Below are 56,941 nucleotides of genomic sequence, written 5' to 3'. Positions count from 1 at the left end.
GCCCAGTCGCGCGCTGGCCTTATCTCTCAGACTAAAATACAGCAGCGTACGCACGAAATACCTCACGCAATCTCAGTTTCCATTTCCCGCGAGCCGGCGGATGCTTGCTTGACGGCTGCGGCCCATGCTACTGATGGCCCTGGTCCGGGGTGCAGGACGGTGACCGCAGGTCTGGCCAGCCTTCGTCGGGATGCGAGACATTCCAGGTCATAACTCTCTGATCGTATCGCGGCCAGTGCGTTAGATCCCTTCGTCCGGTATGTTGTACAGTTCGCGCAGCCGATTTTCAAAGGGGCGGATCGCCTCTAGGCATGCAGCGCTGTTGCCACCTTCCATCGTTGACAGACTCCAGTTGCAACCGCCTGCGTCGGCGGAATGCCATAACACGTCACCGAAGCAGGCACCTTCACATTCAGAAAACTTTGCCTGTTCCGCACGAAGCATGGCGCGCAATTCGGCCTTGTTCTTGAGCTGTCTCGACATAGAGTCTTTCTCCTTCTTCTCAAACCAACGCTTTTCGTATGGCCGCTTGGGCGCTGGGTCACCCGATCAGCGATGGTCCAGCATGTTGGCCCGGCCCGGTAAGCATGGCAAGCGGCATCCATGTTTCAAAGGCCCGCCAGCGATTCGCCGGTGACCAGTCCTTCGATGATGTCCGCCCCGTGCTGGACCGCTGCGCGCTTCGCCACACCCAAATCGGCCCACTGTGCGTCCGGCACTTGGAAGACCCGCCCGCTGTCGGCCGTCGGCGCGAACCCCTCCCGGCAGATCACTACGGAGGCGCTGTAGCTGCGATCCGGCCGTCGTTCATGCCATTCACGCGGCGGATCGTATTTGTAGACTAGCGGGTAAATGTCGAAGCCTTTGCTGTTTGCTGCCGGATAAGTGTCCATGCCATGCTCCCAATGGGTAGGCTACCCACTCTACGCCGATTGTCATTGACCGCTCGCATTTATTTCTTTGGCCCCGGCGCGCCCTAGAAGGACGATGTAGGACAACGACCGACATCTCTCGAAGATGTCCCCCTCCAGCATGACAGTGTCTCGCAAATGCGTGCGACACCGGCTAACCACAGCATCGAGCAACTCACCGGGGCGTAGCTCTTGACCGATCCAGCAGACTCGACCGCGCAAGGCTATCGCGGGCTAGTACTGTCCGTGCAAGTTTTTCTTGACGACTCCGATCCCGCGAAATTCAGGACTGGCTGGGGCTATGAGATCTCCGTCGAGGAGGTGCAGCACAGCACACGTGTTTGGGGACCCCTTCACTCATGCACCCATATAAGTCGCATGACGGCGCCACTTCGTGGTGAGATGGCGTTCCGCTAGCGACTCGTCGTTGCTTACCAGGTAGATTGCGTCTGTGCCGCACCAGATCCGAATAGCTTCGTCGCAGGTAGCGAAGCACCTCCACCGCTAACGCGACGTCTCCCGCTTCGCGCCTGGTCTGTCGGATCCGCTGGACCTGCTGGCGAATCCGCCTTCTGCTTGGCGCCGACTGCGCATCCAGATGCGCTCCCCGTGCCCTGATAAAGACGTCGTGCATGTATTGCATCGTCGCCTCTCCTCGAATTCTTCGAGGAGGGTACTCAATTGTCGGCGCGGCGATTTTGTCCAGAATGTGTGGAATTCGGACGATGCGCTATCACCGCAGAACACAACGGGTGGGGTCTGCCCGGCATTCCCTTGACGACAGTATTTCCGCCGTCGCTGGATGCTCCCATTGGCTCGTGCCCGCAATATGACTGCCGGCAGGTTCTCACGACAAACTCAGCTTCATCAAGCGCACAACTGAGAGATAACTGAGAAGGCTTGCGACAATTCGACGGGGGAAAGCCGTCGAACCGATACAGCCGGACGGAGACTTGCATAGATCCGTTGAGTTGAGCGCACGCGCAGTCCTTACACATAACCGAACATTCATCCCGTCACATGCTCCGCCTTGAGCGGGGCGAGAGGCACGTGGCGCCAGAGCCGATGCCCGTCACTATTGCAGCGTGGACAGCAGGCAGATCGGCGGGCTTTACAAAATGATGATCGAACCCAGCTCTGATTGATTCATCCTGCTCCCAAGGTGATGTCAAAGCAGTTATCGCCACCAGTAAAGGGGCCGGCACGAATTTTAGGCGCCGGATCTCCCTTGCCACCGCGCGCCCGTCCAAACCGGGCATCTGAACGTCGAGAACAACAGCGTCCGGGCGCCACGCACAGTACTCCACGAGGGCGTCCGCGCCGACCCCTTTTGTGCGGGTTTCGTAACCTTGAGCGCCGAAGAACAACTCGTATGCTTCCAATGCATTGGGGTCATCGTCCGCGATTAGAACACGCACAGCGCTTGGGATAGGCATAAGGTTCTCCAATTACCTACTCTACGCAATAGATGTACCCGACAAAAATCAGGCAGCAGTTTTGCACCCTGGATTTCGCAAAAATGCGCTATGGGATGCGTTTTCCGTCCTTCGGGAGCAGACATGCGATTAGCCGACTTTATCCTCCGCCGTACGGACGCCATTCTGTCGGAGTGGGAAGCATTTGCGCGCACCTTGTTACCGGCAGCCGCAGATATGAGACCGCTGGCCCTACGGGACCATGCGCCGCAGATTCTGGTGGCCGTGGCCAAGGATCTGTCTCATGCTCAAAGCAGAAAAGAACAGTTTGAAAAGTCCACGGGGCACGCGCCAAAACTGGCCGGTGCGCCAGAGACCGCCGCCCAGATGCATGCCCTTCTGCGCGCGCGAAGCGGTTTCGATATCAATCAGATGGTTGCTGAGTACCGCGCCCTCCGCGCGAGCGTTCTCCGACTGTGGATAGACGAGTCCGCGCCTGACAGTCATCGAGAGGACGATATGATCCGTTTCAACGAGGCCATCGATCAGGCGATCGCTGAATCGGTAGACTTCTTCAGCATGCAAGTAGACTTGGCCCGTAATTTGTTCCTCGGAATGTTGGGGCATGACATGCGCAGTCCACTTCAGACTATCCAGACGACAGCGTCGTATTTGGCAGCGTTGAATGCGGGCGAACAAGTGACGGGAGCAGCGTCCCGCTTGATCAGAAGCGGAGCTCGCATGCAGGCGCTGCTAGACGACATGGTCGATTTCAACCGAACCAAACTCGGTCTCGGTATCAATATCGCGCCGAGCGATATTGATCTGGGCCAGTTAATTGGAGATACGCTGGACCAGTTGCGGATAGTACATCCTGAGCACCGGATCGAGCTGGGCGTGGTCGGCCACTGCAGAGGCGTCTGGGATGGTCAACGTCTGCAGCAATTGGTGGGCAACCTGGTACTAAACGCGATTAAGTACGGAGCGCAAAACGCGCCCGTGCATGTCACAGTGACTGACAAGGGATCGGAAGTCCTATTGGAAGTGAAGAACACTGGTACCCCTATTGAGCGTTCAGCTTTCGACCTTATTTTTCACCCGCTCCATCGCGGCCCGAACCAAGGCACAAATGCCGACGGCAGCCTGGGGCTCGGACTGTATATCGCGCGGGAGATTGCCAAGGCACATGGAGGCGAAATTAAAGCGCGATCCGACGCGGCAGAAACGGTGTTCTCTGTCACCCTACCTCGTAGCAAATAGCGCGCATTCGCTTCGGCTCGGCCGCCAAAGGGGAACGGCCGAGGGCCCGCCGATCGATAGAGTGATGCGTTAGCGCACTTCGAAAGACCCAATGGCTGGAGGTGGAGCGTCCAAGTCCATCCACCCCTCCCCAGCCAGTCCTCTCGACTCCGAGTGATATATCCCTTTTCGCCCAACAAGCGCGTATGCGGGGACTGCCAATCGGCAACAAATGCATTGGGAGTGGACCATGGCGAAAAGCCAACGCGGAAACCGTGAAGCAAAGAAGCCGAAACAGCCCAAAAAAAGCCGGTCGGCGCAGCAACCGCGCGCCGCGCTCGGGCATCGGCAACGACGGTGTAGGCAAGCGGAAGTCGTAATCAGGACTAGCTACTGACGCGGCACCGTCCCCTGAAAGAAGCCGACCGCTGAGGAAGGCACATCATGATCCATCAAGACTTTGGCTCGACATTCCTGGGGCTGCCACTTACCCCCCGGGCAGCGATCGCAAGTTCGTCACTATCAGGCGCGGCAGGGCCTGCCATGGGATACCTCGGAATTGCTGGAGATGCTGGCGGATATGTTGCTGCCACTCATCATCGAGGATGGCGACGCGGGGCACCCCGCTGGAACGCGTCGCTGCAGCGGAACGTGCCGCAGCGTTCTTTCGATGAAGCCATGGAACCGACCGAGTGGAACGCCGCGATGGAACCAGAGAGCATGAAAGACGGTCAGCGCTGAGCGCAGTTCACCAAGTCGAGATGGCGCGGGTTGTGGCAAGCGGCATGCCAATGCCGGCGGCAGAATCGGTCAGCGCCTCGATTTCGATGTAGGGCCGCTCCGACTCGACCTTGCCGAATATCGCGGCAAAGGGAACATCGGCGGCATCCCGGCCGGTGCCGATGCGCAGCAGGCCGGTCGGAATGGACACCCCCGACGGATCAAGCAAATACCAGCCGTTCGAGAGATACACCTCTACCACCGCATGGAAATCGGGTGGACCCATCGCCGGATCCGCGCCATAGTCCAGGCTGCTGGAAATACGGGCCGGGATGCTCAGCGCGCGACAGATGGCGATCATCAAATGAGCGAAATCCCGGCACACCCCCGTACGCTCCACGAGCGTATCGATCGCCGATGTCCGCTCGTTGGTCGACCGTGAAAGAAAGCGCACATGGTTGCGCACCCACTCCCTTATCGCATACACGCGCGGGTAGCCCTGCCGCATGCTGCCAAACTCGCGCATCGCAAATTCCATCATGCGGTCAGATTCGCAATAACGGCTCGGGGACAGGTAGGGCAGCACTTCGAAAGGCAGGTCGGCGACCGCGACCTGCGATAGCGTTTCGCCATCATCGAGCCGATGCTCGATCTCCACCACGGCCTCATACCGAATTCCCAAGCGGCCCTTGTTCGCCCGAATGCGCAGCATACGGTTGCACAGGAGAGGGTCAGTGTAGCGTGTGGCGGGTATCTCTGGCGAGATCACGAGGTGTTCGGAGACTATCGACTGTCGGCATGTCCTCGCCGCTTCGATGCACAAAATGAAGTCGGCCGTGGGATCCGCGATCTCGTAGGACAAGTTCACCAAGTATCGGATGCGGTTCATAGTTGACCTTGCGTTCCAGGCGGAAGCGTAGAGCGTCCGCCCCGCACGTATCGAGACGGCGATAACAGTGTACCGCTACCTTGCCTTCCTCCGCGCTTTGGTCTTGCGGACTTCTTCGTAAGCAGTTATCTCGCGTCAGAGCAGGGGCAGTCATCTCCGAGATGCGCGCAACCGGCTGAATTGGATCGCAAGCCCTATCGACTGTATCCGCGCATCGATAATTGAATGGCGCCTTCTTGGTTCGTTGCTGACGGTCGCGATCCGACACCCCAATGGCGCCTTAGGGTCGCGAGCCGCCAACTGAGCCAGGCCAGCCTGTGATCGTGGGCCGACGGCCGGGACCGGCCAGTAGCTGCCATTGAGTGTTCCAATTCCAGCGCCCGGTTTCCATCCCAAGACGGTCCTTGACCATCGAATGGCTTTTCGAGCCTATCGCAACTTCGCAAGGGACGCATTGACGCGAACCACTTCGCCTGAACCGGGAGCATGGTGCAAATCAAAACCCAATTCGGCTCCTGTCACCAGGCACCAGGTCGAGCCCCCGTACTGAAAATGGCCAAGTTCCTGGCCCTTCTCCACTCGCTGACCTTCCTCGACCGCGATGACGCACGACGAAACCTCGGCCATGCCGACGAACAGGCACGCCACTTGGCCCAGCACGGCGTCACCATGGTCAATGACAATCACCGCCCGGGTTGCCACCGCAGTGGTATAGCCCTGCGAATCATTTAACCCTTCGGGGTCTTCGCCTACGCCTTCCATGCATGAATAGTAAGTACCCGGCACGAGATACGCATGAACAACCGTGCCGGATACCGGCGCATGCCACCGGTGATAGTTGAAGGCACTTAGGAACGCCTGGTAGACGGTTCCACCGGTGAAGTGGTCCACGAGAGCCTGGTCACGATGGCCGAACATGTCGCCGAGGGAGTAAGGCTGGGATTTCATCCAGAATTTATCGGTTGCCGTCGCTCCAACCGAAAAGTGGTAAGGGGTAGATTCGCAAGCATTCACGATGAACCGATCGTCATCGGGCGAAGCCACCGGCCGTGCTGCGTCACGGAACTTGCGAGTAAAGAACGTATTCCACGACGGAAAACCGCCATAGGGTTCGGCCGGCGCCCAACAATACTCCTGCAAGCCAAGCTTCTCGATGGCGGCATCGCTCAGCCAGCCATTCTTCTCGGCATTCAGGTGCGTACGAGATTCGGGACCGGAAAGAAAGCGCGACCACGCATTCAACAGCGCACGCATATGGACGTTCACTTCGGGCCGACGAAAGAAGGCATATCCGGACGGCATGCACATCAACCAGTCCAGTACCGCATTCAGCGGACAAACGACCATGCTTTGCTCGCTGAACGGCGGCGCGTAGGTTAGTAGATAGTCCACCACGCGTAGTAACTCGTCGCGATTGCGGTATCCAAGTGTGCGACCTTCGTCAACGGCCTCTGCGATCGCGCGCTCGAGTTCCATGCGCGGCACCGGATTGGTTTCCAGGAACCGCTGAAAGGACACCGTTTCGGGATGCCAGCGCGTGTGACGGGCCATGGCAGTAGCCGCCACAATCCGTCGAAAGTCTTCGATCTCCTTCTCTTCTTTTGGCAGCCAGTCGCCAAGTCGTTCGCTTTTTGCCATATCGATCGCCGTGATGCCTGCAGTGCTGCCCAGTCTGGTCCGTCGAAACGGCTGCGGCTATCAGCGTTCTTCCTACGCGGTCATGCAGGGTGTCTAGCACCCTGTGATATCGAGCCTATAAACCGCCCAAGGAAATTCGAAGAGGGGCGGTTTAAAGCACGTCCGGCCTCACATATCAGGCCTCGCACCGACATAGCGGCCCCTCGGGCGAATGACCTGCCCAACCCCCAGCTGCTCCAGGCTGTGCGCCAGGAGCCCAATGCTGCGTGCCGTGGCAAACATGGCGAACGCGGCGTCGTCGCGCAGTGCGCAATGGGTCACCAGTGTCGCCAGCGCCACATCGATATTGGGCTGCAATCCCGTGAGCCGCGTCGCCTGTTCGATAAACCGGGCAATACCCGGCGGCGGTGCGAACCGGCTCAGCAGCGCCACGGCACGCGGGTCGCCGTCGGGGTAGAGATGGTGACCGAAGCCTGGGAGCGGCTGACCGGTAGACAGGTACTGCGTGATGACCTGGTCTTCGCCCTGCCGCTCGACTTCGCTGAATAGCGCCTTGACGCGCCCCGAGGCGTCGCCGTGCAGCGGCCCCGACAGCGTGGACAGCCCCGAGAGCAGGCAGGCTGGCAACGACGCGCCGTTCGACGCCGCGATGCGCGCGGCAAATGCCGAACTGGTCAGTTCGTGATCGACCAGTAGCACCATGGCCACACGTAGCAGTTCCGCCACGTTTGGCCCCTGACCCCAGCCCTGTGCGAAGCGTTCGTGCAGCGGTGCCTGCCCCGGCTGCGCGCCGAATGCGTTGGCCAGCAGCCCCACCAACGCCTGACCTTCCCCATGCAGCACGCGCGTCATGCGGCCATGTGTGGAATGGCCGGTGGCGGCCAGTTCGGCCAATGCCATGAACGCCGCCACACGCCCCGGCTTGTCGATCCGCACGGACGACGACAGATCCACCGCCTGCGCCGAATCCCACAGCAAGCGCGCCGCGTCTTCCAGCGTGGCCGTGTCGGCCAGCGCCACGGCGTCGCGCCCCCGGAAGTAGAGCCGCTCGCGCACGAACGTCGAGATCGACGTGGGGATGCTGGGCTCGGCACCAAACAGCGTGTTGGTGGCCAGCGTCTCGTGCTTGCGGCCGGCCTGCTTGCGCCTGGCCAGCGTCGCCACATCCTCGGCCCGATACAGGCTGCGGCGGGTATCCGCCGGGTCCGACGTCACCTCGATCTTGCCCCGGCTCACGTACGCATAGACCGTCTGCGGCCGCACGCCAAGGCGCGAGCACGCTTCGTCCATCGATATCCAGGCTCCCATCTGCACTCCTGCACGCCCTGCGGCATCTTATTTATGTTGATTTTATATATCAATATTGCGTACTGAATCAACATTTAACTACCATGAGTTCCACATTCCAGCCGACAACGGACCGCTCATGAAGCCTCAGATCCTGCAACTGAATCCCATCTTGATTCCCGCCGCCAATGACGAACTGGCTTCGCTGTACCAGGTACACAAGCTGTTCGAGATCGACGACCAGGATGCCTGGTTCGCGCAGCACGGCCCGTCGATCCAGGCTGTCATCACGGGCGGTCACACCGGCATTTCGCACGCGATGCTGGAACGCCTGCCGGCCCTGAAGGTGGTGGCCGTCAACGGCGTGGGTACCGACGCGGTCGATCTGGCCTATTGCCGTGAGCGCAAGCTGCCGGTCACCGCCACCATCGGCGCCCTGACCGAAGACGTGGCCGACCTGGCGATCGGCCTGCTGATTGCCACCTGCCGCAACATCGCCGCGGGCGACCGCTTTGTCCGCGATGGCCAATGGGAACGCTTTCCGCAGCCGTCGGCCATCCCGCTGGCACGCCGCTTCAGCGGCATGCGGGTGGGCATCGTCGGCATGGGCCGCGTAGGCCGCGCGGTAGCCACGCGGGCCGCGGCGTTCGGGTGCCCGATCCGCTACACGGATTTGCGCGCCATGGACGACCTGCCGCACGAATTCGTCCCCAACCTGGTTGATTTGGCACGCCACAGCGACGCCCTGGTGCTGTGCGCCGCGGCCGACAAGGCCGAAGGTATCGTCAATGCCGCCGTGCTCGACGCGCTGGGGCCGCGCGGCTTCCTGGTCAACGTGGCCCGAGGGCGTCTGGTCAATGAAGACGACCTGGCACAGGCGATCGAGGCCGGCCGCATTGCGGGCGCGGGCCTGGATGTCTTCGTGGACGAACCGCGCGTGCCACTAGCGCTGCGCCGGTCCGACCGCACCACGCTGCAGGCCCACCGCGCCAGCGCCACATGGGAAACTCGCGCCGCGATGATCCGCATGGTGCTCGACAGCGTGGCCGACGGCCTGGCGGGCAAGCGCCCCGCCGCGAGCCTGACCACCTGATACGGCCCGACGGATCCCAACTGGAGCGCGAAGATGGAATTCGTCCTGCCCGCACCGGCGCCCTGCGCCCTGGCCGTGGCCAATAGCAATGCGCATTTCCCGGTCGGCCGGGTGTTCTGCATCGGGCGCAACTACCGCTGGACCGCGAACGAGCTGGCCCCGGCCGACATGCCCGCCTGGTTCATGAAGCCGTTCACCGCCGTGGCGCCCGCGACCGGCACGCTGCCCTACCCGCCCGGCACCGACGATTTCTGCCATGAAGTGGAGCTGGTGGTGGCCATCGGCCGCGATGGGCGCGATATCGACCCCGCGCACGCCGAATCGCATATCTGGGGCTATGCCGTCGGCCTCGACATGACGCGCCGCGACCTGCAGCAGCAGGCCAAGCGTGCCGGAGGCCCCTGGGAGCCGGCAAATGCCTTCGACCATTCGGCACCGTGCAGTCCGATCGTTCCGGCTGCCACGGTCGGTCATCCGCGCGATGCCGAGATCCGGCTGGCGATCAACGGCGCGCAGCGCCAGCGCGCCACGCTGGCCGACCTGATCTGGCCCGTGGCAGACCTGATTGCCATGTTGTCGCGCTCGGTAACGCTGCGTGCCGGCGACCTGATATTCACTGGCACGCCCGCTGGCGTCGGCCCGCTGCAGCGCGGCGATGTCGTCGACGCCAGCGTGGGGGGCATCGGCCACATCTCGCTGACGGTCACGTAGCGCCGGCGGCGGCTGCCTGCCCGGACGAACAAGAACGGACACAGACCTCGCATAACGCATTTGGAGACCGTAATGCACCCTTCCCGACGAATCGCGCTAGTCACCGGCGCCGGCAGCGGCGTCGGCCGGCTGACCGCGCTGGCCCTGCTGGACGATGGCTGGACTGTCGTGCTGGCCGGCCGCCGTGCCGACCCGCTGCAAACACTGGCGGCCGATGCCGCCGCGCGCGGCCAGACGGCGCTGGCTGTCCCGAGCGATGTCACCGACCCCGCCAGCGTGCAGGCGCTGTTCGACACCATCGAGCAGGCGTTCGGCCGCATCGACCTGATATTCAACAACGCCGGCGTCAACGCGCCGGCCGTACCGATGGACGAACTGCCATTGGACAAGTGGTTCAACGTGGTGAACACCAACGTGACCGGCGTGTTCCTGTGCGCGCGGGCCGCCTTCGGCCTGATGCGCCGGCAGTCCCCCCAGGGCGGGCGGATCATCAACAACGGCTCGGTGTCGTCGCAAACGCCGCGCCCATTCACCGCACCCTACACGGCCAGCAAGCACGCAGTCAGCGGCCTGACCAAGGCGCTGGCGCTCGATGGCCGTGCCTTCAACATCGCGGCGGGCCAGATCGACATCGGCAATGCCCTGACCGAACTGTCCGAACGCATGACGCGGGGCGTGCTGCAGGCCAATGGCGCCACCGCACCGGAGCCGATGATGGACGCGCGCCACGTGGCCAATGCCGTGCGGCACATGGCATCGCTGCCGCTGGACGCCAACGTATTGAACATGACGGTCATGGCCAGCGCCATGCCGTTCGTCGGCCGCGGCTGACACCCGACCGCGCCCCCGGAGCCTCGCATCCCGGCGGCACCACCCAGAGTTGACTCAAGTTGACCGATTTCCCAAAGGAGACCCCATGCAGTTCACCACACGAAAGCTCGTCGCCCTGGCCGGCACCCTGGCTTGCAGCGCCGCGTTGCTGGCGGCACCGGGCGCCGCCTCGGCTCAGAATTATCCGACCCGTCCGGTCACGATCATCGTCCCGGCGCCGGCCGGCGGCGGCATCGACCTGATTGCACGCGTGGTTGGCGAAAAGCTCTCGGTCAAGCTCGGCCAACCGTTTATCGTCGAGAACCGCCCGGGCGCCTCGAACAACCTCGGCACGGCCGTGTTGGCCAACGCCAAGCCCGACGGCTATACGGTCGGCATCGTCGGCGGCAGCCATAACATCAACAAGTTCCTGTTCAAGAACCTCGGCTGGGACCCCGAAAAGAGCTTCGAGCCCATCGTGTACACGCACGAGATTCCGCTGGTGTTCGCGGCTTATCCCAAGCTGCCCGTGAAGACCGTGCCCGAACTGGTGACGTGGATGAAGGCCAATCCGGCCGAAGCCAAGGTGGCCACCTCGGGCCGCGGCAGCGCGCAGGAAATGGCCGCCGAGATGTTCCGCATGGTCAGTGGCGCGCCGGTGCTGCTGGTGCCGTACAAAGGCTCGTCCGCAGCCCACCCCGACCTGATCGCCGGCCGCACGGCGCTCTATATCGACACCATCAGCGCCATCCAGGAACAGGTGAAGTCCGGCAACGTCCGCGCGCTTGCCGTATCCACCCGCAAACGCTCGAAGGCGCTGCCAAACGTACCAACCGCCGACGAACAGGGCCTGAAGGGCTACGACGCCAGCACCAATGGCGGGTTCCTGGCCCCGGCCGGCACGCCCAAGGCCATCGTGGCCAGGCTCAATGCCGAGATCAACGCCGCGCTAAAGCTGCCGGAAGTGCGCGCCAAGCTGGAGACGGCTGGCATCGAAATCCAGGGCGGCACCCCGCAGGAGTACGCCGCCGTCATCAGGTCGGACCTGGCGAAGTGGGGCAAGGTGGTCAAGGAGGCCAATATCCAGGCCGAATGATCCCAAGGCATGCGCGGACGACAACTGGCGGGCTGATGGTCTTTCGGCAACGCCTAGGACATTGATTCGCTACCGGCCAAAGGCTGCGAATCTTTCCGCAAGGAAATCCACGAACAGACGGATGCGCGACGACAGTTGGTGCCGCTGCTGGTACACCGCGTAGATATTGGCCTCGGGCGTCGCAAACTGGGGCAGCACCTGTACCAGCCGGCCGCTGCGCAGGTATCGGTCGACATCCCATTCGGCGCGCAGCACGATGCCGTGCCCTTCCAGCGCCCAGTTCACGGCGATCTCGCCGTCGTTGGTCGTCAGGTTGCCCCGTACGTGGACCGATTCGGTGCGCACCTTCGCCCCCTTGACCGGCGCCAGCCGCCATACCCCGTAGGCGTCGCTGCCCTGCCGGATGCCGATGCAGTTGTGGCGCGGCAGATCGCCCGGTGTCTGCGGCGTGCCGTGCTCGCGCAGATAGCGTGGCGACGCACACAGCAGCCGGCGGTTCGGCGCCAGCAGCCGTGCCACGATGCGCGCGTCGGGCGGCTCGCCGAAACGCACGCAGACATCGAAGGCATCCTCGGTCAGCGGCGGCGGATCGGCCGACAGCTGCAGCTGGACATCCACGTCCGGGTACATGCGGCTGTACTCGGAAATCACCGGCGCCACGTGCATGCGGCCGAAGCCCAGCGTCGCATTCACGCGCAGCAGGCCGCTGGGCCGGCCCCGGGCGCTGGTCAGCAGCTGTTCCAAATCATCCAGTTCGCCCAGGATGCGGCGTGCGTGTTCCAGCAGGACCTCGCCTTCGGGGGTCAGGCTCATGCGCCGTGTGGTGCGCGTGACCAGCGGCGTGCCGATGCGGGTTTCCATCTGCCCCAGCCGCTTGCTGACCGCCGCCGTGGTGATGCCCAGATCCCGCGCCGCCGCGCTAAGACTGCCCGCCGTGGCCAGGGCCGTAAAGAAACCCAGTTCCGCCGGCTGGATCGCGCTACTGGAGGCCATCCCTCACCTTTAACCTGAAAGTTAAGAATGGTTTAACTTTAGTGCCGATCCAAAACTTCGTCCACCGTCCAGAATTCGTCCAACGCTCAACGCAGCGGCGAAGCAGATTCCCAGACCAGACAGGAGACGCAAGATGAAGACCTACAAGATCGCAACCATCCCGGGCGACGGCATCGGCAAGGAAGTGGTACCGGCAGGCCGCGAAGTCATGGAAGCCCTGGCAGCCACTGGCGCCGGCTTCCGCTTCGAGTTCGAGAACTTCGACTGGGGCGGCGACTACTACCGCCAGCACGGCGTGATGATGCCCGCCAACGGCCTCGACGCGCTGCGCGACAAGGACGCGATCCTGTTCGGCTCGGCCGGCGACAACCAGATTTCCGACCACATCACGCTCTGGGGCCTGCGCCTGAAGATCTGCCAGGGCTTCGACCAGTACGCCAATGTGCGCCCGACGCGTATCCTGCCCGGCATCGATGGCCCGCTCAAGCGCTGCGCGCCCGAAGACCTGAACTGGGTGATCGTTCGCGAGAACTCCGAAGGCGAATACTCGGGCGTGGGCGGCCGCGTGCACCAGGGCCATCCGATCGAGGTCGCCACCGATGTGTCGATGATGACCCGCGTGGGCGTGGAGCGCATCCTGCGCTTTGCCTTCAAGCTTGCACAGTCGCGGCCGCGCAAGCTCCTGACCGTCATTACCAAGTCCAACGCCCAGCGCCATGCCATGGTGATGTGGGACGAGGTGGCCGTGCAGGTGGCAAAGGACTTCCCCGATGTCGCGTGGGACAAGGAACTGGTCGATGCCGCCACCGCGCGCATGGTGAACCGTCCGCAGACGCTGGACACCATCGTCGCCACAAACCTGCACGCCGACATCCTGAGCGACCTGGCCGCCGCATTGGCCGGCAGCCTGGGCATCGCCCCGACCGGCAATATCGACCCGGAACGCCGCTATCCGTCGATGTTCGAGCCGATCCACGGCTCAGCCTTCGACATCATGGGCAAGGGCCTCGCCAACCCGGTGGGTACCTTCTGGTCCGTCGTCATGCTGCTGGAGCACCTCGGCGAAAACGAAGCTGCCCAGCGCGTGATGGCCGCCATCGAAGCCGTGACGGCCAACCCGGCCCTGCACACGGGCGACCTGGGCGGCAAGGCAAACACCGTCGACGTCACCAAGGCCGTGTGCGACTTCCTGGCCGACAACAAGCAGGCCAAGGCCGCCTGATTGTCCGACTCCCCTCTCCTGATTGCGGGAGAGGGGCCGGGGGAAAGGGTGTGGCCCCTCGATAGCCACCGTAGCGTCCAGAGAGGCTTGCCCTCTCCCCCAACCCCTCTCCCGCGGGCGGGAGAGGGGACCCCACGCCCCCAAACCCTGCAGTCCCAGACAACGGCCACCAGAGCCCCGACTGCAGGCGAATCACCTCGAATCAGCAGGAGACAGCCATGATTCAAAGGCTATTGGGCAACCTGTATGTGCAGGTATTGCTCGGCGTATCGGCCGGCATTGCGCTCGGCGTGTTCTACCCGGACTTCGGCAGCAGCCTCAAGCCATTCGGCGACGTGTTCATCAAGCTCATCAAGATGGTCTTCGCGCCGATCATCTTCGCCACCGTGGTGCTGGGCATCGCGCGCATGGAGAACATGAAGGAACTGGGCCGCGTCGGCGTGCGCGCCCTGCTCTATTTCGAAGTACTGTCCACGTTCGCCCTGGCCCTTGGCCTGATCGTCGTGAACGTGGTGCAGCCCGGTGCGGGCATGAACGTCGACCCCGCGCACCTCGACGCCAAGGCCATCGCCACCTACACCCACGCTGCGGAGAAACCCCACTCCTTCATCGATTTCCTGATGAACATGGTACCCACCAGCGTGATCGACGCGCTGGCCCGCAACGACATCCTCCAGATCCTGGTCTTCGCCACGCTGTTCGGCATCGCGCTATCGCATATCGGGCCACGTGCACGGCCCGTGGTCGACTTCCTCGACTCGTTTACGCACGGCATCTTCTCGGTGGTCGGCATGATCATGCGCCTGGCCCCTCTGGCGGCCTTCGGCGCCATGGCCTTCACGGTTGGCAAGTACGGCCTGGGCTCGGTGGTGTCGCTGGGCAAGCTGATGGGCACCATGTACCTCACGTGCCTGTTGTTCGTGGTCATCGTGCTTGGCGGCGTGGCGCGCATGGCGGGCTTCAGCCTCTGGAAATTCCTGCGCTATATCTGCGACGAACTGTTCACGGTGCTTGGCACCAGCTCTTCGGAATCGGTGGTGCCGCAGCTGATGCGCAAGCTCGAGAACGCGGGCGTGTCAAAGCCGGTGGTGGGCCTGGTGGTGCCGTCCGGCCTCACGTTCAACCCCGACGGCCAGTGCATCTACTACACGATGGCAGCCATCTTTATCGCCCAGGCCACCAACACCCCGCTGACGCTGACCGACCAGATCGTGGTACTGGGCGTGCTGTTGCTGACCTCGAAGGGGTCGGCTGGCGTGACCGGCTCCGGCTTCATCACGCTGGCCGCCACGCTGGCGTCGATGGGCAAGATTCCTGTGGCCGGCATGGTGCTGCTGCTGGGTGTCGACCGCTTCATGTCCGAGGCCCGCGCCATCACCAACACGATCGGCAACGCCGTGGGCACGCTGGCAATTGCGCGCTGGGTCGGCGCCATCGACCAGCAGCGGCTCGAAGACGCGCTCGACGGCAAACTGCAGGACGACCCCGAAGTGCTGGCCGATCCGGCGCCGGCTTCCGCACCGGCGTCCGCACCATCGATCGGCACGCACCTGACCCGCGCCGCCGATGCCCACGCCGGCCTGATGCACTGACAGGATGACATCGCCATGGAAACCTCACAGGCCCGTGCGCTGCTGCGCCGCATGTTCGATGCCGCCATCGCCGCCGCGAAACCGTCGCTCACGCTGGCCCACTATCTGCCGGAGCCGCCGCAATCACCCAGGGGCCGCACCATCGTGATCGGTGCCGGCAAGGCATCCGCCGCGATGGCCCAGGCCTTCGAGGCCGCCTGGCCGGGGCCGCTCAAAGGGCTGGTAGTCACGCGCTACGGCTACGCGGTGCCGTGCCAGCGCATCGAGATCGTCGAAGCCGCGCATCCGGTACCCGACACCGCCGGGCACGAGGCTGCACGCCGCATGCTGGAACTGGTCTCGGGGCTGACCGAAGATGACCTCGTGGTCAGCCTGATCTCGGGCGGCGGATCATCGCTGCTGCCACTGCCGCTGGCCGGCGTGTCGCTCGAAGACAAGCAGGCCGTGAATCGCGCGCTGCTGAATTCCGGTGCCACCATCACCGAGATGAACTGCGTGCGCCGGCATCTGTCGGCCATCAAGGGCGGCCGCCTGGCGGCGGCATGCCATCCGGCGCGCATCTGCAACCTGCTGCTGTCCGATGTGCCGGGCGACGACCCGATCGATATTGCGTCGGGGCCGACGGTGGCCGATCCCACCACGCGGCACGATGCGCTGGACATCATCCGCCGCTATGGCTTGGACCTGCCCGCGCACGTCCTGCGCGTGCTGGCGTCCGAGGCGGCCGAAGCCGTCAAACCCGGGGACCCGCGCCTGCCGCGCATCGACACCACGCTGATCGCCACGCCGCGCATGGCGCTGGAAGCGGCCGCGGCGGTGGCGCGCGACGCAGGGCTGTCCGTTCACCTGCTCGGCGATGCCATCGAAGGCGAGGCCCGCGACGTGGGCCTGGTGCTGGGCGGCATCGCGCTCGAAGCGGCCGACCACCGGCTGTTTCCCACGCCCTGCGTGCTGCTGTCCGGCGGCGAGACCACGGTCACCGTGCGTGGCAACGGGCGCGGCGGCCGCAACGTCGAATTCCTGCTGGCGCTGGCCATGACGCTGCGCGGCCACGCCGACATCCATGCACTGGCCGGCGATACCGATGGCGTCGATGGCCAGGAAGAAATCGCCGGCGCCGTCATCGGCCCCGACACGCTGCGGCGCGCTTGGGCCCTCGGCATCCGGCCGCAGGACGCCCTGGCCAACAACGACGGACACGGCTTCTTTGCAGCACTGGGCGATGCCGTCATCACCGGCCCCACCCTCACCAACGTCAACGACTTCCGCGCGATTCTGATCGCGCCCTGATGGGAGCAACACCATGAGACGCCTTCGCAACGCGAAGATCGTGGCCACGCTGGGCCCGGCCAGCACGTCACCCGAGATCATCGATGCCCTGTTCGAAGCCGGCGCCGATGTCTTCCGCCTGAACTTCAGCCACGGCAGCCATGACGACCACCGGCAGCGACTGGACACCATCCGCGCCATCGAACAGCAGCGTGGCCGTCCGATCGGCGTGCTGCTGGACCTGCAGGGCCCGAAGCTGCGCATTGGCACGTTTGCAGATGGTCCGATCCAGTTGACGGCACAAGCACCGTTCCGGCTCGACCTGGACCGCGATACGCCGGGATCGGCCACGCGCGTCAGCCTGCCGCATCCCGAGATCTTCGCCGCGCTGCGCGAAGGCGCGGAGCTGCTGCTGGACGACGGCAAGATCCGCCTGCGCGTGGACCGCTGCGGCGCCGAGTTCGCGGAGACCACGGTCATCAACGGCGGGCCGCTGTCCGACCGCAAGGGCGTCAATGTGCCCGGTGTGGTCCTGCCGCTGTCGGCGATGACCGAAAAAGACCGCCGCGACCTGGATTTCGGCCTGACGCTGGGCGTGGACTGGATTGCCCTGTCGTTCGTGCAACGCGCCGAGGACATCCAGGAGATCAAGGCCATCGTGCAGGGCCGCGCGGGCATCGTCGCCAAGCTGGAGAAGCCCGCCGCCATCCAGAGCCTGGAAGCCATCGTTGCCGAGGCCGACGCCGTGATGGTGGCGCGCGGCGACCTGGGCGTGGAGATGCCGGCCGAACAGGTGCCTTCGCTGCAGAAGCAGATCGTGCGTGCCTGCCGCAAGGCCGGCAAGCCGGTGATCGTCGCCACGCAGATGCTGGAATCGATGATCGCCGCGCCGGTGCCCACGCGCGCCGAGGCCTCCGACGTGGCCACGGCCGTCTACGACGGTGCCGACGCCGTGATGCTTTCCGCCGAATCGGCATCGGGCCGCTATCCGGTGGAGGCCGTAAAGATGATGGACAGCATCATCACGCGCACCGAGTCCGACCCGCTCTATCACGACGCGATCCAGGCGTCTCATACGCCGCCGCGCGCCGAAGCCGCCGATGCCATCGGCCACGCAGTGCGCCATGTGGCGGGGCTGCTCAAGGTGCCGGCCACCGTGGCCTACACCAGCTCGGGCTACTCCGCGCTGCGCATGGCGCGCGAACGCCCCGAGGTGCCGATCCTCGGCATGACGCCGCGCATGGCAACCGCGCGCCGGCTGGCGCTGGCCTGGGGCGTCCATGCGGTGCTATGCCATGAAGTGGTCGATGTGCTGGAGATGACCGAGCTGGCCAGCCGCACCGTGCTCAAGGAGCGTTTTGGCGAGCGCGGCCAGTCCATCGTGATCTCCGCCGGCCTGCCGTTCGCGGTGGCCGGCACCACCAATCTGCTGCGCATCGCGCAGGTGCAGTAACGGCAACCAGGCAACGAGGCCAATCCCATGTCAGTGATACAGGAAGTGCGCGGCTACGAGGTGCTCGATTCGCGCGGCAATCCCACCGTGGCGGCGCAGGTGCTGCTGGCCGATGGCAGCGAAGGGTTCGCGGCTGCGCCGTCGGGCGCCTCCACCGGCTCGCGCGAGGCCATCGAGCTGCGCGATGGCGATCCCCATCGCTACGCCGGCAAGGGCGTGCGCCGCGCCGTGGGCCATATCAATGTCGATATCGCCCGCACGCTGGCCGGCATGCCCGTCGCCGACCAGGCCGAGATCGACCAGTGCCTGATCCGGCTCGATGGCACCGCCGACAAATCGCGCCTGGGCGCCAACGCGCTGCTGGCCGTGTCGCTTGCCACGGCGCGGGCGGCCGCCGCATCGGCGGGCGTGCCGCTGTACCGGGCCATCGGCACGGGTAACCAGGACCTGCGCCTGCCCATGCCGATGATGAACATCATCAATGGCGGTGCGCATGCCGACAACAGCGTGGACATGCAGGAATTCATGATCCTGCCCGTGGGCGCGCCGTCGTTCTCGGAGGCCGTGCGCTGGGGCGCCGAGGTGTTCCACACGCTCAAGTCGCTGCTCAGGCAGCGCGGGTACTCCACGGCCGTAGGCGACGAAGGCGGCTTTGCGCCGGACCTGAAGTCGAACGAGCAGGCGCTCGAAGTCATCATGCAGGCCATCGACGCTGCCGGCTTCTACGCCGGGCGCGATATTGCGCTGGGCCTGGACGTGGCAAGTTCGGAGTTCTACCGCGACGGGAGCTACGTGCTGCAGTCGGAAAACCGCCGGTATGACGCGGCCGGCTTTGTCGACCTGCTGGCCGGCTGGGTCTCGCAGTATCCGATCGTCACCATCGAGGACGGCATGGCCGAAGGCGACTGGGCAGGCTGGAAGCTGCTGACCGGGCGCCTGGGCAAGCAGGTGCAACTGGTGGGTGACGACCTCTTCGTCACGCACACGGCGATCCTCAAGGAAGGCATCGACTGCGGCGTGGCCAACGCGATCCTGATCAAGCCGAACCAGATCGGCACGCTGACCGAGACGCTGGCCGCCATCGACATGGCTCATCGCGCCGGCTATGCGTCGGTGGTCTCACACCGCTCGGGCGAGACCGAAGACACCACCATTGCCGATCTCAGCGTCTGCACCGCCGCCACGCAGATCAAGACCGGCTCGCTGTCGCGCTCCGACCGCGTGGCCAAGTACAACCGCCTGCTCTACATCGAAGCCGAGCTGGGCTGCGCGGCCACGTTCGCGGGTCGCCAGGCGCTCTCCGTATCGATCTGATATCCACGCTTTTTCCAACCACTACAAGAAGAGGAGACAACCATGTGCAACTTCAACCTTCGGACGATGCGCCGGGCCTTCGGCCTGTCGCTGTGCGCCATCGGGCTGGGCAGTGCGTCGATGGCCATGGCGCAGGAATGGCCTGCCAAGCCGATTAGTCTGGTGGTTCCCTTCCCGGCGGGCGGCACCACGGACATCCTGGCCCGCGCACTGGGCGACCAGCTGTCGAAGAACCTCGGCCAGCCGGTGATCGTCGAGAACCGGCCCGGGGCGGGCGCCACGGTGGGCGCCGACTACGTAGCCAAGGCCAAACCCGATGGCTACACGCTGCTGATGGGTGCGGTGCATCACACGATTGCTACCTCGGTGTATCGCAAGCTGCCGTACAGCTTCCAGAAGGACCTGGCGCCGGTGTCGACGCTGGCCATGGTGCCCAACGTGCTGGTCATCAACAGCGCGAAGACGCCCGCGAGGAACGTGGGCGATCTGGTGACGCTGGCGAAGAAGGCGTCGCCCGAGCTGTCGTACGGCTCGAACGGCAACGGCACCGCGCAGCACCTGATCGGCACGCAGTTCCAGGCGGCCACGGGCACCCGGTTGCTGCACGTGCCCTACAAGGGCAGCGGCCCGCTGACCACCGACCTGCTGGGCGGACAGGTCACGATGTCGTTCGACACCCTGACCACGGTGCTGCCGCATATCAAGGCTGGCAAGCTCAAGGCGCTGGCAGTCACCACGGCTAAACGGTCGACTTCCTTGCCTGACGTTCCAACTATGGAGGAAGCAGGTATCAAGGGCTTCGATATAGGTACCTGGTTCGGTGTCCTCGCCCCCGCGGCGACTTCGAAGCCGATAGTCAATCGACTGAACGCGGAGATTGTCAAGATCGTAGGGTCGCCGGACTTCCAGCAACGGATGATTGCTGCGGGCGCAGAGCCAATGTCGAGCACTCCCGAGGCGTTTGCCAAGCGCATTGGCGACGAGACTGTGAAGTTTGCTACCTTGGTGAAGGAAGGTAAAGTGACTATCGAATAGCAGGTGAACGGGGATTGACGGGAGCAGACGCACGCAACTCATGCTCTCGCCTCGACTGTCACCAGTGACAGTCAGTCCCCTAGGCCGAGATCCTGCCCAGCGAGGGCTTGGCAAGCGTCAAGACGATGGATCGATCCAACGGGAGTTCCGTATCGTCACCCCTCTTGGTATTGCTACGACCGGTTGAATCCACAGCCAATAGCCGCCGGTCGACATGCTCGCCTCGATTGCACACAATCCTGAGACAACGCCCGCCATTGCCTTGGGGCAGCGAAGGCCGGCCTCCTGCGAGGATTGCCTCTTCCAGTGCTGTGATCGCTTTGGCAAGTGTGGATGGAACCCTCCGTTTGGGGCATGCGAGGTTATAGTCCTCTCGCCATAATCGGCGGTCGGGCCTCCGGGCACCGATATCGCCAGCTAATGCGGCGCACAGAGCAAAAATATCGAGGGGTCATATGAAGGCATTGTTCGGCCTAGCGTTGTTCATGGCGCTCGTCTTTATCGTGCTAGGCGCGATGAAGACAAAGCGTCGCCGGGACGGGTCTTCGCAGCGCTATCAGTTTTCCCGCAGGGCACCATTCATGCGCGACGACGAAATCTATCTCTACGAACGGTTAGTCATTGCCCTGCGAAACGCGCATGTGTTTCCACAGGTGGCCATGTCGTCTTTCGTGCAGCACAAAGGGAAGGAGTACGGCGCCCGGAGTCTTTTCTCGCAGAAGTACGTCGATTATCTCGTGTGTGAACGCGGGACAATGCGACCGCTGTATGTGATCGAGCTTGACGGCGCTTCGCATGGCAGCGCGCGGGCGAAGAAGCGGGATGGGCAGAAGAATCAGGTGCTGGAATCGGCGGGGATTCCGATCAGGCGGTACACGTCGAAGGACGTAGATTTCAAGGTAATTTTGTTGGATTTTGCATCGGTGGTTAGACCGGAGGAATCGGTTGCGACTTCCAAGAGTCAGAGTGTGGGGAGCGTTATGTAATGGACGGACGCGCCTTGGGCGGTCGGATTCGGCCAAGAACAGTGACTGATATGCTTTGACAGACAAGACGCTCGGACAAGCGCTATGGGCGCGCCGGAGAATAGCATGGCTGATTTCGAAATCGCGGAGATCTTATACGAGAACGGCGCCGTCAAATATCGTTACTCTTGGTACCTCGCTTCCGATGGCAGTCGGTGGATTAGGCACGGCCTATTCGTCGCATACCGTGAAAATGGCACTGTAGTTTCCGAGGGAAACTATGACCGTGGAGTCGAACATGGTCCATGGACGGATTCCCACCCAGGCCGCAGCATTGCAGCGTCAGGTAACTATGATCAGGGAAATGAGGTAGGAACTAGACGTATTGGAACGCGGATGGTCATCCCGAGGCACGCCCGGCTCCTTCCCGCTAAGGGTCGGAAGTCGCCGATGGCGACGGCAACCCCTGCGCAGGTAGACTGAAGACCGAGGCCGGCCAGTTGCGGCCTTTTGAAGATAGTGACCGTAGGTCTGTTCTCACCCTCTAACCGGCCACACTGAGTCGCTAGGGCTCGCATGCAGTTCAAAAACTATCGCTCGAGGTCAATGAAAACCTCACTTTTGCATTCCCCAGTCGAGCCTCAAAATCCCCCCTCCCGCTAACATCGGCGGGTACCGTTAAAGAACCCGTAGTAACTGCTGCCCCTAAGGGCATAACCACGCCTCGCTTACCAAGCGACTCCCACAGGAATCCGAGCGAAAGGAACGGTTTGGTACGATCTTCGCCCTGGAGCCCGACAGCGATGCGCTCTCCGTCTCGCCAAAGTCCAACCTCATCGTCGAACGTGGATTGAGTGACAGGCTGGAGCTCATCGCCGCATATGAGAGCGTGGAAGCCGATGTTGTCTGCGACGAAGCTGGCCTGGCCAACGGACTTGCGATCCGTAAACCGACTGCAAACGACTTCCACGGCCAGCATTGCACAGTCAAGCATGGAAGTATCAAACGGCTCCTCGGCCGGCAACACTTCCCGACCAAATCGGAATACCACCTCCACTTCCATCGTGGCATTTCGGCCGGGCGGGATCTGGATTTCCGCCCCGGACCCAACCACGCGCGAGGGAAGGAGTATTCCAGTTGCTGGGGAGTTTGGGAGCTCCCCACGCAGACCGCGTGGAGATGCCCCCGCGAGCTTCCAGCCAGCAACGCCCTCGCCAAGCTTCTCCACCAAGGCTGCTTGGACAGCGTAGGCTTGCACTAGGTTTTTCGGACGCTCGTCTTCCGGCAGCGCCTTCAGCGCCAAGCCGGTAAGCGATGCCGATGCGAGCCGATGGGCAGCGGCCATAGGTGAAAACGTTTCTTCCATTGTCATATCGCGCCCCTCTTAGACTTTGGAGTGTTCATGATCGCCAGCCTCAGCTACCAGCAGCGCCGTCACATTAACGATCCGTCGCACGGTAGCGGATTCGGTCAATACGTGAACCGGCTTGGCGGCGCCGAGCAGGATGGGGCCAATTGCTACGTTGTTGCCGGCGGCTGCCTTCAGGAAGTTGTATGAAATGTTTGCCGCGTCGATGTTGGGCAAGATGAGTACGTTAGCGTCGCCTTCGAAGCCGAACTCGAAGTTGGTCCTTCGAAGACTCGCATCGAGCGCCACATCAGCGTGCATCTCGCCATCCGCCAATAGGCCGGGCGCCTTTTCCCGCAAGAGCTGGAGGGCGGCCCTCATCTTCTGTGCGGACGGAGAGTCACTTGTGCCGAAGTCTGAGTGGGAGACGAAGGCAATCTTCGGCTCAATGCCAAAACGCCGTACCTGCTCCGCAGCCATGATTGCGATATCCGCAAGTTGCTCTGCGGAAGGGTCAAGGTTTACATGCGTGTCAGCAATGAAAACCTGACGTCCCGGAAGCACCAAACCGGTCAATGCGGCATACACGTTTGCGCCCGGCCGCTTGCCGATGACCTGATCGATGAAATGAAGATGGCGATGAGGGGTGCTAACGGTCCCGCAAATCATGCCGTCCGCCTCACCCTTCTCGACCAGCATGGCGGCAATCAGGGTGGTGCGACGCCGCATCTCCAGGCGGGCCATCTGCTCGCTGATACCCCGGCGCGACATCTTCTTGTAGTACGACTGCCAAAAATCTTTGTACCGTACGTCTTGTTCCGGGTTGACAACGGTGAAGTCGGTGCCAGCGCGAAGTCGCAATCCAAGCTTCTCGATACGGTTTTCGATGACCGCGGGGCGGCCAACCAGGATGGGCATTACAAGCTGTTCATCGACGGCGATCTGTACAGCTCGTAGTACGCGTTCCTCCTCGCCTTCGGCAAACACGACGCGCTTGTGGGTTGCCTCCGCCGCCTTGGCCGCCTGGAACACCGGCTTCATCGCGCTGCCACTGTGATAGACGAATTGCTGGAGGTGTTGACGATACGCCTCCATATCCTCTATTGGGCGCGTGGCGACGCCGGAATCCATCGCGGCTTGCGCGACTGCCGGCGCAATTTTCACAATGAGGCGGGGATCAAAAGGCTTCGGAATCAGATACTCTGGCCCGAAGCTCAGATCCTTGATGCCGTAGGCCGATGAAACAATGTCGCTTTGTTCTTGCCTCGCCAGCTCAGCGATGGCGTTGACCGTCGCGATTTCCATCTCGCGCGTGATCGTCGTCGCGCCCACGTCCAGTGCACCGCGAAAAATGAACGGAAAGCACAGGACATTGTTGACCTGGTTCGGGTAATCAGCGCGGCCCGTTGCGAGGATGGCGTCCGGCCGTACGGCCATCGCAGCCTCCGGCGAGATTTCCGGAGTCGGATTGGCCAGAGCAAAGATGAGCGGCCGTGGGGCCATCACCTTGACCATGTCTTCCTTCAGCACGCCACCGGCCGACAGCCCGAGGAAGATGTCTGCATCGGCAATCACTTCGGAGAGCTTGCGCTGCGAGGTTTCTTGGGCGAAACGCTCCTTGTGAGGATCCATGAGCTCTGCGCGTCCCTTATAAACGACGCCGGCGAGATCGGTCACAAAGATGTTCTCGATCGGCATCCCCATATCGACGAGCAGATCCAGGCACGCTAGCGCGGCCGCACCTGCGCCCGAGGCTACCAGTTTGACTTCAGCCATGTGCTTGCCAATCACGCGCAGCCCATTCGCAATGGCGGCCGCGACAACAATGGCAGTACCGTGTTGATCGTCATGGAACACCGGAATCTTCATGCGCGAGCGACAGCCTTGCTCCACGGTGAAGCAATCCGGAGCCTTGATGTCCTCGAGATTAATGCCGCCAAAGGTAGGCTCGAGCGCGGCGATCACCTCTACCAGCTTCTCGGGATCGCTCTCATTGAGTTCAATGTCGAAGACGTCGATGCCGGCGAATTTCTTGAACAGAACAGCCTTGCCCTCCATTACCGGCTTCGCCGCCAGTGGCCCAATATTCCCCAGTCCGAGTACAGCGGTGCCGTTCGTAACAACGCCAACCAGGTTGCTACGCGCTGTATAGCGCGCCGCATTGAGAGGGTCGGCAACGATCTCCTCGCATGGGTAGGCAACGCCCGGCGAGTAGGCGAGGGACAGATCGCGCTGATTGAGCAACTGCTTGGTGGGCGCGACCGTCAGCTTTCCTGGGGAAGGGAACTGGTGGTAATCAAGCGCTGCTTCGCGCAGGCTAGTGGCGGCGGTCTTTGTGGTCATGTCGGATCCTTGATGTTGCTTTGGCGCGTGCGGTCTTGGCGCGTGCGTTACAAGTCGTATTGATGTGCCCGCGGAGGGATGGCCGGCGGAGGATCGCCGGCATTGGCCTCTTCCGTGACATCATCGTCTTGGTGGCCATTCAAGACTGCCTGGGCCTGCTCCATATCGATAGCGCCCTCCCAGCGAGCAACGGCGATAGTGGCGACGCCATTCCCGATGAGGTTGGTCACGGCGCGTGCCTCGTTGAGGAACCGGTCGATGCCCAGCAGGAGAACCAGCCCAGAAGCGGGAATCTTGTTCATCGAGGCAAGTGTCGCGGCGAGCGCAACAAATCCAGCTCCAGCGACGCCCGCGGATCCCTTGGAGGTCAAGAGGAGAACGCCTAAGACAATCAGTTGATCCCAGATCGAAAGGTCGATGTTCATGGCTTGCGCCACGAAGATCGTTGCCATCGTGAGATAGATGGCTGTTCCGTCAGCATTGAACGTGTAGCCGGTCGGCAGAACCATCCCTACCACGGGCTTGGCGCAGCCGAGTTTCTCGAGCTTGACCAACATCTGCGGAAGCACTGCCTCCGTCGAAGCAGTCCCCAGCGTGACGAATATCTCGTCCTTGATGTACCGCAGAAATTTCCACAGCGAAAGCCCAGAGGCGCGCATGACTGCGCCGAGCGCAAAGACAATAAACGCTGCCGATGTCAGATAGAGGCACAGCATCAGTTCGCCGTAGGAAGCCAGCGTACCGATCCCATACTTCGCGACGGTAAACGCCATGCCGCCGAAGGCGCCAATGGGCGCGACGTGCATGACGATTCGTACGACACCGAACATGGCATGAAGGAACATATCCAGCATGTCGACGAAGGGCGCAGTGCGGGGGCCCAAACGTGCCAACGCGATAGCCAGAAGCATCGAGAAGAAGATGATCGGCAACATCTCCCCGTTGGCGAATGCGCCGACCACCGTGTTCGGCACAATACTCATCAAGAAGTCGAGCAGCGAATGGTGTTCCGCAGCTGTTGTGTAGGCCTTAATCGCGCCACCGTCGAGGTGCGCGGGGTCGATGTTCATGCCGTGACCTGGCTTGAATACATTCACAACGACTAGCCCGATTGCCAGCGCGACTGAGGATGCGATCTCGAAGTAGATGACGGCCTTCATGCCGACCCGACCGGCTTCGTGAATGTCGTTCATCCGGGCGATGCCAACGACAACCGACGCGAAGATGATAGGCGCCAGCAGCATCCGGATGAGCTTGATGAACAGGTCACCAAGCGGCTTCAGTTGCTGGCCGATGTCCGGTGCGAAGTGTCCTAGGAGGATGCCAGCAATAATGCCAATCAGAACTTGGACGTATAGCTTTGAAAGATGCTTCTTAAAGAAGGAAGGCCGCACGGTCTGTCTCCTGCATGTGCGATTCGTAACGCAATCGCCAATTTCGGACAACAGGGGCCCTCGGACGGCAGCGAGAGCGCTTGGCCGTCCGGCGATTGGTCACAATTTAAAAGCGAGCGGTCCCTTAACTGGCACCGCTCAAGATGCGGACGCTAAGCAATCACTCTGGTTGAATGCCTGCGTCCTTGATGACCTTCGTCCAGCGATTCACTTCGTCGTCGAAGAATCTCTTGTGCCCAGCCGGTGAGAGGCGATCATCGGCAACAACCGTAATGCCAAGTGCCTCCTCGCGCTTGATGAGCGCCGGATCCTTCAATGCCGCACGCAGCGCCTTGTTAATTTTCTCCAGTACTGCCGGGGGAGTGCCCTTGGGCGCGTAGAGCCCGTGCCAAACCGTAAAGTTGAATCCAGGAAGACCGGACTCGCTAAACGTCGGAATGCTTGCCAAGGCGGGGACGGTTGAACGCTGCGGGCTAGTTACGCCGTATGCTTTGACCTTCTTGGCCTCGATTTGTGGCGTACTGTTGGTGGCTTGCTCGCACATCAGATCGACCTGGCCGCCCATGATGTCAGACATCGCGGGCGCTGTGCCTTTATATGGCACAAAGGTCATGTCGCTCTTCAGCGTGCTTTGCAACAACAGGCTGCAAAGATGGGAGGCGGAGCCTACACCCGCGTTGGCGAGGTTCAGCTTGCCACCGTTGGCAGCGATGAACTTGCGAAGTTCGGCCACGTTGTTCGGCGGCAAAGCGAGCTTCCCAATCAACGTGGAAGGCGCTTCGTTTATCAGGCCAAGGAACTCGAGATCCGAGTTCTTGTATCCGAGCTTTTTATATAGCGCTGGGGCAGTTGCGAGTCCGATGTGATGCACCAGCAGTGTGTATCCATCAGGATTTGCGCGTGCCACCCGTGCGGTGCCGATGGTACCGCCAGCACCTGCTGTATTCTCGACGACAACCGTGGTGCCGAGCGTCTTACGCAGCGACTCCGCAACGTCGCGTGCAATCTTGTCGCTCGGGCCGCCGGCCACAAACGGGACAACCAGTGTGACAGGTTTTTCCGGATACTCGGCCCGGGCTAGGCTCGGGGCGAGGAAAAAGCCACTGACAAGGCAGAAGGTTGCGGCACGGACTGCCGCTTGCTTAATCCACATGGTTGTCTCCGTTTATGTTTTCTTAGGTATTGCTGCGGCTTAGGCCGACAGTTGCTGCATGACGCTGAAGAGGTCCGACTTGCCTTCGAATCCGATGCCAGGCAGATCGGGCATCGTCAGGTAACCCTTCTCGACCTTGACGCCATCCGGGAAGCCGCCGAAAGGTTGGAACAGATCCGGGTAGCTCTCATTGCCGCCCAAGCCCAGACCTGCAGCGATGTTCAACGACATCTGGTGCCCACCGTGCGGAATGCAGCGGCTAGCCGACCAACCGTGCTCCTTGAGCATTTCCAGCGTGCGCAGATACTCCACCAGGCCATAGCTCAACGCGCAGTCGAACTGCAGCCAGTCGCGGTCCGCGCGCATGCCGCCGTAGCGAATGAGGTTACGGGCGTCCTGCATCGAGAACAGATCTTCACCGGTGGCCATCGGCTTATCGTAGTAATTGCGCAGCGTGGCCTGCAGCTCGAAGTCCAGCGGGTCGCCCGGCTCTTCGTACCAAAACAGGTCGTACTGCGAAAGTGCCTTGGCATACTGGATTGCGGTGTCCAGATCGAAACGGCCGTTGGCGTCAACGGCCAGCTTCTGGCCGTCCTGTAGCACGCTCAGGATCGAGTCAATGCGACGCAGGTCTTCGTCCAGCGACGCGCCGCCAATCTTCTTCTTGACAACGGTGTAGCCGCGATCAATGTAGCTGCGCATTTCGTCCTTCAGCTTGCTATGATCTTGGCCCGGGTAGTAGTAGCCGCCTGCGGCATACACGAACACCTTGCGGTCCGGCTGGCCATTGCCATAACGATCGGCCAGCAACTGGAACAGAGGCTTGCCCTCGATCTTTGCAACGGCATCCCAGATCGCCATGTCGATCGTACCGATGGCGACGGAGCGCTCACCGTGGCCGCCCGGCTTCTCGTTCTTGAACATGGTGTCCCAGATCTTGTGGGGATCCAGGTTGTTGCCTGTGGCGTCGACCAGCGAATCCGGGTCGGCTTCCATGATGCGGGGGATGAAGCGCTCGCGCATCAGCGTGCCTTGACCGTACCGGCCGTTGGAATTGAAGCCGTAGCCCACGACCGGCTTGCCGTCACGGATCACGTCGGTGATCACGGCAACCAGGCTGAGGGTCATCTTGCTGAAGTCGATGTAGGCGTTGCGGATAGGCGAGCTGATGGGGAAAGTCTTCTCGCGGATTTCTACGATTCTCACAATGTGTCTCCTAATACACGGAATGCGCACGCGACCAGCGTGGGAGTCCGTAGCTTAGGCGCACCAATCTGTTTTAGAATTCAACTGCAGTCAAAACATTGTTGAATCATTGTGAAAACTGAACTTGCTTCGGAACTTGAGTTTTTCGTCCTCATCGCGAAGCTAGGGTCGCTGTCGGGGGCGGCACGTGAACTCGACATCACTCCGCCAGCCGCAACAAAACGTCTCAACTTGATGGAATCAAGGCTCGGTGTTCGGCTTCTTAATCGAACCACCCGGAGTATCAGCCTAACCAATGAAGGTGAGACCTACCTTTCCTATGCCACCAGGATCCTTGCGGACCTGCGGGAAATGGAAAACGTCGTCAGCAGCAGTAGTGCTGAACCGCGCGGCCCATTGCGCGTCAACGCGACGTTGGGTTTTGGCCGGACGACTATTGCCCCATTGGTGTCCGAATTTGCGAAACGGTACTCCCATGTGGAGGTTCAACTGGAGGTCACCGACCGGCCGGTGGACCTTGTTGACAGCGGAATTGATCTGGCCATCAGGTTCGGCGAGCTTCCCGACCGGCGCCTGACGGCAAGGCGGATCATGTCCAATCGCCGATTTCTATGTGCGTCGCCCCGCTACCTTGAGACATTCGGTACGCCACAGTCGCTCGCAGACCTGGCACAACACCGTTGCATCATTCATCGACAAAATGACAGCGCCTACGGTGTCTGGCGTTTCGACCACGATTCACACCCGGAAACCATAAAGGTCAACGGTGCACTTTCGAGCAACGACGGCGATATTGTTCTAGGCTGGGCCTTGGACGGGCATGGCATCCTGATTCGGTCAGAATGGGACCTCGCCAAGTATCTGGAAAGCGGCAGGCTGAGAGTTGTCCTACCGGATTACAAGTTGCCGTCGGCTGACTTATTCGTCTACTACTCTCAACGTCGCAATCAAACGGCACGAGCCAGAGCGTTTATCGACTTTCTGATAGAGAAGTTCAAAGGACTCGCCAAAATGCAGAAGAAGCGCAGCGAGTAAGCCATCGTCGATCGTCGCTTGCTAACACTAGAACCGACATTCATTCGAACGGTTGCGATAGGCAGCTTAGGGTCGGCTACGGAAGTTTGGCGCCGCGGCGCGGACAGGTTGCCGTTGGGCTTCCGATCTCGGCCATTTGCTGCCGCTCGACATCCAGTTTCTGCATTCGGCACTATTGCGTTCATCAGCCATTCCTCGCTCCCACGGGCTTGCGGGGCGTAGGACAGCGTCGGGCATCAACATTGAGTTGCAGCGCGCACGATGTCACGAAAGGGCGATCGACGCTGAGACAGATGTGACGCTGGGCGTGCCTCGCACGGACTTTACTATCGGGGGTCTTCGTCATGGACACGCTCAACATACGAAAAGTGGAGCAGTATCGGGGACTGATACTGCATATGGCGGTGTTTCAGATTGATGTCGATGAGGAGCTACCCGGCCACCACAGTTGGGGATACCGCGTGGCAGTCGGCGAGCCAGCGAATGCAGAGAGTCCGTATTTATGTGGACCTTACTGTCAATCATCTCCATACCCGTCCTCCGCGGAGGCCCATACAGCTTGCCTGCAGCGAGGACATCTTGCCGTTGACCTTCTACTTGGTACTATCTGAGCTTCTCATGCCGCAGCGACGTAGTTCCGCATAGCCCAGGCGCAGACACAGCAGAGTCCGCGGGGGGCGCGTCTCCTGCACGGCACCCCCGCTACCGGGCATGCTCCTCACCGGCCGCTCAGTTGCCTAATCGGACGCAATTCGCCGAGTCGAACCAAATTTCCGCTGTATCGGCCCTCCCCTTGGCCCGTCGTAACCTGCCGCGCTACCTGCGGTGGGTATTCTTTTGGGCCCGCTCACCTTGGTGGGCACCGCGGACTCACATAGCCGACATAGGGCGACCCACCGCGCAACGTCTGGAGGCGCAATTCAAGGGCCTGCAGGGTGGCCGTCAGGCCGGCCATCGCCGCGCCCGCGTCGGTAGCATCTAGGCCCCCGACGCTGCAGCGCCTCTACCGCGGCCTGCTGGCGTTCGCAATCCCGACGCAAGTCCTTGCAGCGGCGCTCCAGCAGCACGATGTACGGAATTGACCGGGTAGCATTGTGGGCTCCTTTATGAAGGCAAGATTTCCCCTCAAGCGCCGGCGTGCAGCACGTAGATCGGCTGTTGCACGCCTATCCTAGAAGGACTGGCGGCACAGTCCGCAATTTGTCTAAAAGACTTCCGGATGGCTTCGAGCGACGCGAGAATGATGTATGAAGCACACATGACACTCGGTCTGCTCCATGTGGTGAACGCCCGCGCGCGCGTCCGACGTCAAATTGCACTGATCCGACGGCTTCAGGCCCATGAACTGGACTGCGCGCTCGCGTTGGAGGTCCTGCGGCTATTGCGCCAATCGCTTGCCGTCGATCGGACGCACCTGGCGCTTTTGGAAAAGTTGTGCCTGCGCTCTTGAAATTCATCGCCAATCTGCATGGGCATGATCGGAAGGATGCCGATCTGCCCACACACGTCGACCGGTGATCATGGCGCCATAGCTACGCCAGAGGTAGCGCAACACCCGTTCCGCGAGGAACACATCGCCGCCGTCCTGACGCGTGGCGCGCACGCGCCGCACCTGCTCCCTCACGCGCCGGCGCGCTTCGGCTATTTCTCGGTCCCACACCCACATCTGCGACCCCTCGCCCTTTTCCCGTCCGCCTGCAGACGACTGTAGGCCCCGAACGTCGCACGCCCCACGTCCGCAATGCAGCAATTTCGGAAAACTTCCTCAGGAATATGGGTGCCCTAGCGAACACCGCGCAACCGGATTACGATGAAATGTCTCCCGCACGCTCCCATCGAGCCACCGCCATGGACATTATCCTGCTGCGCCGCGGCACCCGTGCGCTGATCTTGCCGCACGACAAGGACCTGATCGACTGCCCGCTGTTGGTACGCCACTGGCTGGGGGCGCCCTACACGCTGAGCGCGACCCAACTGACAATCGAGACGCCGCTGCCGGGCATCTCGCCGCCCTTGGTGCTGGCCGAGATCCTCCAGAGAGGCTTCTGTGCACTGGACTTGTACGGCGTGGTGCGGGGGTTCGAGATGCCGCCGCCCGTGGATTTCACGGTGGAGATCGGCCGGGATGCGGACGCCACTGCTACGAACTTGCTACGTGGCGAGGGCACGCTGCCCGGAAACCCGCGTGGCTAAGCGAATGTGATGCTTACATTCGCACCATCATCGGCCCAATTGCGGCCAGCGTCCGATTTGACGTTGACATTGGACATCCAATCTTCGTTCATCAAAGGCCGGGATGGGTCGGGTACGGCCTTCCGCCCAAGCTAAGCCTTTCGCTCGACGCGGAAATGCTCGATCGACTGCAAGGCATTGACGGCGCGCTGCAGCCAATCCGGCAGATCGCCAACGCCATTCCAGACGTGGCCATCGGCGTCCCGGAACCGGACCGCGCCGGAGGCAGAGTCTCCGGCCACGCCGGGAGCCTCGAAGCAGCCTGCCGCCAGGAGGTGCTCGTACGTCAGCCCGAGGCGGGCCATCTGGGACTTGATCCACAGAACGGCGTCAGCGCGCTCGCGCAAGGACTGGGCCCCGGCGATTTCGTGATAAGCAGTTGGTAGTGCAAAGGGCGAGCGAATGGTTCACCCGGAGACGTTTGCATATGGCGTAGCTTGTCCCTTCGGTCAGTAAAAACGCGCGCCGTGAATCGGTGCCGTAATACGACAAGGTGCATATGTAACACAGCGAAAACCACACCAGCGACGACGCAAATGAGGGCAGCGCCGTATCGGAGCGATTTCATCATTCTAATAGCAGATTTCTAAAAATGTAATCGCGCACCAGACCTCTTGGGGGTGGCAAACAAAACCTCATCCGTTCTAGCATATAACGCAACGAATACATCAGGGTCATCATGAAGAAGACGACATTGGCGGTATATTCAACGGCGGCACTTCTAACGATATATTTTTCTATAAAATTTTTGTCGCCGCCAAATTCAAGCCAATCAGAGGCTCAGCACCGTGAGAAGAATGACCCGGCGGTTTCAAGTCTGAGATGCAACACCAGTTCGTAATTTGTTGATCTCTTCGGCCATGGCTTCGGCGGGAGTGGCGAAGTCGAGAACCGCCCGAGGGCGATAGTTCAGCGCCTTCGCGACTCTGTTCAAGTACCCCTGCGAGAAGACCGATAGATCGTCGCCTTTCGGTAGATACTCCCGAACCAGTCCGTTCATGTTCTCGTTGCTTGGCCTCTGCCACGGACTGTGCGGGTCGGCAAAGAACACTTCGATACTGACTCGCCTGGTCAGTTCTGCGTGATGCGCCATCTCTTTGCCCTGGTCGTAGGTCAAGCTCTTGCGAAGCGCCAGCGGCACACGACGAAACTTCTTGGTCAACGCCTCCAGCGCTGCCTCCGCCCCGCAACCGTCCATCTTCGCCAGCACCACGAAGCGCGTCTTGCGTTCCACCAGCGTCGCCACTGCGCTGCGATTGCCCGCGCCCTTGATCAGGTCGCCTTCCCAATGTCCGGGCACCAGCCGATCGAACACCTCCTCGGGCCGCTCGTGGATCGAGCGCATATCCTGCAGCTTGCCTCGGCGATCGTTCCACGCGCCCCGTGAACGACGCTCCTTGTGGGCCTTACGCAGGCTGCCGATTAGCTCGCGGCGCAGCTCACCGCGCGGCGTGGCGTAGATCACGCAGTAGATCGTCTCGTGGGACACATGGAACTCCGGCTGGTGGGCATACATGCGCCGGAGTCTGCCTGCAATCTGTTGCGGTGAATAGCCCACGCGCAGCCATGCTCTCACCAGTTTCAGCAGCGCCGTGCCTGCTGCCAGCTTGCGCGGCCCACGTCGACGCCGTCTCAGCGCCATACCCTGCGCGCTCGCAGCATCGTAGGAACGACGACCTCCGGCCCGGGCAACCTCGCGTGAAATAGTCGACGGACTTCGCCCCACCACTCTCGCGACCTGACGCAGGCTGCACCCCTCGTTTAGCAGGCGATGAATACAGTTACGCTCTTCGATACCCAGTTGACTGTAGCATTGTCTCATCCCAACACCCTAACATCAGGGTGTTGCACTTCATTCTAGAGACCGCCCGGCCAAAAAAAAGAGTCACGGCCGCAGTGGTCGTGGCTCATCAATGCAAAGGGCCGATCGCTCGGCCCTCGAAGATTGGCATAGTGCTTACTGCAGCGCATCCCTCGAAAGGGGTGACGCATCGCCAGCATTCCTCTGATCCGGAGCGGCGATTCTTCGTATTATCCTCAACGCGAGTCCCTATCCAGTAGGACCCGCGTCGTCGTAGAACTTGTGCCCGCCGCGCCCCTAGGAGTGCTGAATCTCCACAGCTAACTTGATGCCATCACGCTAAGAATGGCCCCGGTTCTGGCCAGTTGATACAGACACGACCACCCGGTTTGCCCGTCCGAGTAGCCAACGCTTTGCGCATGACGCCGCCCCAATGGGAGGAGCGATCGCCTGGAAGTGGTGCGGGATGAAGCGAAAGTGGCCGAGCTACGCGCAATCCGCGCCGATTCTGCGCGACGAGAAGCGCGCCGCGATCCTGTCAGCGCCAGACATGGACGACGAACAGGCGCGACGCCTGCACGATCGTCCGGCACGCAATGAGGCGGAAAACATCGCCCCGCTGCGCCACCGCATCAAATCGGACTTGGACCTGGACGCACTGGGCGACGAAGCGGAGGATGTTTGGGACGATGGTCGGAGCCCGCGCCGCATGGATCGGTTCAGCGCCGCCACCCGCAGCGTTGCCGACCTGCGCGACCACCAGGGCGACGATTTGGCGCTGGAACGGGTCAGCAAGGCACGTAGTTCACTGCGAAAGACGAAGGACACAAGCACGCCGAGGAAGCCAGAAAGCGAGCCGACCGGCGGACCAGTGGCTATTGATTTGGCGTAGCGCCTGTTGCAGATAGACGGCAGCGACCACGCCTGGTTCGAGGACCTGGCGCCAGCCTGCACGCTGCTGGTCTACGTGGACGACGCGACCAGCCGCCTGATGCAGTTGCTGTTTCGTGCCGACCGAATCGACACCGGCGTACTTCATCGCCACGCGCGCCTATGTCGAGCGCTACGGCAAGCCGATGGCGTTCTATTCGGACAAGGCCGGGATCTTCCGCGTCAATGCCAAGGATGCCGCCGAGGGGCGGGTATACGCAGTTCGGGCGGCCCCGGTTCGAACTCAATATCGACATCCTGTGTGCCAATTCCAGCCCGGCCAAGGGGCGTGTCGAGCGGATGAACGTCACCCTGCAGGACCGGCTGGTCAAGGAGCTACGGTTGCGCGGCATCTCCAGCATGGAAGCCGCCAATGCCTATGCGCCGACCTTTATCGCCGCCTTCAATGCGCGTTTTGCCAAGGTGCCGAAGCGCGACTTCGATGCACACCGGCCGCTGCGTGGTGACGAAGACCTGGCGCGCATCTTCAGCTGGCGCGAATGGCGCAAGGTCTCGCAGAGCCTGACGCTGCAGTACGCCAAGGTGATGTACCTGATCGAAGATCGGCCCGAGCATCGGCGCCTGATCCATCGCTACATCGAGGTGGCCGAGTATCGGATGGACGCGTCGAGCTGTGGATCGAGGGCGCGTCCCTGCTCTACACCACCTATGCTGGCTATCGCCGCACAGGTGCAGGCGCTACTTGACAGCCGGCATCAGGCGGGCCCGTCGCGCACGCTCCTGGGCGAACCGCCGCGCCCGGCCAAGGTGCCCCTGAACGTCAAGCGCCAGCGGCTGATCAACCGGCTGGATCTGGAGCGTGCGCTGGTTGCGGCCCCGCTGAATCCGCGCGCCGCGGACATTTTAACTTTGCCCGCCGCCAGGCAACCGCCCCACTCTGCACCCAGCCCAGGCGCGTCCGGCCAGCGCCACCGCCCGACCAATAAAGCCCAGAAAGAACATGCCCCCGCACAAAAAGCACGCTCAGACTGACATTGAATGTAGCGGGCGGGGTGACATTTCAGAAGCCCCTAGACAAAATCATATTCACTGAACTGCCAGATGGCGCCGCGCTTCATCCCGTACGAGATGGAGCGCGTGCGCCTTGAGGTTGCGGCATACCGGGTCTGAAGCCAATACCTCGGCATCCCGGGGTCCAGCCGCGACGGGAACGCTGATCTGCTCCCGGATCCACGCCTCCCGCACAAACGACCGATTACGGATATGGAAAAGCCACCCTGACGCATATGCAATGCAGATCGCCGCTCCTGCGCCTGCGGTTTAAATCCGAATATCCATCAAAGGCTGACAGCGGTATCGAAATGCGGTATTCGCGCTTAGTCATGCAACCGAGATTGGTTACGCTGAGAGACTCTTTCGTGCCAGACTTCTCCAGACATGTCGCAACGTACCGGTCAATTGAGCCTGGGGGCCTTCCTGTACCCTTCGGGCCATCACATCGCCGCGTGGCGGCATCCCCAGGCGCAGGCCGATGGCGGCACCGATCTTCGCTTTTACGCAGACCTTGCCCGTGCAGCGGAAGCCGCCAAGTTCGATCTGGTCTTCCTGGCCGACGGCGTCGGCACGCGCGGGGACAACGTCGAATTCCTGAGTCGGGTGGCCCACAACTATCAGGCGCAGTTCGAACCCATCACGTTGCTGTCGGCGCTGTCGGTCGTGACCGACCGCATCGGCCTGGTGGCAACGGCGTCGACGTCGTTCAACGAGCCGTATCACGTCGCCCGGAAGTTCGCGTCGCTTGATCACCTGTCCGGTGGCCGCGCCGGCTGGAACGTGGTCACCACGGGCAACGATCACGAAGCCCGCAACTTCAACCGTGACGACAACCTTCTGCACGCCGATCGCTACGCGCGCGCCACCGAATTCGTGGACGTCGTGGCAGGGTTATGGGATAGCTGGGAAGACGACGCCTTCGTGCGCGACAAGACCGCCGGCATCTACTTCGAACGCGACAAGCGCCACGTCCTGCACCACAAGGGCGAGCATTTCCAGGTGCGGGGGCCGCTCAATGTTTCGCGGCCGCCACAGGGACACCCTGTCGTCGTCCAGGCCGGATCGTCGGAAGCCGGCAAGGAACTGGCCGCGCGCTGCGGAGAGGTCGTGTTCACCGCCCAGCAGACGCTAGACGAGGCCGTGGCGTTCTATGCCGACCTCAAGTCGCGGTTGGCCCGTCACGGCCGGACGCCCGCCGATCTGAAGATCATGCCGGGCGTGTTCCCGGTGGTCGCGGATTCGGAAGCCGAAGCACAGGAGAAATTTGAACAACTGCAGGCGCTGATCGATCCCGTGGTGGGATTGACGCTGGTGTCGAACCTGACCGGCGGCTTTGACCTGTCCTCATATCCTCTCGACGGCCCGATTCCGGATCTGCCCGAAACCAACGGGACCAAAAGCCGCCAGCGGCTGGTGGTGGACCTCGCGCGCCGCGAAAACCTCACCATCCGCCAGCTATACCAGCGGGTGGCCGGTGCGCGCGGTCACTGGCAGCTGGTGGGCACCGCCCCGCAAATCGCCGACCAGCTCGAGGAGCGGTTCCGACGATATGGCGCGGACGGATACAACATCATGGCGCCGTTTCTGCCGGGCGGCCTGCATGACTTCATCCGCCTGGTGCTGCCTGAACTGCGCCGTCGGGGCCTGTTCCGCACCGAGTACACGGGCACCACACTGCGCGATCACCTTGGGCTGAAGCGGCCGCCACATCCGGCGACCCTGGCTCCGAACGCGGCCGGGACGGCCTCGATCTGAACCCATTCTCACCGGAGACGCACAATGCCTGTAGAACTGTATGGGACGCTCTACCCGCGTCTGTTTTCGGAGGTCATCCCGGCGGAAGGGCCAGCCTTCGATATCGCTCACATCGAGCAGCGCGCCAGCGAGCATGAAGCGGCGGATTTCGACGGGGTACTGCTGCCGCACAACTCCGGCTGGGCCGACAACTTCCTGACGACCGCCCGGGCGGCAGGCGTCACAAAGCGGTTGAAGTTCCTGCTGGCACATCGGCCTGGCTTCCTCTCGCCCACCCTTGCGGCTCGCAAGCTCGCCACGCTGGATCATTACACGGGCGGGCGCCTGCTGATCCATATCATCACAGGCGGGCGTAACGCCGAACAGCGCCGCGATGGTGACTATCTCGAGCATGACGACCGCTATGCCCGCACGGACGAATACCTCGAAATCCTTCACAACGTCTGGACCCGCCGTGAACCGTTCAGCCACGAAGGCACGCATTACCGCTTCGAGAATGCCTTCTCGGAACTCAAGCCCTTGCAGGCAGCCATCCCCATCTCGTTCGGTGGCGCATCGGAACCTGCCATCGCCGTTGCGGCCCGACGCGCCGATATTTTCGCGCTGTGGGGCGAGTCACTCGACGGCGCCAGGGAGCTGACAGCATCCGTGCGCGATGCGGCGCGGCCGCTCGGGCGCAGACCCCGGTTCAGCATCTCCATCCGGGTGATTCTCGGGGCGACGGAGCATGAAGCGTGGCAACGCGCGCGCGAGATCGAGCAAGCGACGCGGGATGTCGGACTATGGAGCCCGGCTTCCCGTGTGTTTGGCGGCCATACGCCGTCCGCCAGTGCGGAGAACGAAGGCTCTCGCCGCCTGCTGCGACAGGCCGCGCAGGGCGACGTGCTCGATAAGCGGCTGTTCATGGGCGTGGCAAAGGCCACCAACGCCCCCGGCAACACCACCGCGATCGTCGGCACGGCCACACAGGTGGCGGAATCGATTCTGGAGTACTACCGCGCAGGCATCAGCGGCTTCTTGTTTCGCGGATTCGATCCGCGTACCGATGCTGTCGAGTTCGGCCGTGCGCTGATTCCGTTGCTGCGCGACGGTGCACGGCAGATCGACGCACAGCAGCACCACCACGCGGCCTGACATCGTTCCGAGCCCCCGGCCGCTTATCACCAGAGCGGCTAACGACATGACAAATCGGCAGTTCCGGGCCAAGGCGTATCCACCTACGATGACCGGTCTGCTTCACGCATTCACTCCGGCTTCCAAACCTTCCTGCGTCCCCTCCCGATCGTCATGCGCTTCCCCGCCTGCCCCACCGCCCTGCGCGTCGCGCTATCCGTACTGGCGATACCCGCCGTACTCCATGTCGCCACTGTGAGCGCGGCGGCCCAACAACCGTTTCCGTCGAAACCGATCAACTACGTGGTGCCCTATACGCCCGGCGGCACCAATGACAACGTCGCGCGGATCATCGCCAAGCGGCTCGCCGAAAAGGCCGGGCAACCGGTGGTGGTCGAATACAAGGCCGGCGCAGGCGGCACGCTCGGTGCGGGTTACGTGGCGTCGTCACCGGCCGACGGCTATACGCTGCTCAATACGTCCATCGGCAACCTGGCCATCGCGCCGCAGCTGATGACCGTGAAGTTCGATCCGTTCCACGATCTCGTGCCGGTAGCCTACATCGGCAACTCGCTGGCAACGGTGGCGATCAACCCTTCACTGCCGATCCGCACGCTGCCGGAGCTGATTGCCTACGCGCGCGCCAACCCGGGCAAGATCACGTTCGCCAGCTCGGGGAACGGCACGCCGGGGCACCTGGCCGGGGAATTGCTCAAGCGGCTGGCCAATATCGACATTCGCCACGTGCCATACAAAGGCAGTGCCCCCGCCGTGGCCGACGTGGTGGCCGGACACGTGGACATGGTGTTCGATCCGCTCAGCACGCAGTTCATCAAGCAAGGCAAGCTGCGGGCGCTGGCGTATTTTGGCGGCGCACGTTCGCCGGATCTTCCTAACGTGCCGAGCATCCGCGACGCCGGCGTCAAGGGCTGGGAAGACTCGCTGGCCGGGGCTTTCTTTATCACGGCGCCACGCAATGTGCCACCAGAGGTGCTGGCGAAACTGCGCCAGTGGATCGGCGAGATCCTCGCCGAGCCTGACACGGTGGCGGCCCTGAGCCGCGTGCAGGTGGACGTGCAGACGCTGACACCCGAACAGACGGCGCAGCGTATCCGCCAGGTGCACGAGATTGCCGCGCGTGTCGTCAAGGACAGCACCGCCCAGGGCAACTGAGCCGACGCGATCATGAAACTTGGATTGTTCCTGCTCGCAGCGGGCCACCATGCCGCCGGCTGGCGCTACCCGGGCGCCGAATCCGGCACCGAGAACATCGATCTCGTCGTGCGTATTACGCAGGCCGCCGAGCGGGCCATGTTCGACATGGTGTTCTTCGGCGACCGGCTGCTGACTTCCGCCGACGCTCACCCGTCGATGATTACGCGCCCCGACCCGTTGGCCATGCTTGCCGCGCTGTCGATGGTGACCACCCGCATCGGCCTGGCAGCCACCGCGTCGACCACGTACAGCGAGCCATTCAACCTGGCAAGAACGCTGGCCACGGTCGACAAGCTGTCGCGCGGCCGCGCCGCCTGGAACATCGTCACCACGTTCGCGGATGGTTCGGTGAACTTCAGCCGCAGCCGTCATCCCGATCACGCGGAACGCTATGCCATTGCCGAAGAATTCGTTTCGGTTGTGAAGGGACTCTGGCGTTCTTGGGATCCCAACCCGTACATTCAGGACAAGGAACGCGGCGTCTATATCGACGTCGGCAAGATGCATGCGCTGAACCACGAGGGCCGGCACTTTTCCGTCGCCGGTCCGCTCAACGTCACGAACAGCGAGCAGGGCCAGCCCGTGCTGATCCAGGCCGGCTCGTCGGGCCCCGGCCAGGCATTGGCCGCTCGCCATGCCGAAGTCGTCTTCACCGCACAGCAGGACATCGCGTCCGCCATCGAGTTCGCCACTGGCCTGCGCAGGCAGGTGGCCGCAGCGGGACGCGATCCGCGGCACTGCCTGATCATGCCGGGCCTGATGCCGATCATCGGTCGCACCGAGGCCGAGGCACACGAAAAGCTGGCCCAACTGCAATCGTTCACCGACCAGTCCAATGCCCTGGCCATCCTGTCCGAGCAACTGGCGATCGATGTGTCCGGCTTCGCGCTCGATGCGCCGTTGCCACCCTTGTCCACCGATGTGGTCGTGCATAGTCGCAGTGCACTGCTGATCAGGCTGGCGCGCGAGCGCGGGCTGACGCTGCGTCAGCTCTATCACCTTGTGGCGAGTGCGCGAGGGCACCAGATCGTGGTCGGCACGGCCGTCCAGGTGGCCGACCACATGATCGAATGGGTACGTGCCGGCGCTGCCGATGGCTTCAATATCATGCCTGCCTACTTTCCGGGCGGCCTCGACGACTTCGCCCGCGAAGTGGTGCCGATCCTGCAAGAGCGCGGCGTGTTTCGGCGCGACTATGAAGGGTACACATTGCGGGATCACCTGGGACTGCCGCCGCCGCTGCCGAGATAACGCGGCTCACGAGCGTTCTGACCAGCTGACCATGGCCCGGCCGGTGGGCGTCCAGCGCCATCGAAACGATCGACCCTGACGGGGGTGCGGGAACCTGCATGATGATTACATCCCGTGCAGGCGAGCTTCACGCGCCGATGTCGGATGATACGTAGCCGTGCCCGGACCGGTTCCAGTGGTTCGGACTTGCCTTCGGCGAGGATTTCGGAGGCGCCGCGACATGCGCAGCACGTGGTCCCCGCCGGTGTGTGAATCAAGTCCTCGCGTTCCACGTATCCAGGTAGCGGCTGCTTCCGCCGTTGCCATGGGCAGTGCGGGCGCGAGGCATTGTGTCTATCGCCTCGAAGCGCGAGCCTAGTTCTGAATGTCAAAAAAAATTGACATAAAATTGGATGTCAATTATTGTTGACATCACATCTGACGAATCCGCCCGGTAAGGGGTCAAATGGACCATCGACGACAGCTGCATGATAAAGCGGACGAAATGCGGCGCAAGATCGGGGAAGTCTTGCGCTCCGAGCGCGAGCGACAAGGTAGCAAGCAATCCGACATCGCCCAGAAAGTGGGCGTGTCTCGGGCAACCGTCATTGCAATCGAGAGCGGTCAAAGCGTCTCGACGTTGAATCTGCTCCTGGTGGCGGCTGCGGTCGGCGTGAACCTTACCTCTCAACCAGACCCGGCAATCGCCACGCCACCACGTCGCCCCATGCTCAGGGAAATGATGCGAGCGGAGCGGGAGCGCCAGGCAATGCTCCAGGCGAAATTATCCAGCCGGCAGCGCGTGGGATCGGCGTCCTTTACCGCCCCAGTTTCCTACCCGGAAAGCAACATAAGGCGTCGCCCCACGCTCAGGGAAATGATGCGAGCGGAGCGGGAGCGTCAAGCAATGCTCCAGACGAATCTCTTGAACAAAGTATCTCAATGAGTAGCGAACTCGAGGTTTTCGTTTCGGACTATCCTGTCGGCTTGCTCAGTGAAGACATCAAGACGGGCCTGATTGATTTTCGTTACCTTCCGGATGTCCCGGATCAAATGGCAGTCTCGCTACTGATGCCGCCCAGCGCGCTAGCAGAAGAGTATCTTGGATACAACGGGGTGCCCCCACCCTTTCAGATATCCCTGCCCGAAGGCATCGTGCTGGAAGCCATTAGAACCCGCTTCGCCAAGCATATCGACGTTGATAACGATATGTCGCTGCTCCGTCTTGTCGGTCGTCACACTATCGGCCGCAATACTTTCGGCGGCGCGCTCGACTCGGACGCCACGCTTCAACAAAAAATTTTGGATGCCGCCAGAACAGAGGGTGCGGCACAGCGGCTGACCGAAATTCTGAAGACATCCCCAGAGATGTTTGGCGTGTCTGGCGTCATGCCAAAGATGTCGACATTTCAGACGGAAAATACTCGCCCTGGGACTGTCGCCGCGCACGGCTCCATCGTTAAATTCGACTCGCCTCATTATGTGGGCGCGAGTTTGGTTGAGTATGCATGCTTGAAAGCATGCTCGGCAGCGGGACTAGACGTTCCGGCGATTGAAATAAGCCCGGATCGCACGTCACTGACGACGAGCCGATTTGATATCGCCCCTGACGGATCACGTCGCGGATTCGAAGATGCATGTGCGCTGTCGGGCTTGTTTCGTAGTGGGAAATATAACGGATCGATTGAACACCTGTTTGAGATGATCCGCTTCTTCGTACATCCAGACGACCAGGCGACAGATTACGTGGCCATGCTGAAACTGGTCATGATGAACGACGCACTACGCAACGGCGATGCACATATGAAAAACTTTGGTTTGGTCTATGACGATGTCATGCGCCCGCGGCTCTCCCCCGTTTACGACGTACTGACCACCAAGGTATGGTTTTCGCAAGACGTGCCCGCGCTGGCGATGCAAAAGACCGACCCGAGGGGTACGGAAAAATGGCTGGATCAGCTTGAGCTGGAGCGCCTCGCCTCTCTCAGTCATTGCCACAATGTTGACGTCGTTCAAATGCAAGCACAGTGTCGCGAGATCGCATTGCAGAGCATGACGGCAACCTTGGATGAGTGCCCGAAATGCCCACCGCGCAAAGCACTTGAGCACGCCTTGAAGATCATCGAGGGGGATAGCCTGTGACATCATCTGCTAAAACATAGTGGAATTATAATGGTTTAACTCCTAGCTCAATAAAAGCGTCACTTCGGCTCGAAGTCTGTACTGAATCTGACACTTTGCGTCACCGTAGGCCCTCGCCGGGATTTCAGCAGATTGATCAACAAGAGTGCAGTTTCGGCAAAAGATACGCGACTACACCGCTGATACCCGGTAGCGACCGGGCCGCGCATTTATCGGCAAAATGGTCGCGTGCATGCCGCCTACCCATCGAGATCGTGCGCCAGTACATCGAGCAAGAGAAAACGCCGCACTAGCTTCTGCAAAGGACGCCTGCGGCGCTATCCCTCCCCGCCCTGAAGGGCGTTGTTGCGCTATCCGATCAATCACGCCGGCGCGACCCAATAGGCACGCACGATGCCGGCGTCTGCAGAGGGTGAGCGTCAGCGATCCGTCACGCTGGGAACATGCCTCATGCCGTAGTCATTCAAAACGCCGGCAAAATCGATCCGTTGAACTGCTTCGCCAGGAAATCTCGCACTTCCTGAGACTGGTATGCGGCGACCAGGTCCTTGACCCATGGCTTGTTGCGGTCCTGTTCGCGCACGGCAATCAGGTTAGCATAAGGCCCCTTCAAATCCTCGATGGCAATCGCGTCGCGTGTGGGCTGCAGTCCGGCCTTGACCGCGTAATCGGTATTGATCGACGCGGCAGAAAGATCGTCCAGCGAGCGCGGCAGTATTGCCGAATCGAGTTCGACGATCTTGAGCTTTTTCGGGTTGGAAGCGATGTCCAGCGGCGTAGCGTTCCTGCCATTCTCGCCGGCACCCGGCTTCAGCTTCAGCACGCCTTGCGCCTGCAACAGGCGCAGCGCGCGGTTTCCATTTGATGGGTCGTTCTGGATGCCGATTTTTGCCCCTTCGCTCAAGTCCTTGAGCGACTTGACCTTGCGCGAATAGAAGCCCATCGGAGCCACATACGTCAGTCCGACATTGACGATCTTGTAGTGACGAGCCTGGATCTGGCTGTCGAGGAACGGTTGGTGCTGAAAGCCGTTGGCGTCGAGGTCGCCGGCATCGAGGGCGGCATTTGGCTGGGCGTAGTCGTTGAATTCTACGATCTTGATATCGAGGCCCTTGCGCTTGGCCACGGTTTTGACTACTTCCCAGATCTGGGCGTCCGGTCCGCTCATGGTGCCGAGGCGGATGGTCTGGTCGGCGGCAACGGCCGAGCCGCCCGCGGCGGAGCCAGCCACGGCGATCGCGGCGGCCGAAATGAGTTGGATGAGTTTGCGGCGTTGCATAAGAGTCTGTCTTGAAGTTGGCGTTCGTAAGGTGGAGCGTTCACTGCGTCGGGCCATTGTATGGAGACGTAGCTACACAACGAAGCTGCAAATCGTCATGCGGATATGCGCGGACCGCATATGGTCAGCCAAGCCGATCTAGATCGCTTGCAAAGATCCAAGAGCTCCCGAATGCGTGGAATAGTCCTTCGCTGCTCAGCGCGCTGTCTGCGGCGCCGATAACCCCGGCCGGAAAAATCGTCTTTGCAGAGAGCTAGGTTCCTGGAGCGAGGGGCACCCGCGTCGCGCCTTGGCGGACTGCGCCAACCGCTCCGCCCGAAGCGCCCGCTCACGGAGATTTTTTCCGCGCCTATCTCGCGATGCGCGTTTCCACCGAGGGCTCGTCGCAGGCTGCAGCCGCAGCATGGCTAGGCACCTCCACCAGGCAACCTACTGTCAGTCCCGCGCGACGACGTAGTAAAACCGACGTCCAATGATGCCGATGCCGATGCCGGAGCCATCTTCCCAGTTGTACGTCCTCATGGTTGAATGTCGATAGGCCCCCATTTGGAACTCCCCCATGACTGCCACCACATTGATCAATAGCCCGCTTGAACTCACGACCATCTTGATTCGCCACCATGGGATACATCGGGGCCTATGGGCACTCACGGTCAACTTTCACGTGGAGGGCACACATTTCTGCGCAAGCCACGGCGACGGCACTTCGCTTCCCGGGGCACTTTTAGCGGTGCAAGGCATTGGTATCCGCGAGGTGGAAGTACCGGATGCCCTAACGGTCGATGCCGCCGCAGTCAATCCGGCGCCCGGCAGCAAAGCGAGTGCAATCGTGGCTATGTAAGTAAGGAGACCATGGGACTCCGCGTGCAGCCAACACTAGCAGCATCAGACGGCCGAGCAGACTGGGCAATTCCGCTTTAGAAGCGGTCCTTCGCTCGTGGGAGGACTCTTCCCGACTCTCATAATAAGCAGCGGCGGCAGCAGCCGCACCGCCATCCATGGCCGCGGTCGGCCAAACAAGTGGACTTCGGTTCGGGACGCTTCCGATCTCGGCGACTTCGGCGACACCTCTTGCGCAGTCGCAATCGCGGACGTCGTAAAAGGCGCCTGCCATGCTCACCATTATCGGCAAGTCAGACGGAAAGAAATGCTTGAGTCGCACGGGATGGATGGTGGCGAAGGCAAGGGTGCGATCCGAAGCGAAACGACGACAACCGCCGCGGCGGACAGACCGCAGGCGTGGCAGCGGTCGAAGCGCAATTGGGGAGAGCCGCAAATGCGTGGCGCGACTTTACACGGCAATTTTCCTCATTGGCCTTTCGAGAACAGACTCGCCGTGGCTGGCCCTCCAGTGTTTTCGTGAACTTTGTGATGTGAAACGACTTGGCATAGCCCTTGCGAGGTCACGACCAGCGTGGGCCTTTCTCACGCTGAATACATTTCCCAGGAGACCATCATGAGGAAGGACAAAGGGACAGCGAGTGACGATACTAAGAAGAAGGACAAGAAGGTGGAGAAGAAATCCGAAGACAAAAAGATGGACAAAAAGTCCAGCGATCGTGCTTCGGCGTCGGCTAAGAAGTCGAAGAGCGGAAAGAAGGCTAAGAGCGAGACTACGGCTGGTAAGGAAGACCGTGCAGATCGGGGCAAGAAGCAGCGGAAAAGTTCGCGCTAATTACTTCGGACGTGTCTTCACGGACGAATCTATCCAGTTTCATCGCACTGACCTTCATCCACTCCATCCCGGTGATACCGCCAGCGCACGGCCGCGGGCTGTGCCGACGTCTACGCCCAGCGCGATGTCAGCCCTGGCGGCGATGGCCTTGCTCGGTATGCACCGGACACAACAAAATGGGTCATGTTGCTGGCTCCGGTTGGCGCGGGGCGCCCACGCTGGCATCGGCGAGCGGTTCGCCATCGGGCACCGGCAGCACGCGCGACAACGCTTCCACGATTTGCCGTGGCGCCGCAGCATGGGTTACCGCTCGGCGTTCGCGGAACCGAACCGGCCTGCCTAGCTACGACCCTGGACTGATTCGGATTTTGTCTAATGCTGCGCCTCAACGGTAAGCAATGGGGGAACGACGGCATTTCTACTCGGAAGCCGTCATTGGGATCGTTTGAGAGGCAATGACCGAGAAGGAGAAGGAGTCGGATATAGACCGCTGCCCAGGGACAGCATGCGGCCGGCTGGCTATGCCGGGATCGACTGCCGCCCAGAAACGTTGGACACGGATCTGGCCGGAGGACCGGTCGCGCGAGATATCCGCGACGCCGGCTCCGAGAGTAGTCTTGACAGTCCGTGAGCACGGCCCTCCGGCGCGTTGCCGAAGTTGGACATGGCGACGACGGCGTCAAGCACCGCGCGGCCGCGTGAGCTGTCGGCCAAAAGCTGCTGCCTGAAATCGACCGGGCTGGCGTTGGTCACTTGCGCAAGTTCGTCTAGGGAGCATTCCCGTGCAAAGCAGTTTGGGACCCAGCCGATGTGCCTCGCCATGCCGATATCCGAGCTCGGCGCTCCGTGATGACAAGCTCGGCCAGAAAGTCTGGAATGACAATTAGTCTCGACTTCCAGTGCCCTCCATCACCAGGATGTCCCGGTAGTTGGCATTTGCCCAGCGCTGCGGTGCGGCGAAGGCCAGGATGGAGGAGCTGCCGACGCGGTGTTTCAGGGCGATAACCCGCCCCCTGTCATCGAGAGCTGCCTGCAGCTTGTGCGCTGTCGCAGGCCGCAGCCAGCCGTTTTTCACATCGTCCTCACGAATCCACATCACTTTCACAGACCGTTTTACCGCGCGGGACAGCAGAAGCGTGTCGCGCAGTATGTCGCGGGCGAAGAAGGTGCGACGCCCGAAGCCTCCGCCCATTTGCATGGCGTGGAAGCGGATGCGGTCGGGCGCGGTCTCTAGCGTCTGGGCGGCAGCCGCGATGGAAAGGGCCTGACTTTGTGTGCCGAGCCAGAACTCGGCCCCCTTGCCGTCGGGATTCGTGGTGGCGACGCCTAGTATCTGGCAAGGGCGAGAAAGCGCTGAACCGAGCTGGATGTATTCCGGCGCGGAAACTATCACCGACAAAACGTCATTGGCCTCCTTGGGACGCGGCGCGGATACTAAATGCCGGTATCTCACAAAAACGAGGGGAGAAAGAATGAAGGATTTGGCAAAGAAAGCCCTGGCCTTAGCCATCATCGGCTTCATCACGCTGGGCTCGGGTATTGCACATGCGGCGTGGCCAGAAAAGCCGGTGAGACTCATCGTTCCCACGGCGCCCGGCGGCGCACCGGACATCGTGGCGCGACTTTTCGGGGATGCGTTGTCGCGGCGCCTGGGGCAGGCCGTCGTGATTGAAAATCGCCCAGGCGCAGGCGGCAACATTGGCATGCAGGCCCTCCTCGCGGCGCCGGCCGATGGCTACACCATCGCCTACGGCAACAATGCGACGCTTTCCACAAATCGTTTTCTCTACAGCAAGCTGCCGTATGACCCGGACAAGCTCCTGCCCATCGTGGGGCTGGTGACAACCTATAACATTCTTGCCGTCAACCCATCGCTGCCCGTCAAATCCGTGCAGGAACTGGTCGCCTATGCACGAGCCAATCCAGGGAAGCTGTCGATGGGGTCAGCGGGAAACGGCACCACCAGCCACCTTGGCGGCGAACTGTTCAAGGTCATGGCCCACGTGAATATCACCCACGTTCCTTACAAAGGCAGCACTCCGGCTTTGCAGGATCTAGTTGGCAACAACGTCCAGTTGATGTTCGACAACGTCCCTTCAATTGGGCCGTATGTGGCATCGAATCGCCTACGGGCGCTGGCAGTCACATCGAACAGGCGCTCGCCCCATTATCCTGATCTTCCAACCATGGCCGAGGCCGGCCTCAACGGCTATGAGCTGACCGCCTGGGCTGGCCTAGTCGCCGCGCCCGGTACGCCTGGCGAAGTGGTCGAGCGACTCAACCGTGAAGTCAACGCAATCATTCGTGACCCAGCATTTCGCGCGCAACTCGACAAACTTTCGTTCGATCCTCTGGGTGGAGGTCAGCGGGACTTCCAGACGCTGATTGCGTCAGAAACCGTGAAATTCGGCGAGCTGGTACGCAAGAGCGGCGCCAAGGTGGATTAAGGACAACGGCAATGCAATACGATCTGATTATCCGCAATGGCGACCTGATCGACGGTACCGGTGCGCCGCGACGGACCGCCGACGTCGCAGTTCGTCATGGACAAATCGCGGCATTGGGAGACCTCAGTGCCGCGGGCGCAGAAACTATCATCGACGCAACAGGGCTTGCAGTCACGCCGGGGTTCATCGATACCCATACCCACGACGACTGGATGGTTTTCCAGTCCCCGGACATGCTGCCGAAGGTGACACAGGGTGTCACAACCATTATTGCCGGCAATTGCGGCATCAGCCTTTTCCCGTTGGTTACTGATGCGATACCCCCCGCACCGCTCGATATCATGCGTGGTGGCTATCGGTTCGACTCGGTTCGGGCGTATCGGGAGATGTTCACCGAAAACCCTGCGGCTGTAAACGTCGCGGTCCTCATAGGTCAGTCAACGCTTCGGGCTAGACACGTAACTCAGCTGGGCGCGGCGGCGAGCGAATCGGAAATCGAGGGTATGCGCCAGGACGTGGAAACCGCATTACGACAAGGCGCGATCGGTGTGTCTACAGGTACGTTCTATCCACCCTCGTCTGCCGCCCCCGAGGACGAAATCGTGCGCATGTGCGAGCCGATGCGCCGCCTCGGAGGCGTGCTGGTCTCTCATATGCGCGATGAAAGCGACAACATTCGGGAGTCAATCGACGAGACTGCTCGTATCGGGAAGGCGTTAGGTGTTTCCACGGTAATTTCCCACCACAAGCTCGTGGGAAAGAAAAATCACGGGCGGAGCCGCGAGACGCTCGCGCAGGTCAGGGAACTCGCCCAGACCATGCCACTTTGCATGGACTGCTACCCGTATGCGGCGTCGTCGACCATGCTCCGCCCGGCGCGGGTAACACAATGTGATCGCATCCTGATTACATGGTCGGCGACTCACCCCGATGCCGCTGGTCGCTATCTGGAAGACCTCGCCGAAGAGTGGGGCCGAACGCGCCACGATGTGGCACAGATGCTGGTGCCCGGAGGTGCCGTGTACTTCATCATGGACGAAGGGGACGTGCGCGACATCCTTGCATATCCGGACACCATGGTCGGTTCGGACGGGATTCCTTCTGACGAGACGCCTCACCCGCGCCTGTGGGGCACCTTCCCACGTGTCCTGGGCTTATATTCACGCGATCTCGGCCTGTTTCCGTTAGAGCGCGCCGTTCACAAGATGACTGGGTTGGCCGCGCAACGATTCGGGCTGGAGCGCCGGGGCGAGCTGCGAATCGGCAATATTGCCGACATCACGGTATTCGACCCTGCGACGATCGCAGACCGCGCCACATTCGACGAGCCACGACAGCCCGCTGTCGGCGTGCGACATGTCTTCGTGGCGGGCGAGGCAACATTGCGTGATGGGGTGCCCATTGGCAGCCGTCCTGGTCGGTTCGTTTCGTCTACGCTGGTAAAGGCAAGCTTGGAAACTAGTGTGGGCCAGTGACGCGCAGGGGACTCGTTACCGGTTTCAAGGAACCGACGTTTCTGTCGCGCTTTGCTTTTGGAGCCAAGTGATAAACGTTTGCATCGCTGGGCTGGCAAGCTTCTCTTCCTGACAGACAAAATAGTAGGACTTGGGCGAGACATAGGGCTCCGTCGCCACGCAGAGCAATTTCCCGGCGCGGATGTCGTCGCCCGCCACATAGTCCGGCAGCAGCGCCATACCCAGGCCGCTAATAGCGGCCTGCAGTCCCATGGTGAGCAAACCATAGCGCGGACCGTCTTCGGGGTGCGTCAGCTTGATATCCATTTGCCGCAGATAGGCCGGCCACGCTTCAAGCGCGGCGTTCTGATGCAGCAAGGGCATGCCTCTGAGTGCCTTGGCTAATGTACCGCCGCCAGGCAGCAATTCTGGTGCGCAAACCGGATACAGCTCCAGGGGCATTACCTTTAGCGCGAAATGACGAGATGGAGGTTCGACGCAATACATAATCGCCGCGTCCAACGCGGCACTCTCCAAGTCAACGGGGCCAACTTTGGTGGTGACGTTGAGCTGGATGTGCGGCTGCTCCTTCGCGAATCGGAGCAACCTGGGCAGCAGCCAGATATTGCCCAGCGACACTGGCACCGAGAGGTTTAGGCGCCCGCCGGCACCGCGACCGGACTGTACTTCCAGCGTTGCTTCCTCGAGCATCGCCAGCGCCTTGCGCACACTCCTCAGGTACTCCTCTCCGACGGGGGTTGCGGCCACGGCTCCCTTTCGCCGGCTGAGCAATCGCGTGCCTAAAAAATCTTCCAGTTCCGTAATTTGCTTGCTTACGGCGCTTTGCGTCAGGCATAGCTCCTCGGCGGCCCCTGTGACGCTGCCAATACGGGCGGTAGCTTCCAGGGCCACGAGGTTCGCCAGTGCAGGCAGGTGACGTCCGGTGGTGCTCTTCATACGCTTCCGAGAAAGGGGACACGCCGGGATTGTCGGCCATCTATTCCGGGAAGGAAAGAACGGATGATAAAAGATCGATTGCCCACGCCAAGTTGCACCGTCAAGATGTTTCGATACAGTCGCCCGGGAACACCCATGCCCCCTGCTACTTCAGATGCCAACATTGAGTTTGATCCCTTTGAGCGTTCGATTGCCGAATTAGCTTCCGCCATGTGCGCTGGCCAAACAAGCGCGCATGCGCTGGTAACCACGTACCTCGAGCGTATCAACGCCTTCGACAAAAATGGGCCGGCTATCAACGCCATCAGCCAATTGAACCCGATGGCTCAGGAAGAAGCGACGGCAATGGATAATGAAATGCGCGTCCATGGCCCTCGCGGGCCATTGCACGGCATCCCCATGGTGGTGAAAGACAACATCGATACGGAGGGCATGCCCACTACAGCGGGTTGCTTAGCGTTGAAGAATGCGTTTCCCAACGCAGATGCACCCTGTGTTGCGCGACTTCGGGCAGCAGGGGCGATCGTGCTTGCCAAAGCCAACATGTCGGAATTGGCAGCATCGAATGGGTGGTTCGGATATAGCTCGGCCGGCGGCCTCACGCTGAATCCGTACCGACTGTCGCGCAATGCGAGCGGATCCAGTAGTGGTGCCGGCGCAGCCGTCGCGGCAAGCCTGGCAGCCTTCGGGTTAGGGACCGACTCCTTTGGCTCTGTACGCGGCCCGGCTTGCGTCCACGCCCTTGTTGGATTTCGTCCGACACACGGACTGCTAGACAATACCGGCGTGCTACCGCTGGCGCCTTCGTTCGACACCGTGGGCCCATTGGCTCGAAGCGCATCGGACGTGGCGATCGTCATGGATGTGCTGGCCCCGGGTCAGGGGTTCGGCTTGCAGTTCGCGACACTGGCTGGCCGAACGTTGGCCCTCGTCTCAGACTTTGCAGGAGGAAACCCGGAAATCGACGCGTTGTTTGGTGAAGTCGCTACTTCCCTCAAATATGCGGGCGCCAAGTTATGCCACGTACGTTTGCCAACAGCGTTCCTGAATCTTTATGCCGAACTGCTCGGCGAGGTCACCCGCGCTCAGTGGGTGGTAGCGCTTGACCAATACCTGATGCAGTCAGAGGCCGGTGGTCCGCAAAATTCTGCCGAACTGCTGGAGCGTATAGAAGAGGACATCGACAGCGGCGGCCGCCAGACTAATCCCCGGACCGTAGACGCATTGCGCCGGGCAATCGAGACCAGAGGTATGGCATCCGAGGTGGAGGAGGCCGCTTTGCGACGCTTGCGAGCGCTTGCCGATGACATCTTCAACACATACGGCGTGGAGGCGTTGATTTATCCGACTCAGGCATGCCCGGCATCCCCTCGTTTCGACCAGGCTGATAGCAGCTATCAATGCCTAGCCTTACAGCCCTTGGCAGCTATGCACATTGCCAGCGCCACAGGGCTTCCAGAAATCAGCGTCCCGATGGGATTCACCAGATCAGGTGTGCCTGCTGGCGTGTCCTGGCTGGGGCGTGCGGGGGCCGATGCTTCCCTCCTTGCCATGACCGCAGCCTTTGAGCAGTTCACACAACATCGCCAACCACCGAAGAGCACGCCTGCGCTGCGTGGACAAGTCTAAGGCCCAGACTTGCCCGCGACCATCAGGCAATCGCCGGGCGCTGTGCCATGAGTGCGGACCGGACGCTGCCGAAACAATGGACCAGGTCAGTTCACACAACGTGGACGACACCTGCCGTCCGCGCTCCTTGGTAATTCGCCGCCCGTCTTACCTCCGATGCCCTGGCGGAGAACGAGGGTTTCGACGGACGCCCGGCTCGTTAGGGAGTTACTCCTGTGCGATCAAGAACCGATTTCGATTCTTACCTAGCCACGCAGGAGCCCGGCCCCGCCCCGACCAAGTGCTACCCGTCTTCGGATCGCGATATTTTGCAGGCAACGGCTCTTTGGCCGCTTTTGCTGCCCCACTTCCCACAGGTCGTCCACGACGGCGCTTACCTTGTATGTCTTCGACCGAAAGACCATATTGCTCCATTAGAGTGCGGATTTGACCAATAACGCTCGACACTTCATTTGCCCGAACTTCTGCCAACTGCGCCTCCAAAATTTCCTTCTGAGCCAGCAATTGCTTGTACGTTGCCATGCTACATCCTAATTGGAGTGGTGGAATCAAAACGGAATTCTGCTGCGTATTGCGAAGTATAGGCTAACTTTTTAGCCATGCTCATGCCGACGATATCTTCACCGCTGGTTGGAAAGTGGGTGAGCACGTCGTGAAAACCAGTGGTCCTAGTGATGACCGCGGTCTAACTACGCCCGCGACCTACAACGTAGGCTGACGATTGGTGTTAGCCATGTAATCACTGCAAGAGCCGAACCGAGTTTTTGGCGTGCACCTTACCGATGCGGGCGGCACACCAGAGTTATGCTTCGGGTGGCATATCGATCTCGAGCGGCGCTACGACTCAAGACACCGTCCTTGCTCAAGAGGATAGCTCGCGGGAGTGGACATCCGCGAACGGTCGAACTGACCGGACATCCCATTGCATAACTCCATCGTTGGATTTGAATGATCCTCTTTTTCAGAGTCGCCATCCTCGGCGAGTCGGAGATATAGTTGTCGCGAGGCAACGGCAGCGACCGCCACCAGCGTACAAATACCGATTCCTCGGACTGTGAGCGACAAGATTAGGGCCATATTTCGAATCAACGATTGGATCTGTCAAGATTCGTTCCTGCGGAAATTGCGAGGGTGAGAGTGCATGGTGCTGTCTCTCCCAGCACAGCAGGGCACACGCTTGCAGTCACGTCCCGGAATCGTGTCACAGCAAATTGTAAATCGAACGAAACGCATGACCAAAAAGCAGATTGACGCACTACCAGCGGGGCGCTACTGGGCGATTCCTCACGCCCCCTTCCCTTTGGATGGCCCCAACGGTCACGACGAGGTTTTTCCTGGCGCGGAATGTATCAGCGACGGGAAGTGGGCTCGATTTATTCGTGACGGCAACGAGGTGTGGGCGTGCAACGCTACGTATGCAGCAGCACATTTCGATTTTACTCCAGCTGCGCCTGATGAGGCGCCGGCAAATCCAAACTTGTGAATGAGGAAGTCTTTTGAAATCCGTACCTATGGTCCCGGGCTGGCGGCTTGCGCTTGCTGCCCGCACTATTAGCATCCCTTGGGTGAGGAACTCGATTTAAGCCACTATCGCCAGTTAATTTTGCCTCTCCAGCCGATGCCGTCTCCGGTTTGGGCAAGGGCCGAAGCTGTTCTCTCGATCAAGTCAGCCATCGCTCGCCATGGCATAACCCCGCAGCAACCTGAATTCGCTGGGTGCTTTATCTCTGCCGAATCGGAGGCCTCGCCCCAGCAGAGTGCCAGGTACATGGACGCAATCGGCCATGTTTGGGACGGGCCCGGTGTACCCGATTGGTTGCAACGGGCGATCAATTCGGGCCAAACCATCGAGCATTTTCGAGTCTCATAACGGCCCTTAGCGGAGAGCGGGAGTGCCCCGACCTTGAAAGCTTCGCGCCAGCCGCCAAACGGATCCGCGGCAAAGGATACGAAGGCGCCGCCAGATACAAAGTGGAACCTGGTCTACCGGTGTGTGAGCGCAATGCGATAACGTCCGGCTTATCAAGAGGGGGCCCGGCTGACCACTCTACCTCGCGACGCGCGGGTCCATTTGCTCAGATGCCGCTCGCCCAGCCGTCGGGCGTGACACTATAGACGCGACCATCTTTTCTGAGCCCCGGGTCCAGCGTCGCCCCGCGATATGGAAGGCCCAATCTCGAAAAAGTGCTCATAAGGCACTTTTTAAGTATAAGCTTTCTCTCCGTCCACTCGATAACCGACACCTTAGGATATTGTGGCCACGATACCTATCTAGGCCATGTTAATTAACTCGGCCACGATATCTAACATGGCCCCGATATGAAAAAAGTGCGGAAGCCGAGCTGGAAAGACGCCGAACGGCGGATAGTACGCATCGACCAGATGCGGACCAAAGAAAGCCACGGCGCCTATATTTACTTGGTGGAACGGCACCTTCGTGGCTTAAACCGGTCAACACGGCAGCTTGTTGAAATCGTCCGCTCGGAGGCGTCTGCCGATCGTGCGAGCGAAATAGAAGAAGGGCAGCGGAGAACCTCCGAGGCGGCGCCGCTCTCCCCTGCTATCCGCCACACAACGTCAGAGGGCAGAAAACTCACTGTCGTTCTGCCTCTTCTCGGATGTTATAGCGCTTGCGCAGATCATCAATATGGGGCTTTAGCGCCTGCAGGCACGCAGCGCTAGCGTCGCCCTCCATGGTCGAGATCGACCAATTGCAGCCGTCCGAATCCGCCGGGTGCCAACATACATCTCCAAAGCAGGTGTTTGCACAGACCGCAATCTTGTCCTGCGCCGCGCGGACCATTGCTCGCACCTCCGCCTTGTTTTTCACGACTCTATTCATCATCACCTCCTGGTAACGGGACGTCTCTGAAAAATCATAGGCGACGCCCGTGCCCCGTGGGCATCGTTGTGCGCCCCGTCGGTTGACGGTTGAGTCCGCAACCAATGTCGCCAGAAATCGCCGTCTGACCATCCGAAACGGTCAGCTACGTGACGTTGGGACCGAATGCGCCAGAGAAGCCGCCCAGCAGCTACCAAGGCTGTTTTGCTGGGCCAACGGTGAATTGACGTGGCCATCCTGCCCTGCGATCTCTTGATTTCTTGCAAGGGTGGTTCGGCCGATTTGCCGATGGGTGCTAGTGAATCCTACGACGGGCAAGTCGCGCGGCTTCAAAGCTTCCTTTGAGAAGGTTTGAATCTCTGTACTCGAGGGACACAGCCTTCTCTCAGCGAGAATATGTTCGTACACGCTCAACGTCAGCCTGGCTGACAACGGTGGCGTCCATCGTGATCTGATCCGCCTTCAGGCGCCACGAATAGGGGCGAGCGCCGTCTTTATCTCAGGCGCCATGGCCTATCGTTCCCTGTCGATTTTCCAACCTCAGGCGGTCTCTAGAATGAAGTGCAACACCCTGATGTTAGGGTGTTGGGATGGGACAATGCTACAGTCAACTGGGTATCGAAGAGCGTAACTGTATTCATCGCCTGCTAAACGAGGGGTGCAGCCTGCGTCAGGTCGCGAGAGTGGTGGGGCGAAGTCCGTCGACTATTTCACGCGAGGTTGCCCGGGCCGGAGGTCATCGTTCCTACGATGCTGCGAGCGCGCAGGGTATGGCGCTGAGACGGCGTCGACGTGGGCCGCGCAAGCTGGCAGCAGGCACGGCGCTGCTGAAACTGGTGAGAGCATGGCTGCGCGTGGGCTATTCACCGCAACAGATTGCAGGCAGACTCCGGCGCATGTATGCCCACCAGCCGGAGTTCCATGTGTCCCACGAGACGATCTACTGCGTGATCTACGCCACGCCGCGCGGTGAGCTGCGCCGCGAGCTAATCGGCAGCCTGCGTAAGGCCCACAAGGAGCGTCGTTCACGGGGCGCGGGGAACGATCGCCGAGGCAAGCTGCAGGATATGCGCTCGATCCACGAGCGGCCCGAGG

General features: G+C 61.4%; 50 protein-coding genes and 2 pseudogenes. 33 read left to right on the top strand and 19 right to left on the bottom strand.

Annotated elements, in window-relative coordinates:
- Positions 1–240: 240 nt before the first annotated feature.
- From D9X30_RS29100 to D9X30_RS29090, 3 genes are all read right to left on the bottom strand, one after another.
- The gene (locus tag D9X30_RS29100) at positions 241–483 is read right to left on the bottom strand and encodes a hypothetical protein (protein WP_153950025.1); all 243 of its coding nucleotides are present in this window, start codon (positions 481–483) and stop codon (positions 241–243) included.
- Between the two features lie 125 nt (positions 484–608).
- A complete protein-coding gene (locus D9X30_RS29095) occupies positions 609–893 on the bottom strand; it encodes a hypothetical protein (RefSeq protein ID WP_153950026.1) in 285 nt (94 codons plus the stop codon).
- Between the two features lie 1,034 nt (positions 894–1,927).
- Positions 1,928–2,347 carry a response regulator gene (locus tag D9X30_RS29090; RefSeq protein ID WP_153950027.1) on the bottom strand — a complete coding sequence of 140 codons (420 nt, stop codon included), beginning with the start codon at positions 2,345–2,347 and terminating at the stop codon, positions 1,928–1,930.
- 123 nt (positions 2,348–2,470) lie between these two features.
- Between D9X30_RS29090 and D9X30_RS29085 the strand changes: the two genes are divergently transcribed.
- Positions 2,471–3,586, top strand: coding sequence for a sensor histidine kinase (locus D9X30_RS29085; protein WP_153950028.1), 1,116 nt, complete (start codon positions 2,471–2,473; stop codon positions 3,584–3,586).
- Positions 3,587–4,009: 423 nt separating this feature from the next.
- Positions 4,010–4,306 (top strand): hypothetical protein, encoded by a 297-nt coding sequence (locus D9X30_RS29080; RefSeq protein WP_228771107.1) that lies wholly within the window; start codon positions 4,010–4,012, stop codon positions 4,304–4,306.
- A gap of 7 nt (positions 4,307–4,313) precedes the next feature.
- Here the strand turns inward: D9X30_RS29080 and D9X30_RS29075 are convergent, their stop codons facing one another.
- The 3 genes from D9X30_RS29075 to D9X30_RS29065 all read right to left on the bottom strand — a co-directional run bounded on the left by D9X30_RS29075 (position 4,314) and on the right by D9X30_RS29065 (position 8,120).
- Positions 4,314–5,174: a transglutaminase-like domain-containing protein gene (locus D9X30_RS29075; RefSeq protein WP_153950029.1), complete on the bottom strand. Its 861-nt coding sequence runs from the start codon at positions 5,172–5,174 to the stop codon at positions 4,314–4,316.
- A 429-nt stretch (positions 5,175–5,603) separates the two neighbouring features.
- Positions 5,604–6,812: a phosphatidylserine decarboxylase family protein gene (locus D9X30_RS29070; protein WP_153950030.1), complete on the bottom strand. Its 1,209-nt coding sequence runs from the start codon at positions 6,810–6,812 to the stop codon at positions 5,604–5,606.
- Positions 6,813–6,980: 168 nt separating this feature from the next.
- On the bottom strand, positions 6,981–8,120 hold the full coding sequence (locus tag D9X30_RS29065; protein ID WP_153950031.1) for a citrate/2-methylcitrate synthase: 1,140 nt from the start codon (positions 8,118–8,120) through the stop codon (positions 6,981–6,983).
- A gap of 118 nt (positions 8,121–8,238) precedes the next feature.
- Between D9X30_RS29065 and D9X30_RS29060 the strand changes: the two genes are divergently transcribed.
- The 4 genes from D9X30_RS29060 to D9X30_RS29045 all read left to right on the top strand — a co-directional run bounded on the left by D9X30_RS29060 (position 8,239) and on the right by D9X30_RS29045 (position 11,809).
- On the top strand, positions 8,239–9,192 hold the full coding sequence (locus D9X30_RS29060; RefSeq protein WP_153950032.1) for a 2-hydroxyacid dehydrogenase: 954 nt from the start codon (positions 8,239–8,241) through the stop codon (positions 9,190–9,192).
- Between the two features lie 33 nt (positions 9,193–9,225).
- Positions 9,226–9,903 carry a fumarylacetoacetate hydrolase family protein gene (locus tag D9X30_RS29055; RefSeq protein WP_153950033.1) on the top strand — a complete coding sequence of 226 codons (678 nt, stop codon included), beginning with the start codon at positions 9,226–9,228 and terminating at the stop codon, positions 9,901–9,903.
- A gap of 72 nt (positions 9,904–9,975) precedes the next feature.
- Entirely contained in the window at positions 9,976–10,734 is a 759-nt protein-coding gene (locus tag D9X30_RS29050) for an SDR family oxidoreductase (protein WP_153950034.1), read from the top strand.
- A gap of 85 nt (positions 10,735–10,819) precedes the next feature.
- Positions 10,820–11,809 (top strand): Bug family tripartite tricarboxylate transporter substrate binding protein, encoded by a 990-nt coding sequence (locus tag D9X30_RS29045; protein ID WP_153950035.1) that lies wholly within the window; start codon positions 10,820–10,822, stop codon positions 11,807–11,809.
- Between the two features lie 69 nt (positions 11,810–11,878).
- On the opposite strand, the gene D9X30_RS29040 is transcribed toward D9X30_RS29045, so the two are convergent.
- On the bottom strand, positions 11,879–12,802 hold the full coding sequence (locus D9X30_RS29040) for a LysR family transcriptional regulator (protein WP_153950036.1): 924 nt from the start codon (positions 12,800–12,802) through the stop codon (positions 11,879–11,881).
- 133 nt (positions 12,803–12,935) lie between these two features.
- On the opposite strand from D9X30_RS29040, the gene D9X30_RS29035 reads away from it, so the two are divergent.
- The 7 genes from D9X30_RS29035 to D9X30_RS29005 all read left to right on the top strand — a co-directional run bounded on the left by D9X30_RS29035 (position 12,936) and on the right by D9X30_RS29005 (position 21,673).
- On the top strand, positions 12,936–14,024 hold the full coding sequence (locus D9X30_RS29035; RefSeq protein ID WP_153950037.1) for a tartrate dehydrogenase: 1,089 nt from the start codon (positions 12,936–12,938) through the stop codon (positions 14,022–14,024).
- Between the two features lie 218 nt (positions 14,025–14,242).
- A complete protein-coding gene (locus D9X30_RS29030; protein WP_153950038.1) occupies positions 14,243–15,616 on the top strand; it encodes a dicarboxylate/amino acid:cation symporter in 1,374 nt (457 codons plus the stop codon).
- Between the two features lie 15 nt (positions 15,617–15,631).
- Complete coding sequence (locus D9X30_RS29025; protein WP_228771108.1) at positions 15,632–16,906, top strand: glycerate kinase type-2 family protein; 1,275 nt, start codon at positions 15,632–15,634, stop codon at positions 16,904–16,906.
- A 13-nt stretch (positions 16,907–16,919) separates the two neighbouring features.
- Positions 16,920–18,338 carry a pyruvate kinase gene (gene pyk / locus D9X30_RS29020; protein WP_153950039.1) on the top strand — a complete coding sequence of 473 codons (1,419 nt, stop codon included), beginning with the start codon at positions 16,920–16,922 and terminating at the stop codon, positions 18,336–18,338.
- A 27-nt stretch (positions 18,339–18,365) separates the two neighbouring features.
- Positions 18,366–19,652 carry a phosphopyruvate hydratase gene (gene eno / locus D9X30_RS29015; protein ID WP_153950040.1) on the top strand — a complete coding sequence of 429 codons (1,287 nt, stop codon included), beginning with the start codon at positions 18,366–18,368 and terminating at the stop codon, positions 19,650–19,652.
- A gap of 42 nt (positions 19,653–19,694) precedes the next feature.
- The gene (locus tag D9X30_RS29010) at positions 19,695–20,687 is read left to right on the top strand and encodes a tripartite tricarboxylate transporter substrate binding protein (protein ID WP_153950041.1); all 993 of its coding nucleotides are present in this window, start codon (positions 19,695–19,697) and stop codon (positions 20,685–20,687) included.
- A gap of 455 nt (positions 20,688–21,142) precedes the next feature.
- Positions 21,143–21,673, top strand: coding sequence for a DUF2726 domain-containing protein (locus D9X30_RS29005; RefSeq protein WP_153950042.1), 531 nt, complete (start codon positions 21,143–21,145; stop codon positions 21,671–21,673).
- A 562-nt stretch (positions 21,674–22,235) separates the two neighbouring features.
- Here D9X30_RS29005 and D9X30_RS29000 read toward each other — a convergent pair.
- The 5 genes from D9X30_RS29000 to D9X30_RS28980 all read right to left on the bottom strand — a co-directional run bounded on the left by D9X30_RS29000 (position 22,236) and on the right by D9X30_RS28980 (position 29,096).
- Positions 22,236–23,024, bottom strand: coding sequence for a hypothetical protein (locus tag D9X30_RS29000; protein WP_153950043.1), 789 nt, complete (start codon positions 23,022–23,024; stop codon positions 22,236–22,238).
- A gap of 12 nt (positions 23,025–23,036) precedes the next feature.
- Complete coding sequence (locus D9X30_RS28995) at positions 23,037–25,343, bottom strand: NADP-dependent malic enzyme (protein WP_153950044.1); 2,307 nt, start codon at positions 25,341–25,343, stop codon at positions 23,037–23,039.
- 47 nt (positions 25,344–25,390) lie between these two features.
- Complete coding sequence (locus tag D9X30_RS28990; protein ID WP_249641118.1) at positions 25,391–26,737, bottom strand: dicarboxylate/amino acid:cation symporter; 1,347 nt, start codon at positions 26,735–26,737, stop codon at positions 25,391–25,393.
- A gap of 160 nt (positions 26,738–26,897) precedes the next feature.
- Positions 26,898–27,890 (bottom strand): tripartite tricarboxylate transporter substrate-binding protein, encoded by a 993-nt coding sequence (locus D9X30_RS28985; protein ID WP_153950045.1) that lies wholly within the window; start codon positions 27,888–27,890, stop codon positions 26,898–26,900.
- A gap of 39 nt (positions 27,891–27,929) precedes the next feature.
- Positions 27,930–29,096, bottom strand: a complete 1,167-nt coding sequence (locus D9X30_RS28980; RefSeq protein ID WP_249641119.1) for a mandelate racemase/muconate lactonizing enzyme family protein — start codon at positions 29,094–29,096, stop codon at positions 27,930–27,932.
- Positions 29,097–29,207: 111 nt separating this feature from the next.
- Between D9X30_RS28980 and D9X30_RS28975 the strand changes: the two genes are divergently transcribed.
- The 4 genes from D9X30_RS28975 (at position 29,208) to D9X30_RS29910 (ending at position 32,749) form a co-directional block, all read left to right on the top strand.
- Complete coding sequence (locus D9X30_RS28975; RefSeq protein ID WP_249641117.1) at positions 29,208–30,131, top strand: LysR family transcriptional regulator; 924 nt, start codon at positions 29,208–29,210, stop codon at positions 30,129–30,131.
- 1,258 nt (positions 30,132–31,389) lie between these two features.
- Positions 31,390–31,581: a hypothetical protein gene (locus D9X30_RS28970; RefSeq protein WP_153950046.1), complete on the top strand. Its 192-nt coding sequence runs from the start codon at positions 31,390–31,392 to the stop codon at positions 31,579–31,581.
- A gap of 398 nt (positions 31,582–31,979) precedes the next feature.
- On the top strand, positions 31,980–32,324 hold the full coding sequence (locus tag D9X30_RS28965) for a hypothetical protein (RefSeq protein WP_153950047.1): 345 nt from the start codon (positions 31,980–31,982) through the stop codon (positions 32,322–32,324).
- 155 nt (positions 32,325–32,479) lie between these two features.
- Positions 32,480–32,749 (top strand): hypothetical protein, encoded by a 270-nt coding sequence (locus D9X30_RS29910; protein WP_502799699.1) that lies wholly within the window; start codon positions 32,480–32,482, stop codon positions 32,747–32,749.
- 425 nt (positions 32,750–33,174) lie between these two features.
- Here the strand turns inward: D9X30_RS29910 and D9X30_RS28955 are convergent, their stop codons facing one another.
- Positions 33,175–34,185 carry an IS30 family transposase gene (locus tag D9X30_RS28955; protein ID WP_249641116.1) on the bottom strand — a complete coding sequence of 337 codons (1,011 nt, stop codon included), beginning with the start codon at positions 34,183–34,185 and terminating at the stop codon, positions 33,175–33,177.
- Between the two features lie 445 nt (positions 34,186–34,630).
- Here D9X30_RS28955 and D9X30_RS28950 point away from each other — a divergent pair, with 445 nt between their 5' ends.
- From D9X30_RS28950 to D9X30_RS28920, 7 genes and pseudogenes are all read left to right on the top strand, one after another.
- On the top strand, positions 34,631–35,056 hold the full coding sequence (locus D9X30_RS28950) for a hypothetical protein (protein WP_153950050.1): 426 nt from the start codon (positions 34,631–34,633) through the stop codon (positions 35,054–35,056).
- A 3-nt stretch (positions 35,057–35,059) separates the two neighbouring features.
- A pseudogene (locus D9X30_RS28945) lies at positions 35,060–35,795 on the top strand (ISNCY family transposase); the annotation flags it as partial.
- The gene (locus D9X30_RS28940; RefSeq protein WP_228771109.1) at positions 35,764–36,087 is read left to right on the top strand and encodes a hypothetical protein; all 324 of its coding nucleotides are present in this window, start codon (positions 35,764–35,766) and stop codon (positions 36,085–36,087) included. The pseudogene D9X30_RS28945 and the gene D9X30_RS28940, both read left to right, overlap by 32 nt.
- Positions 36,088–36,492: 405 nt before the next feature.
- A complete protein-coding gene (locus D9X30_RS28935; protein ID WP_153950051.1) occupies positions 36,493–37,863 on the top strand; it encodes an LLM class flavin-dependent oxidoreductase in 1,371 nt (456 codons plus the stop codon).
- A 24-nt stretch (positions 37,864–37,887) separates the two neighbouring features.
- Positions 37,888–38,997 (top strand): LLM class flavin-dependent oxidoreductase, encoded by a 1,110-nt coding sequence (locus D9X30_RS28930; RefSeq protein ID WP_061958604.1) that lies wholly within the window; start codon positions 37,888–37,890, stop codon positions 38,995–38,997.
- Between the two features lie 153 nt (positions 38,998–39,150).
- Positions 39,151–40,149 (top strand): Bug family tripartite tricarboxylate transporter substrate binding protein, encoded by a 999-nt coding sequence (locus D9X30_RS28925; RefSeq protein WP_061958605.1) that lies wholly within the window; start codon positions 39,151–39,153, stop codon positions 40,147–40,149.
- Between the two features lie 12 nt (positions 40,150–40,161).
- On the top strand, positions 40,162–41,442 hold the full coding sequence (locus D9X30_RS28920; RefSeq protein ID WP_061958606.1) for an LLM class flavin-dependent oxidoreductase: 1,281 nt from the start codon (positions 40,162–40,164) through the stop codon (positions 41,440–41,442).
- Here the strand turns inward: D9X30_RS28920 and D9X30_RS28915 are convergent.
- Complete coding sequence (locus tag D9X30_RS28915; RefSeq protein WP_157779565.1) at positions 41,409–41,714, bottom strand: IS66 family transposase zinc-finger binding domain-containing protein; 306 nt, start codon at positions 41,712–41,714, stop codon at positions 41,409–41,411. The genes D9X30_RS28920 and D9X30_RS28915 overlap by 34 nt on opposite strands.
- Before the next feature lie 173 nt (positions 41,715–41,887).
- On the opposite strand from D9X30_RS28915, the gene D9X30_RS28910 reads away from it, so the two are divergent.
- Positions 41,888–42,367 (top strand): helix-turn-helix transcriptional regulator, encoded by a 480-nt coding sequence (locus tag D9X30_RS28910; RefSeq protein WP_153950053.1) that lies wholly within the window; start codon positions 41,888–41,890, stop codon positions 42,365–42,367.
- Positions 42,364–43,563: a type II toxin-antitoxin system HipA family toxin gene (locus D9X30_RS28905; RefSeq protein ID WP_153950054.1), complete on the top strand. Its 1,200-nt coding sequence runs from the start codon at positions 42,364–42,366 to the stop codon at positions 43,561–43,563. Before D9X30_RS28910 ends, D9X30_RS28905 begins: the two co-directional genes overlap by 4 nt.
- A 463-nt stretch (positions 43,564–44,026) precedes the next feature.
- Here D9X30_RS28905 and D9X30_RS28900 read toward each other — a convergent pair whose 3' ends face one another.
- Positions 44,027–44,842, bottom strand: a complete 816-nt coding sequence (locus D9X30_RS28900; RefSeq protein WP_084004136.1) for a MetQ/NlpA family ABC transporter substrate-binding protein — start codon at positions 44,840–44,842, stop codon at positions 44,027–44,029.
- A gap of 559 nt (positions 44,843–45,401) precedes the next feature.
- On the opposite strand from D9X30_RS28900, the gene D9X30_RS28895 reads away from it, so the two are divergent.
- Both D9X30_RS28895 and D9X30_RS28890 read left to right on the top strand, forming a co-directional pair.
- A complete protein-coding gene (locus tag D9X30_RS28895; RefSeq protein ID WP_061958609.1) occupies positions 45,402–45,683 on the top strand; it encodes a hypothetical protein in 282 nt (93 codons plus the stop codon).
- A 615-nt stretch (positions 45,684–46,298) separates the two neighbouring features.
- Positions 46,299–46,517: a hypothetical protein gene (locus tag D9X30_RS28890; RefSeq protein ID WP_153950055.1), complete on the top strand. Its 219-nt coding sequence runs from the start codon at positions 46,299–46,301 to the stop codon at positions 46,515–46,517.
- 883 nt (positions 46,518–47,400) lie between these two features.
- On the opposite strand, the gene D9X30_RS28885 is transcribed toward D9X30_RS28890, so the two are convergent.
- Positions 47,401–48,039: a molybdopterin cofactor-binding domain-containing protein gene (locus tag D9X30_RS28885; RefSeq protein ID WP_194946609.1), complete on the bottom strand. Its 639-nt coding sequence runs from the start codon at positions 48,037–48,039 to the stop codon at positions 47,401–47,403.
- Between D9X30_RS28885 and D9X30_RS28880 the strand changes: the two genes are divergently transcribed.
- Together D9X30_RS28880 and D9X30_RS28875 are read left to right on the top strand one after the other, a co-directional pair.
- A complete protein-coding gene (locus tag D9X30_RS28880) occupies positions 47,990–48,964 on the top strand; it encodes a Bug family tripartite tricarboxylate transporter substrate binding protein (RefSeq protein WP_228771110.1) in 975 nt (324 codons plus the stop codon). The two genes, D9X30_RS28885 and D9X30_RS28880, sit on opposite strands and share 50 nt — an antisense overlap.
- An 11-nt stretch (positions 48,965–48,975) precedes the next feature.
- Complete coding sequence (locus D9X30_RS28875; protein ID WP_153950057.1) at positions 48,976–50,439, top strand: N-acyl-D-amino-acid deacylase family protein; 1,464 nt, start codon at positions 48,976–48,978, stop codon at positions 50,437–50,439.
- A 24-nt stretch (positions 50,440–50,463) separates the two neighbouring features.
- Here the strand turns inward: D9X30_RS28875 and D9X30_RS28870 are convergent, their stop codons facing one another.
- Positions 50,464–51,375, bottom strand: a complete 912-nt coding sequence (locus D9X30_RS28870; protein ID WP_153950058.1) for a LysR substrate-binding domain-containing protein — start codon at positions 51,373–51,375, stop codon at positions 50,464–50,466.
- A gap of 63 nt (positions 51,376–51,438) precedes the next feature.
- Between D9X30_RS28870 and D9X30_RS28865 the strand changes: the two genes are divergently transcribed.
- A complete protein-coding gene (locus tag D9X30_RS28865) occupies positions 51,439–53,004 on the top strand; it encodes an amidase family protein (RefSeq protein ID WP_228771111.1) in 1,566 nt (521 codons plus the stop codon).
- 207 nt (positions 53,005–53,211) lie between these two features.
- On the opposite strand, the gene D9X30_RS28860 is transcribed toward D9X30_RS28865, so the two are convergent.
- Positions 53,212–53,526, bottom strand: a complete 315-nt coding sequence (locus D9X30_RS28860) for an H-NS histone family protein (protein ID WP_084004138.1) — start codon at positions 53,524–53,526, stop codon at positions 53,212–53,214.
- A gap of 709 nt (positions 53,527–54,235) precedes the next feature.
- On the opposite strand from D9X30_RS28860, the gene D9X30_RS28855 reads away from it, so the two are divergent.
- Positions 54,236–54,487 carry a hypothetical protein gene (locus tag D9X30_RS28855; protein WP_153950059.1) on the top strand — a complete coding sequence of 84 codons (252 nt, stop codon included), beginning with the start codon at positions 54,236–54,238 and terminating at the stop codon, positions 54,485–54,487.
- 1,110 nt (positions 54,488–55,597) lie between these two features.
- Here the strand turns inward: D9X30_RS28855 and D9X30_RS28850 are convergent.
- A complete protein-coding gene (locus D9X30_RS28850; RefSeq protein WP_349632245.1) occupies positions 55,598–55,834 on the bottom strand; it encodes a hypothetical protein in 237 nt (78 codons plus the stop codon).
- A gap of 602 nt (positions 55,835–56,436) precedes the next feature.
- Between D9X30_RS28850 and D9X30_RS28845 the strand changes: the two are divergent.
- Positions 56,437–56,941, top strand: a pseudogene (locus D9X30_RS28845) (IS30-like element ISRme10 family transposase); the annotation flags it as partial.

This window comes from Cupriavidus sp. U2, from assembly GCF_009663685.2.
Classification (GTDB): domain Bacteria; phylum Pseudomonadota; class Gammaproteobacteria; order Burkholderiales; family Burkholderiaceae; genus Cupriavidus; species Cupriavidus necator_C.
The sequence above is the reverse complement of the archived record's forward strand: the minus strand, read 5'-3'. Positions and strand labels throughout refer to the sequence as shown.

Excerpts from the sequence above, each read along its gene's own strand:
- D9X30_RS29100 (WP_153950025.1), bottom strand. The coding sequence starts at position 483 with ATGTCGAGACAGCTCAAGAACAAGGCCGAATTGCGCGCCATGCTTCGT.
- D9X30_RS29095 (WP_153950026.1), bottom strand. The coding sequence starts at position 893 with ATGGACACTTATCCGGCAGCAAACAGCAAAGGCTTCGACATTTACCCG.
- D9X30_RS29090 (WP_153950027.1), bottom strand. The coding sequence starts at position 2,347 with ATGCCTATCCCAAGCGCTGTGCGTGTTCTAATCGCGGACGATGACCCC.
- D9X30_RS29085 (WP_153950028.1), top strand. The coding sequence starts at position 2,471 with ATGCGATTAGCCGACTTTATCCTCCGCCGTACGGACGCCATTCTGTCG.
- D9X30_RS29080 (WP_228771107.1), top strand. The coding sequence starts at position 4,010 with ATGATCCATCAAGACTTTGGCTCGACATTCCTGGGGCTGCCACTTACC.
- D9X30_RS29075 (WP_153950029.1), bottom strand. The coding sequence starts at position 5,174 with ATGAACCGCATCCGATACTTGGTGAACTTGTCCTACGAGATCGCGGAT.
- D9X30_RS29070 (WP_153950030.1), bottom strand. The coding sequence starts at position 6,812 with ATGGCAAAAAGCGAACGACTTGGCGACTGGCTGCCAAAAGAAGAGAAG.
- D9X30_RS29065 (WP_153950031.1), bottom strand. The coding sequence starts at position 8,120 with ATGGGAGCCTGGATATCGATGGACGAAGCGTGCTCGCGCCTTGGCGTG.
- D9X30_RS29060 (WP_153950032.1), top strand. The coding sequence starts at position 8,239 with ATGAAGCCTCAGATCCTGCAACTGAATCCCATCTTGATTCCCGCCGCC.
- D9X30_RS29055 (WP_153950033.1), top strand. The coding sequence starts at position 9,226 with ATGGAATTCGTCCTGCCCGCACCGGCGCCCTGCGCCCTGGCCGTGGCC.
- D9X30_RS29050 (WP_153950034.1), top strand. The coding sequence starts at position 9,976 with ATGCACCCTTCCCGACGAATCGCGCTAGTCACCGGCGCCGGCAGCGGC.
- D9X30_RS29045 (WP_153950035.1), top strand. The coding sequence starts at position 10,820 with ATGCAGTTCACCACACGAAAGCTCGTCGCCCTGGCCGGCACCCTGGCT.
- D9X30_RS29040 (WP_153950036.1), bottom strand. The coding sequence starts at position 12,802 with ATGGCCTCCAGTAGCGCGATCCAGCCGGCGGAACTGGGTTTCTTTACG.
- D9X30_RS29035 (WP_153950037.1), top strand. The coding sequence starts at position 12,936 with ATGAAGACCTACAAGATCGCAACCATCCCGGGCGACGGCATCGGCAAG.
- D9X30_RS29030 (WP_153950038.1), top strand. The coding sequence starts at position 14,243 with ATGATTCAAAGGCTATTGGGCAACCTGTATGTGCAGGTATTGCTCGGC.
- D9X30_RS29025 (WP_228771108.1), top strand. The coding sequence starts at position 15,632 with ATGGAAACCTCACAGGCCCGTGCGCTGCTGCGCCGCATGTTCGATGCC.
- pyk (WP_153950039.1), top strand. The coding sequence starts at position 16,920 with ATGAGACGCCTTCGCAACGCGAAGATCGTGGCCACGCTGGGCCCGGCC.
- eno (WP_153950040.1), top strand. The coding sequence starts at position 18,366 with ATGTCAGTGATACAGGAAGTGCGCGGCTACGAGGTGCTCGATTCGCGC.
- D9X30_RS29010 (WP_153950041.1), top strand. The coding sequence starts at position 19,695 with ATGTGCAACTTCAACCTTCGGACGATGCGCCGGGCCTTCGGCCTGTCG.
- D9X30_RS29005 (WP_153950042.1), top strand. The coding sequence starts at position 21,143 with ATGAAGGCATTGTTCGGCCTAGCGTTGTTCATGGCGCTCGTCTTTATC.
- D9X30_RS29000 (WP_153950043.1), bottom strand. The coding sequence starts at position 23,024 with ATGACAATGGAAGAAACGTTTTCACCTATGGCCGCTGCCCATCGGCTC.
- D9X30_RS28995 (WP_153950044.1), bottom strand. The coding sequence starts at position 25,343 with ATGACCACAAAGACCGCCGCCACTAGCCTGCGCGAAGCAGCGCTTGAT.
- D9X30_RS28985 (WP_153950045.1), bottom strand. The coding sequence starts at position 27,890 with ATGTGGATTAAGCAAGCGGCAGTCCGTGCCGCAACCTTCTGCCTTGTC.
- D9X30_RS28970 (WP_153950046.1), top strand. The coding sequence starts at position 31,390 with ATGACACTCGGTCTGCTCCATGTGGTGAACGCCCGCGCGCGCGTCCGA.
- D9X30_RS28965 (WP_153950047.1), top strand. The coding sequence starts at position 31,980 with ATGGACATTATCCTGCTGCGCCGCGGCACCCGTGCGCTGATCTTGCCG.
- D9X30_RS29910 (WP_502799699.1), top strand. The coding sequence starts at position 32,480 with ATGCTCGATCGACTGCAAGGCATTGACGGCGCGCTGCAGCCAATCCGG.
- D9X30_RS28955 (WP_249641116.1), bottom strand. The coding sequence starts at position 34,185 with ATGAGACAATGCTACAGTCAACTGGGTATCGAAGAGCGTAACTGTATT.
- D9X30_RS28950 (WP_153950050.1), top strand. The coding sequence starts at position 34,631 with ATGAAGCGAAAGTGGCCGAGCTACGCGCAATCCGCGCCGATTCTGCGC.
- D9X30_RS28940 (WP_228771109.1), top strand. The coding sequence starts at position 35,764 with ATGCTGGCTATCGCCGCACAGGTGCAGGCGCTACTTGACAGCCGGCAT.
- D9X30_RS28935 (WP_153950051.1), top strand. The coding sequence starts at position 36,493 with ATGTCGCAACGTACCGGTCAATTGAGCCTGGGGGCCTTCCTGTACCCT.
- D9X30_RS28930 (WP_061958604.1), top strand. The coding sequence starts at position 37,888 with ATGCCTGTAGAACTGTATGGGACGCTCTACCCGCGTCTGTTTTCGGAG.
- D9X30_RS28925 (WP_061958605.1), top strand. The coding sequence starts at position 39,151 with ATGCGCTTCCCCGCCTGCCCCACCGCCCTGCGCGTCGCGCTATCCGTA.
- D9X30_RS28920 (WP_061958606.1), top strand. The coding sequence starts at position 40,162 with ATGAAACTTGGATTGTTCCTGCTCGCAGCGGGCCACCATGCCGCCGGC.
- D9X30_RS28910 (WP_153950053.1), top strand. The coding sequence starts at position 41,888 with ATGGACCATCGACGACAGCTGCATGATAAAGCGGACGAAATGCGGCGC.
- D9X30_RS28905 (WP_153950054.1), top strand. The coding sequence starts at position 42,364 with ATGAGTAGCGAACTCGAGGTTTTCGTTTCGGACTATCCTGTCGGCTTG.
- D9X30_RS28900 (WP_084004136.1), bottom strand. The coding sequence starts at position 44,842 with ATGCAACGCCGCAAACTCATCCAACTCATTTCGGCCGCCGCGATCGCC.
- D9X30_RS28895 (WP_061958609.1), top strand. The coding sequence starts at position 45,402 with ATGACTGCCACCACATTGATCAATAGCCCGCTTGAACTCACGACCATC.
- D9X30_RS28890 (WP_153950055.1), top strand. The coding sequence starts at position 46,299 with ATGAGGAAGGACAAAGGGACAGCGAGTGACGATACTAAGAAGAAGGAC.
- D9X30_RS28880 (WP_228771110.1), top strand. The coding sequence starts at position 47,990 with ATGAAGGATTTGGCAAAGAAAGCCCTGGCCTTAGCCATCATCGGCTTC.
- D9X30_RS28885 (WP_194946609.1), bottom strand. The coding sequence starts at position 48,039 with ATGAAGCCGATGATGGCTAAGGCCAGGGCTTTCTTTGCCAAATCCTTC.
- D9X30_RS28875 (WP_153950057.1), top strand. The coding sequence starts at position 48,976 with ATGCAATACGATCTGATTATCCGCAATGGCGACCTGATCGACGGTACC.
- D9X30_RS28870 (WP_153950058.1), bottom strand. The coding sequence starts at position 51,375 with ATGAAGAGCACCACCGGACGTCACCTGCCTGCACTGGCGAACCTCGTG.
- D9X30_RS28865 (WP_228771111.1), top strand. The coding sequence starts at position 51,439 with ATGATAAAAGATCGATTGCCCACGCCAAGTTGCACCGTCAAGATGTTT.
- D9X30_RS28860 (WP_084004138.1), bottom strand. The coding sequence starts at position 53,526 with ATGGCAACGTACAAGCAATTGCTGGCTCAGAAGGAAATTTTGGAGGCG.
- D9X30_RS28855 (WP_153950059.1), top strand. The coding sequence starts at position 54,236 with ATGACCAAAAAGCAGATTGACGCACTACCAGCGGGGCGCTACTGGGCG.